63 protein-coding genes and 1 pseudogene (2 of these 64 cut by a window edge) are annotated in these 55,693 nt (G+C 45.5%); 29 read left to right on the top strand and 35 right to left on the bottom strand.

All coding sequences use genetic code 11. The annotated features are described in order from the left end of the window. Window positions 1-12: the end of an aryl-sulfate sulfotransferase gene (locus OU814_RS01655; protein ID WP_268179951.1), read on the top strand. The gene continues 1,308 nt to the left of window position 1, outside the view; only the last 12 of its 1,320 coding nucleotides appear in the window; its start codon lies beyond the left edge, outside the window; it ends in the stop codon at window positions 10-12. Window positions 13-113: 101 nt separating this feature from the next. Here OU814_RS01655 and OU814_RS01660 read toward each other — a convergent pair whose 3' ends face one another. Continuing rightward, entirely contained in the window at window positions 114-287 is a 174-nt protein-coding gene (locus OU814_RS01660; protein WP_017290848.1) for a hypothetical protein, read from the bottom strand. Window positions 288-1,023: 736 nt separating this feature from the next. Between OU814_RS01660 and OU814_RS01665 the strand changes: the two genes are divergently transcribed. Then, a complete protein-coding gene (locus tag OU814_RS01665) occupies window positions 1,024-1,560 on the top strand; it encodes an alpha-ketoglutarate-dependent dioxygenase AlkB family protein (RefSeq protein ID WP_017290847.1) in 537 nt (178 codons plus the stop codon). Between the two features lie 15 nt (window positions 1,561-1,575). On the opposite strand, the gene OU814_RS01670 is transcribed toward OU814_RS01665, so the two are convergent. Beyond that, complete coding sequence (locus OU814_RS01670; RefSeq protein ID WP_268179955.1) at window positions 1,576-2,319, bottom strand: SH3 domain-containing protein; 744 nt, start codon at window positions 2,317-2,319, stop codon at window positions 1,576-1,578. 369 nt (window positions 2,320-2,688) lie between these two features. Between OU814_RS01670 and OU814_RS01675 the strand changes: the two genes are divergently transcribed. The 4 genes from OU814_RS01675 to OU814_RS01690 all read left to right on the top strand — a co-directional run bounded on the left by OU814_RS01675 (window position 2,689) and on the right by OU814_RS01690 (window position 7,943). Then, a complete protein-coding gene (locus OU814_RS01675; RefSeq protein WP_268179957.1) occupies window positions 2,689-4,227 on the top strand; it encodes an amidohydrolase family protein in 1,539 nt (512 codons plus the stop codon). Window positions 4,228-4,373: 146 nt separating this feature from the next. Beyond that, the gene (locus OU814_RS01680; RefSeq protein WP_268179959.1) at window positions 4,374-5,372 is read left to right on the top strand and encodes an aldo/keto reductase; all 999 of its coding nucleotides are present in this window, start codon (window positions 4,374-4,376) and stop codon (window positions 5,370-5,372) included. After that, window positions 5,373-6,044, top strand: coding sequence for an HAD family hydrolase (locus OU814_RS01685; RefSeq protein WP_268179961.1), 672 nt, complete (start codon window positions 5,373-5,375; stop codon window positions 6,042-6,044). Between the two features lie 12 nt (window positions 6,045-6,056). Further along, entirely contained in the window at window positions 6,057-7,943 is a 1,887-nt protein-coding gene (locus OU814_RS01690; protein ID WP_268179963.1) for an ABC transporter ATP-binding protein, read from the top strand. 40 nt (window positions 7,944-7,983) lie between these two features. Here the strand turns inward: OU814_RS01690 and OU814_RS01695 are convergent, their stop codons facing one another. The 9 genes from OU814_RS01695 to OU814_RS01735 form a co-directional block, all read right to left on the bottom strand. Next, window positions 7,984-8,952 carry a hypothetical protein gene (locus tag OU814_RS01695; protein ID WP_268179965.1) on the bottom strand — a complete coding sequence of 323 codons (969 nt, stop codon included), beginning with the start codon at window positions 8,950-8,952 and terminating at the stop codon, window positions 7,984-7,986. 122 nt (window positions 8,953-9,074) lie between these two features. Next, the gene (locus OU814_RS01700; RefSeq protein WP_268179967.1) at window positions 9,075-9,368 is read right to left on the bottom strand and encodes a hypothetical protein; all 294 of its coding nucleotides are present in this window, start codon (window positions 9,366-9,368) and stop codon (window positions 9,075-9,077) included. Between the two features lie 222 nt (window positions 9,369-9,590). Continuing rightward, complete coding sequence (locus OU814_RS01705; RefSeq protein WP_017290840.1) at window positions 9,591-10,169, bottom strand: Uma2 family endonuclease; 579 nt, start codon at window positions 10,167-10,169, stop codon at window positions 9,591-9,593. Between the two features lie 77 nt (window positions 10,170-10,246). Next, entirely contained in the window at window positions 10,247-11,758 is a 1,512-nt protein-coding gene (locus OU814_RS01710) for a hypothetical protein (RefSeq protein ID WP_268179969.1), read from the bottom strand. Window positions 11,759-11,760: 2 nt separating this feature from the next. Next, a complete protein-coding gene (locus tag OU814_RS01715; protein WP_268179971.1) occupies window positions 11,761-12,927 on the bottom strand; it encodes a YeeE/YedE family protein in 1,167 nt (388 codons plus the stop codon). A gap of 18 nt (window positions 12,928-12,945) precedes the next feature. After that, window positions 12,946-13,176 carry a hypothetical protein gene (locus OU814_RS01720; RefSeq protein ID WP_190648369.1) on the bottom strand — a complete coding sequence of 77 codons (231 nt, stop codon included), beginning with the start codon at window positions 13,174-13,176 and terminating at the stop codon, window positions 12,946-12,948. A gap of 257 nt (window positions 13,177-13,433) precedes the next feature. Continuing rightward, entirely contained in the window at window positions 13,434-14,522 is a 1,089-nt protein-coding gene (locus OU814_RS01725) for an aliphatic sulfonate ABC transporter substrate-binding protein (protein ID WP_017290836.1), read from the bottom strand. Between the two features lie 38 nt (window positions 14,523-14,560). Beyond that, window positions 14,561-15,370, bottom strand: a complete 810-nt coding sequence (locus tag OU814_RS01730; RefSeq protein ID WP_268179974.1) for a class I SAM-dependent methyltransferase — start codon at window positions 15,368-15,370, stop codon at window positions 14,561-14,563. Window positions 15,371-15,386: 16 nt separating this feature from the next. Beyond that, window positions 15,387-16,226, bottom strand: a complete 840-nt coding sequence (locus OU814_RS01735; protein WP_268179976.1) for an NADPH-dependent oxidoreductase — start codon at window positions 16,224-16,226, stop codon at window positions 15,387-15,389. 606 nt (window positions 16,227-16,832) lie between these two features. On the opposite strand from OU814_RS01735, the gene OU814_RS01740 reads away from it, so the two are divergent. Continuing rightward, window positions 16,833-17,213 (top strand): MarR family winged helix-turn-helix transcriptional regulator, encoded by a 381-nt coding sequence (locus OU814_RS01740; RefSeq protein ID WP_239741233.1) that lies wholly within the window; start codon window positions 16,833-16,835, stop codon window positions 17,211-17,213. A gap of 22 nt (window positions 17,214-17,235) precedes the next feature. Further along, entirely contained in the window at window positions 17,236-17,577 is a 342-nt protein-coding gene (locus tag OU814_RS01745) for a DOPA 4,5-dioxygenase family protein (protein ID WP_268179979.1), read from the top strand. A gap of 101 nt (window positions 17,578-17,678) precedes the next feature. Here OU814_RS01745 and OU814_RS01750 read toward each other — a convergent pair whose 3' ends face one another. Genes OU814_RS01750 through OU814_RS01760 form a run of 3 tightly spaced genes read right to left on the bottom strand, consistent with a single transcriptional unit; the run spans window position 17,679 to window position 20,611 of the window. Beyond that, window positions 17,679-19,034, bottom strand: a complete 1,356-nt coding sequence (locus OU814_RS01750) for an LLM class flavin-dependent oxidoreductase (protein ID WP_268179981.1) — start codon at window positions 19,032-19,034, stop codon at window positions 17,679-17,681. Window positions 19,035-19,054: 20 nt separating this feature from the next. Then, window positions 19,055-19,915 (bottom strand): CmcJ/NvfI family oxidoreductase, encoded by an 861-nt coding sequence (locus tag OU814_RS01755; RefSeq protein WP_268179983.1) that lies wholly within the window; start codon window positions 19,913-19,915, stop codon window positions 19,055-19,057. Between the two features lie 12 nt (window positions 19,916-19,927). Beyond that, entirely contained in the window at window positions 19,928-20,611 is a 684-nt protein-coding gene (locus OU814_RS01760) for a glutathione S-transferase family protein (RefSeq protein ID WP_268179985.1), read from the bottom strand. A 256-nt stretch (window positions 20,612-20,867) separates the two neighbouring features. Between OU814_RS01760 and OU814_RS01765 the strand changes: the two genes are divergently transcribed. From OU814_RS01765 to OU814_RS01785, 5 genes and pseudogenes are all read left to right on the top strand, one after another. Continuing rightward, a complete protein-coding gene (locus OU814_RS01765) occupies window positions 20,868-21,176 on the top strand; it encodes a dienelactone hydrolase family protein (protein ID WP_268179987.1) in 309 nt (102 codons plus the stop codon). Window positions 21,177-21,235: 59 nt separating this feature from the next. Continuing rightward, a pseudogene (locus OU814_RS01770) lies at window positions 21,236-21,721 on the top strand (dienelactone hydrolase family protein). 345 nt (window positions 21,722-22,066) lie between these two features. Beyond that, on the top strand, window positions 22,067-23,119 hold the full coding sequence (locus OU814_RS01775; RefSeq protein WP_268179989.1) for a sulfonate ABC transporter substrate-binding protein: 1,053 nt from the start codon (window positions 22,067-22,069) through the stop codon (window positions 23,117-23,119). A gap of 10 nt (window positions 23,120-23,129) precedes the next feature. Further along, window positions 23,130-23,312, top strand: coding sequence for a hypothetical protein (locus tag OU814_RS01780; RefSeq protein ID WP_268179991.1), 183 nt, complete (start codon window positions 23,130-23,132; stop codon window positions 23,310-23,312). A gap of 88 nt (window positions 23,313-23,400) precedes the next feature. Then, window positions 23,401-23,769, top strand: coding sequence for a P-loop NTPase (locus OU814_RS01785; protein ID WP_268179993.1), 369 nt, complete (start codon window positions 23,401-23,403; stop codon window positions 23,767-23,769). On the opposite strand, the gene OU814_RS01790 is transcribed toward OU814_RS01785, so the two are convergent. The 3 genes from OU814_RS01790 to OU814_RS01800 form a co-directional block, all read right to left on the bottom strand. Then, on the bottom strand, window positions 23,749-24,006 hold the full coding sequence (locus tag OU814_RS01790; protein ID WP_268179995.1) for a hypothetical protein: 258 nt from the start codon (window positions 24,004-24,006) through the stop codon (window positions 23,749-23,751). The genes OU814_RS01785 and OU814_RS01790 overlap by 21 nt on opposite strands. Window positions 24,007-24,280: 274 nt before the next feature. After that, window positions 24,281-25,099, bottom strand: a complete 819-nt coding sequence (locus OU814_RS01795; RefSeq protein WP_268179997.1) for a M15 family metallopeptidase — start codon at window positions 25,097-25,099, stop codon at window positions 24,281-24,283. Between the two features lie 29 nt (window positions 25,100-25,128). Then, on the bottom strand, window positions 25,129-26,853 hold the full coding sequence (locus OU814_RS01800) for a serine/threonine protein kinase (RefSeq protein ID WP_268179999.1): 1,725 nt from the start codon (window positions 26,851-26,853) through the stop codon (window positions 25,129-25,131). A gap of 388 nt (window positions 26,854-27,241) precedes the next feature. Between OU814_RS01800 and OU814_RS01805 the strand changes: the two genes are divergently transcribed. Both OU814_RS01805 and OU814_RS01810 read left to right on the top strand, forming a co-directional pair. Beyond that, a complete protein-coding gene (locus OU814_RS01805; RefSeq protein ID WP_017290822.1) occupies window positions 27,242-27,805 on the top strand; it encodes a hypothetical protein in 564 nt (187 codons plus the stop codon). Between the two features lie 33 nt (window positions 27,806-27,838). Then, window positions 27,839-28,786 carry a hypothetical protein gene (locus tag OU814_RS01810; RefSeq protein ID WP_268180002.1) on the top strand — a complete coding sequence of 316 codons (948 nt, stop codon included), beginning with the start codon at window positions 27,839-27,841 and terminating at the stop codon, window positions 28,784-28,786. A 127-nt stretch (window positions 28,787-28,913) separates the two neighbouring features. Here the strand turns inward: OU814_RS01810 and ssuC are convergent, their stop codons facing one another. From ssuC to ssuE, 4 genes are all read right to left on the bottom strand, one after another. Then, window positions 28,914-29,726, bottom strand: coding sequence for an aliphatic sulfonate ABC transporter permease SsuC (ssuC, locus tag OU814_RS01815; protein ID WP_017290820.1), 813 nt, complete (start codon window positions 29,724-29,726; stop codon window positions 28,914-28,916). Window positions 29,727-29,813: 87 nt separating this feature from the next. Next, entirely contained in the window at window positions 29,814-30,617 is an 804-nt protein-coding gene (locus OU814_RS01820; RefSeq protein WP_268180005.1) for an ATP-binding cassette domain-containing protein, read from the bottom strand. Window positions 30,618-31,383: 766 nt separating this feature from the next. Then, the gene (locus OU814_RS01825; protein ID WP_017290817.1) at window positions 31,384-31,737 is read right to left on the bottom strand and encodes a hypothetical protein; all 354 of its coding nucleotides are present in this window, start codon (window positions 31,735-31,737) and stop codon (window positions 31,384-31,386) included. A gap of 459 nt (window positions 31,738-32,196) precedes the next feature. Then, on the bottom strand, window positions 32,197-32,760 hold the full coding sequence (gene ssuE, locus OU814_RS01830) for an NADPH-dependent FMN reductase (protein ID WP_268180008.1): 564 nt from the start codon (window positions 32,758-32,760) through the stop codon (window positions 32,197-32,199). 333 nt (window positions 32,761-33,093) lie between these two features. Between ssuE and OU814_RS01835 the strand changes: the two genes are divergently transcribed. Further along, window positions 33,094-33,306 carry a hypothetical protein gene (locus OU814_RS01835; protein WP_017290815.1) on the top strand — a complete coding sequence of 71 codons (213 nt, stop codon included), beginning with the start codon at window positions 33,094-33,096 and terminating at the stop codon, window positions 33,304-33,306. 6 nt (window positions 33,307-33,312) lie between these two features. On the opposite strand, the gene OU814_RS01840 is transcribed toward OU814_RS01835, so the two are convergent. The 5 genes from OU814_RS01840 to OU814_RS01860 form a co-directional block, all read right to left on the bottom strand. Beyond that, window positions 33,313-33,570: a hypothetical protein gene (locus tag OU814_RS01840; protein WP_017290814.1), complete on the bottom strand. Its 258-nt coding sequence runs from the start codon at window positions 33,568-33,570 to the stop codon at window positions 33,313-33,315. Between the two features lie 138 nt (window positions 33,571-33,708). Continuing rightward, window positions 33,709-34,320, bottom strand: a complete 612-nt coding sequence (locus OU814_RS01845) for a hypothetical protein (protein ID WP_268180011.1) — start codon at window positions 34,318-34,320, stop codon at window positions 33,709-33,711. A gap of 174 nt (window positions 34,321-34,494) precedes the next feature. Then, window positions 34,495-34,773, bottom strand: coding sequence for a helix-turn-helix domain-containing protein (locus tag OU814_RS01850; protein WP_017290812.1), 279 nt, complete (start codon window positions 34,771-34,773; stop codon window positions 34,495-34,497). Between the two features lie 184 nt (window positions 34,774-34,957). Beyond that, window positions 34,958-35,581, bottom strand: coding sequence for a hypothetical protein (locus tag OU814_RS01855; RefSeq protein ID WP_268180013.1), 624 nt, complete (start codon window positions 35,579-35,581; stop codon window positions 34,958-34,960). Between the two features lie 17 nt (window positions 35,582-35,598). Beyond that, window positions 35,599-36,255: a cadmium resistance transporter gene (locus OU814_RS01860; RefSeq protein WP_190648327.1), complete on the bottom strand. Its 657-nt coding sequence runs from the start codon at window positions 36,253-36,255 to the stop codon at window positions 35,599-35,601. A 772-nt stretch (window positions 36,256-37,027) separates the two neighbouring features. Between OU814_RS01860 and OU814_RS01865 the strand changes: the two genes are divergently transcribed. The 7 genes from OU814_RS01865 to OU814_RS01895 are packed head-to-tail and all read left to right on the top strand — an operon-like array spanning window position 37,028 to window position 42,344. Beyond that, a complete protein-coding gene (locus OU814_RS01865) occupies window positions 37,028-38,485 on the top strand; it encodes an APC family permease (RefSeq protein ID WP_268180016.1) in 1,458 nt (485 codons plus the stop codon). A gap of 3 nt (window positions 38,486-38,488) precedes the next feature. Beyond that, window positions 38,489-39,244 (top strand): cadmium resistance transporter, encoded by a 756-nt coding sequence (locus tag OU814_RS01870; RefSeq protein ID WP_268180018.1) that lies wholly within the window; start codon window positions 38,489-38,491, stop codon window positions 39,242-39,244. A 16-nt stretch (window positions 39,245-39,260) separates the two neighbouring features. Further along, window positions 39,261-39,878 (top strand): hypothetical protein, encoded by a 618-nt coding sequence (locus OU814_RS01875; protein WP_268180020.1) that lies wholly within the window; start codon window positions 39,261-39,263, stop codon window positions 39,876-39,878. 32 nt (window positions 39,879-39,910) lie between these two features. Beyond that, window positions 39,911-40,324 (top strand): YidH family protein, encoded by a 414-nt coding sequence (locus OU814_RS01880; protein WP_017290806.1) that lies wholly within the window; start codon window positions 39,911-39,913, stop codon window positions 40,322-40,324. 11 nt (window positions 40,325-40,335) lie between these two features. Then, window positions 40,336-41,067: a phosphatase PAP2 family protein gene (locus OU814_RS01885; RefSeq protein ID WP_268180022.1), complete on the top strand. Its 732-nt coding sequence runs from the start codon at window positions 40,336-40,338 to the stop codon at window positions 41,065-41,067. A 14-nt stretch (window positions 41,068-41,081) separates the two neighbouring features. Then, window positions 41,082-41,918: a sulfite exporter TauE/SafE family protein gene (locus OU814_RS01890; RefSeq protein WP_017290804.1), complete on the top strand. Its 837-nt coding sequence runs from the start codon at window positions 41,082-41,084 to the stop codon at window positions 41,916-41,918. Beyond that, on the top strand, window positions 41,919-42,344 hold the full coding sequence (locus tag OU814_RS01895; RefSeq protein WP_268180024.1) for a DUF1634 domain-containing protein: 426 nt from the start codon (window positions 41,919-41,921) through the stop codon (window positions 42,342-42,344). On the opposite strand, the gene OU814_RS01900 is transcribed toward OU814_RS01895, so the two are convergent. From OU814_RS01900 to OU814_RS01930, 7 genes are all read right to left on the bottom strand, one after another. Beyond that, a complete protein-coding gene (locus OU814_RS01900; protein ID WP_017290802.1) occupies window positions 42,341-43,138 on the bottom strand; it encodes a sulfite exporter TauE/SafE family protein in 798 nt (265 codons plus the stop codon). The genes OU814_RS01895 and OU814_RS01900 overlap by 4 nt on opposite strands. Window positions 43,139-43,143: 5 nt before the next feature. Beyond that, the gene (locus OU814_RS01905; protein WP_268180026.1) at window positions 43,144-43,569 is read right to left on the bottom strand and encodes a hypothetical protein; all 426 of its coding nucleotides are present in this window, start codon (window positions 43,567-43,569) and stop codon (window positions 43,144-43,146) included. 263 nt (window positions 43,570-43,832) lie between these two features. Next, a complete protein-coding gene (locus tag OU814_RS01910) occupies window positions 43,833-44,297 on the bottom strand; it encodes an RrF2 family transcriptional regulator (protein ID WP_017290800.1) in 465 nt (154 codons plus the stop codon). 130 nt (window positions 44,298-44,427) lie between these two features. Next, window positions 44,428-45,447: a sulfate/molybdate ABC transporter ATP-binding protein gene (locus OU814_RS01915; RefSeq protein ID WP_268180028.1), complete on the bottom strand. Its 1,020-nt coding sequence runs from the start codon at window positions 45,445-45,447 to the stop codon at window positions 44,428-44,430. Window positions 45,448-45,595: 148 nt separating this feature from the next. Further along, window positions 45,596-46,459 carry a sulfate ABC transporter permease subunit CysW gene (gene cysW / locus OU814_RS01920; RefSeq protein WP_268180030.1) on the bottom strand — a complete coding sequence of 288 codons (864 nt, stop codon included), beginning with the start codon at window positions 46,457-46,459 and terminating at the stop codon, window positions 45,596-45,598. A 16-nt stretch (window positions 46,460-46,475) separates the two neighbouring features. Then, window positions 46,476-47,363, bottom strand: a complete 888-nt coding sequence (gene cysT / locus OU814_RS01925) for a sulfate ABC transporter permease subunit CysT (RefSeq protein ID WP_190648307.1) — start codon at window positions 47,361-47,363, stop codon at window positions 46,476-46,478. A gap of 72 nt (window positions 47,364-47,435) precedes the next feature. After that, window positions 47,436-48,581 carry a sulfate ABC transporter substrate-binding protein gene (locus OU814_RS01930; protein WP_268180033.1) on the bottom strand — a complete coding sequence of 382 codons (1,146 nt, stop codon included), beginning with the start codon at window positions 48,579-48,581 and terminating at the stop codon, window positions 47,436-47,438. 160 nt (window positions 48,582-48,741) lie between these two features. Between OU814_RS01930 and OU814_RS01935 the strand changes: the two genes are divergently transcribed. Next, window positions 48,742-49,536 (top strand): phosphate/phosphite/phosphonate ABC transporter substrate-binding protein, encoded by a 795-nt coding sequence (locus OU814_RS01935; RefSeq protein ID WP_268180035.1) that lies wholly within the window; start codon window positions 48,742-48,744, stop codon window positions 49,534-49,536. On the opposite strand, the gene OU814_RS01940 is transcribed toward OU814_RS01935, so the two are convergent. After that, window positions 49,523-50,806, bottom strand: a complete 1,284-nt coding sequence (locus OU814_RS01940) for a tetratricopeptide repeat protein (RefSeq protein ID WP_268180037.1) — start codon at window positions 50,804-50,806, stop codon at window positions 49,523-49,525. The two genes, OU814_RS01935 and OU814_RS01940, sit on opposite strands and share 14 nt — an antisense overlap. 462 nt (window positions 50,807-51,268) lie before the next feature. Between OU814_RS01940 and OU814_RS01945 the strand changes: the two genes are divergently transcribed. From OU814_RS01945 to OU814_RS01965, 5 genes are read left to right on the top strand one after another with little or no spacing between them, the layout of a single operon-like run. Beyond that, window positions 51,269-52,405 carry a sulfate ABC transporter substrate-binding protein gene (locus OU814_RS01945; protein ID WP_190651886.1) on the top strand — a complete coding sequence of 379 codons (1,137 nt, stop codon included), beginning with the start codon at window positions 51,269-51,271 and terminating at the stop codon, window positions 52,403-52,405. 57 nt (window positions 52,406-52,462) lie between these two features. Beyond that, the gene (locus OU814_RS01950) at window positions 52,463-53,602 is read left to right on the top strand and encodes a hypothetical protein (protein WP_268180041.1); all 1,140 of its coding nucleotides are present in this window, start codon (window positions 52,463-52,465) and stop codon (window positions 53,600-53,602) included. A 22-nt stretch (window positions 53,603-53,624) separates the two neighbouring features. After that, entirely contained in the window at window positions 53,625-54,317 is a 693-nt protein-coding gene (locus OU814_RS01955) for a MotA/TolQ/ExbB proton channel family protein (RefSeq protein WP_268180043.1), read from the top strand. 5 nt (window positions 54,318-54,322) lie between these two features. Beyond that, window positions 54,323-54,736, top strand: coding sequence for an ExbD/TolR family protein (locus OU814_RS01960; RefSeq protein WP_268180045.1), 414 nt, complete (start codon window positions 54,323-54,325; stop codon window positions 54,734-54,736). Between the two features lie 4 nt (window positions 54,737-54,740). Then, window positions 54,741-55,394, top strand: coding sequence for a DUF4333 domain-containing protein (locus tag OU814_RS01965; RefSeq protein WP_268180047.1), 654 nt, complete (start codon window positions 54,741-54,743; stop codon window positions 55,392-55,394). 2 nt (window positions 55,395-55,396) lie between these two features. Here OU814_RS01965 and OU814_RS01970 read toward each other — a convergent pair whose 3' ends face one another. Beyond that, window positions 55,397-55,693, bottom strand: partial view of an MgtC/SapB family protein gene (locus OU814_RS01970; RefSeq protein ID WP_326498270.1) — the 3' portion only. Its footprint extends 252 nt past the window's final position; only the last 297 of its 549 coding nucleotides appear in the window; the start codon falls outside the window, past its right edge — the gene reads right to left on this strand; the stop codon is at window positions 55,397-55,399.

The raw sequence follows: 55,693 nt of genomic DNA on the forward strand, positions 1-55,693 counted from the left end.
CAAGGCAGTTGACCTTCTTATGATTAAGAGAGGGTACCTATCTTAAATCTAGCAGATTCGAGATGGTGTAAAGCTTGTTTGACGATCGTAATCTTATCGAATCGGGCATTAGTTTAGAATTCCATCTCGATCGTAATGCTCGATTCGATAAAAACACTCATTGCACTCATTACTTTGGAGATATCAGGTGTCGAGTTCGGGGCTTTCTGTCGTCGATCCCGCGCTTCTTGTCGTCTAAGTGCTGAAATGCTTATAGCATCTGAATTTTGAACGAAAGAGTTTTTCATAGGCAGTCCCGCGCTTTGTGTTGTTTAATTCTCAATTAAGAGGATGTCTTGTTGCTAAAACGCCTATTTCAAAGGCGTTTTCAGATTTCTGCGACAAAAAGCGAGAGATTTTTATGGGAAAGATTTTGTCAGGAATTGCGGGATTCTTCCTAGAAGATGCTGTATGGGTTAGTAATTCAGGTGGTGTAAGCTTTTTGACTCCTTTTTGTGCCCGACATTAATTGCAGGATCGACGACAAAAAGCGACGGACGCGACAAGATTCAACAGCACCATCAACAGCACCAAATCGATCCAGACAAACACAACTATGTTCACAGAGGGAAAACTAAAATCGATGAGGTCGTGAGGATTGAAAACGATTAAGAGTTAGGAGATGGCAAGGGAGATTTCTAAGCAATTACTTCTCCCTTCACAAAATCAAGAAAAAGCCAAAGTTGGCACACGCGACAAAAAGCGGCACTTGTCCACTTTTGGTGATCCAGATTTTCAAACTGCTTCAAAGTCAATATTCACGTCATGAAAATTCGCGATCGCAACGTCGCTTCACCAAAAGTAGACAAGTACCCAAAAAGCGTGGAATGCGAAAAAATGATCATACTACATGGCTCAAAGTTGAGTTCAGCAGCCACTACAGCCATTCAACTACACGACACGAAGCGCGGAAGCAACGACAAAAAGCGCGGAACGCGACAAGAAATGAATCTTCGTCTGCAAGACTCTACCTTGTAAAGCATCATGCAACTTCTACTCCTCGATCAATCAGATGTCCCATTCGATTATGACCCCAGTTTTCTTTCGGTTGAAGAAGCCGATTGGTTGTATGACCAAAGCTTGCATCTTGATTGGCAACAACATCAGATTAGAATCTTCGGTAAAACGCTGCCTGTGCCTCGATTAGAAACAATCTACGGGGAGTCAGGGTGTGACTATCTGTACAGTGGCTCAGTTCTACTCCAACCCTTGCCCTGGACTGATTGTTTGCGTTGGCTCAATCATAAAATCGAAACTAAAACTCACTATCGTTTCCACATTGCGGTCGGCAATCGCTATCGCTCTGGATCTGACTCAATTAGTTGGCACTCTGATGATGAAGCCAGCATGGGAAAAGATCCTGCGATCTCCTCAGTCAGCCTCGGTGCGACCCGCAAATTTAGCCTCAAACGCAAGCAGGACGGCTCGATTCAGTATTTTGATTTGCAGCATGGGTCGCTGCTCTTGATGCGCCCCGGCTGCCAATCGACTCACTTGCATCAAGTGCCAAAAGGGAAATAGTTACAGCAATTCTCTTTAGTCACCCCCCAAAAACAAAACTAGTTTCCAACCGCTAGGCACCCTTTCAAAGGCAGCGCGGTAGCCAATTGGTGAATAAGTAAATTTCTTCTCAATATAGCCTAGCTGCCCATTAGGATGAATAATGCGTATCCATCCAGAATTAAATGGCGCTCCTTTTTGTACCTCACGATCAAGTTTCACAATTTCTTTTGACAGAAATCCAATGACTAACTCATTTGTATTTGCTTGAGTGTGAACTGGTACTTTATCCTGCACCACAACTAAATAATTAAAAGAATCTAATTCTCTATTCCAATCAACAAAAATATTAGGACAAACCCAAGATTCACCTTTATTTTTGCTACGACAACCTAGAGCAAAAGTTTTGTCCATCTCTTGCCAGATCGGAGCTTTTGGGTCATCTATATTTAAATCACTCCATGTCTGTGGGGGTCCAAGCGTGAGCTTGATGTCTTGTGCAGAAATTGAGCGAATGAAATTAGCATCTCGTAGCCTAATTGCTTGTCGCAGTTGTTGACGGAACTGATAAAAGTCATGGTAGGATTCTGCATCATCAACAAAGTTAAATGGACGCTGAGGATAAGTAGATCCTCGTTGCGCTGGAGTGGGCGATGAAAAAGATGGAGGTGATTCGTCTCTGGCTACGTTCTCAAACCGTGATGCGGCGTATAGTCCTGTTCCTAAGCTAAAGGGAACAGCAATTCCAAAAATTAGTAAACCTGCTCTTCTTCTGAACATAACTATCTCTACCTTGAATCAAATGAAGCAGTAGCTTATGAAATCAGTAACATTGACGGGTGCTAACAACAAGCGCTACCAACCCGACCGATTATCATTGTCTCATCGAATATGACCAGAGACGAGAGTCTAAGTACAGCGAGAGTTTAAGCTGCTAGCACTTAATCAATGTCGTTCTGCGGTCCTAAATTTTGCAGTATATCATCTCGATTTTTTGTCCTCAATCAATTAGATCATCTAAATGTTAGGTTATCTTACAATTGTAATCCAAGTTACACAACATTTCAGATAGAGACGAGTAAGCTTGACAAGCAAGCTTTAGTGAACTTCGCTTGTAATTCACTCAACACGAATTGAGGACAATAAATCATGGTTGAGCATAGCCGTCTGAATAATTCTCGTTCTGCTAAGATTCGCGCCCAACTCAATTATCCGGTGATTGACACCGATGTTCATACCAATGACTTTACGCCTGCATTTGAGGATTATATTGCGAACTATGGAGGTTCGCATTTAGTAGACGAGTTACGCAAGGCAGAGAATTCACGGTTGAATTCTAGAATTGAAGGAAAAGATTGGTATCAGCAAACGCCAGAAGAGCGGCAATACTATCGCACCTTGAGAGCACCCTGGTGGGCAAGAGTCACGCGCAACACGCTGGATCTCGCAACCTACACGCTACCAGAGTTGCTTTATGAACGTCAGGCGGAGCAAGGCTCAGACTATTCTGTGCTGTTTCCAAACAATGCGCTAGCAGCAGGAGGAGCCAAACCTGAGCATCGTCAAGCGCTGCAAAAAGCGATTAATCACTATCATGCAGATATCTATCGCAAGTACAGCGATCGCTTAACACCTGTGGCTGGAATCACGATGACAACGCCTGAAGAAGCGATCGCGGATCTCGAATTTGCGGTGAACACCTTGGGCTTGAAAGTGATCAATATTCCGGGTGGTGTAAGACGACCAATTAAAGCGATCGCAGATAAATATCCGCCGGATCAGTTCCCAGAAATTGCGAAGTACGCTTCGTACACTGACTTTTTTGGTTTGGATAGTGAGTACGACTACGATCCATTCTGGGCAAAAGTTGTGGAATTGGGTGTTCCGGTGACCACGCACTATGGAAGCCAAGGTTGGACAGGGCGCTCTTCCATCAGTAACTACATGAACAATCACATCGGACACTTTGCAGATGGATCACAGGCGTTTGCAAAAGCATTGTTCTTTGGTGGAGTAACGCGACGGTTTCCGAAATTGCGCGTTGCCATGCTAGAAGGCGGAGCCGATTGGGGCGCTCATGTTTACATTCATCTCGTCGATCGCTTCTCGAAACGCAATCTGAAAGCGTTGCAGAACTATAATCCGGCGCTCACGAACTCTAACGAACTCTATCAATTGTTTGAGCGTTTTGGAGGTGAAGTGACGCAAGGCTATTCTCTCAGTCCAGAAGAGTTGACTCGGACAGTTCTCGGAGCATCGTTTAACCGTTATAGTCGCGATCCCGTTGGCAGTGAGCTAGAAGATTTTGCGGCGGCTGGTATTGAAACGGTTGAAGATATTCGCGATCGCTGGGTGAATAGCTTCTTCTTTGGGTCGGAATCTGACGATCGCACGATCGCGGCTGCGTTCAATGATAAAGCGAATCCGCTCAATGCCAAGATCAATGCGATCTACTCGTCGGATGTGGGTCACTGGGATGTTCCAGATATTACTCTGCCCCTTGCAGAAAGCTGGGAGCTTGTCGAAGAAGGCGTAATTTCTGAAGCTGACTTCAAAGCTTATGTGTTTGAGAATCCCTACAAGCTGTATACCGAAGCGAATCCTGATTTCTTCAAGGGTACAGCCGTCGAATCGAAACTGAGCAGCATCGAATCTAACTCTGCGAAGCAGAATTTAGTGACAGCATAGAGAACCGCTTCGTTTCTAGCAGCTTGTGCCCCCTAAATCCCCCAGAATGGGGGACTTTGATAGCAAGAAATCTTTTACTTTCAAAGTCTCTCAAACTTGGGGGAGTTAGGGACGAAAGATTGAGGCAATAACTGATTAAATCTGATATGTCCTTACCTACTACAAAACTTGGTCAAACTGGATTAACCGTTTCGCGTCTTGTTCTTGGAACAATGACTTTCGGTTTGCAGTCCGATGAAGAAACTTCTCGACAAATTTTAGATACAGCAGCAGCAAGTGGAGTCAATTTTCTCGATACGGCTGATGTTTATCCTTTAGGCGGTGGTGTCGCTACTGCAGGCAAGACTGAGGAGATTATTGGACGCTGGCTAAAGGGAAAGCGCGATCGCTTCATTATTGCTACAAAAGCAGTCGGACGAGTGGGAGATGCACTTTGGGATCAGGGAGCTTCTCGCAAGCATTTACTTGATGCGATCGATGCTTCCCTACGCCGATTAAATACGGATTATATTGATCTGTATCAATTGCACTCTGATGATGTTGCAACCCCACTCGATGAAACTCTAGAGGCATTGGACACCATTGTTCGGTCAGGGAAGGCGCGCTATATCGGTGTGTCTAATTTTCTGGCGTATCGCTTGAGCCGTGCTTTAGGTCGGGCAGATGTGCGGAATCTCACACGTTTTGTGTCAATTCAGCCACGCTATAACTTGCTTTTTCGCGAAGTTGAGCGGGAACTATTTCCGCTTGCTCAGGAAGAAGGGTTGGGCGTGATTCCTTACAATCCATTGGCAGGAGGATTGCTGACTGGGAAACACGATCGCACGGGTCAGCCCACTCCGGGAACTCGATTTACGCTCGGTGCTGCTGCGGAACGATATCAGGATCGCTATTGGCACGATCGCGAATTTGATACTGTTGACGAGCTAGGTCGTGTTGCTGATGCGGCTGGTTTGTCGTTAACGACGCTTTCTCTCGCTTGGGTTCTGGCAAATCCGGTGATTACGGCTCCCATTATTGGGGCGAGTCGTCCAGAGCAATTAACAGAGAGTTTAAAAGCGATCGCAGTCAAACTGGATGAGGGCTTGAAACAAAAATTAGATGACATTACGGCTGAATACCGTCGAGGGGATGCTGTGCGGTAAATGTTGAAATCAATTCTGTTTGATTTGGATGATACTTTGCTCGATCGCAATGCATCAGTTCAGCAGTTCATTGCAGCCCAGTACGATCGACTCTCTCGCTCTTTCAATCACGTCTCTAAAGCGGATTATGTAAGTCGATTTATTGAGCTAGACTGTCATGGTCGAGTTTGGAAAGATCAGGTTTATCAAGCCCTGGTTGTAGAATTTGGCATTGAGACGATTCGTTGGCAAGCTTTGCTTGAGGATTACGAAACTCAGTTTCAGTGGCATTGTATTCCGTTTCCTTTTCTTACCGAAACGTTGTACCAGTTGAAACTACAAGGGTACTTGTTAGGGATTGTGACCAATGGGTTAGGGCATGTTCAGAATCGTTCGATCGATGGATTGGAAATTCGAGATTACTTTGATACCATCCTCATCTCAGAAGTTGAACAAGTCAGAAAACCGGAGCCTGAGATTTTTTCGCGAGCTTTAGATCGATTAGGAGCCACTGCCCAAAACAGTGTTTTTGTTGGGGATCATCCAAAAGCAGATATTGAGGGGGCAAAAGGGGTTGGGATGAAAACGATTTGGAAACAAGATTTCTATTGGTTAGAAACGCCAACTGCCGATGCCACCATTGACAATCTGAATGAGATTCCTGCCATTCTGCAACAGTTTGACAACAACTAGGGAGAGTCTGCATTGAACCGCCGCGTTGCCTTTTCTCGCTTTGCAAGTCGCCGTTCTTTCCTCAAACATTCTCGTTCTGCTCAACCATTCCAAAGGGCTACTGAAGCGCCCCCTTTACCGACTACCGCGTTTCGATTCATCTGCTATTTTGTCAATCAGTTTCGTTGGTGGTATGTGGCAATGGTGGTCCTGGAGATTATCCATTCCACTTGCGGCATTATGTTGCCCTATGCGATCGGGGAAATTATTCGCAGTGTGACGCGATCGACGGGAGATAGCCAACTGATCTTTGAGACCGTGAGACAACCGCTCATCCTATTCGCAGCATTGAGCGTGGGAGAAGTCGTATTCGGACGAGCTACGGGACTGTTGCAAACCATTCTCCATCCGGTTCATCGTCAGCATATTGTTCGATCGCTCTATGCCTATTTGCAACAGCATTCTCATCGGTATCTCAGTAGTAGTTTTTCTGGAGCGTTGGCGCATCGGATTAGTGAAACTTCCTTAGGCGTAACGCAGACGATGCAAATGGCAATCACAGAATTTTTGCCTGTGATTGTGGGATATGTTGTTGCTGTCGTGTTGCTCTATCGTGCCTATCCGCCTCTCGCGGCATTTGTTGGAGTGTGGGCAGTTGCGTTTATTGGTATTTCCTTCTGGCTTGCCACTCGTTGTCGAATTTATGCTCGTGGTGCTGCTGCTGCGAGAAGTGAAACAACTGGGATGATTGTCGATGCGGTGACGAATCTGGTTAGCACTAAGCTTTTTGCGCGTCTGGGGTTTGAACGCCGTTATTTGAATGAGCAATTACGGCGAGAACTCATCGAGGTCAGAAAGTCTAATTGGTACTCTGAGCGGATTCGCTGGTTTCAGTTTATTTCTGCTGCGGTTTTGAAAATTGGAACGCTTTACTATTCGCTCTCGCTCTGGAGTCAGGGCAAGATTGCGGCGGCTGATTTTGTGGTGGCAACGAGTTTGTCGCTGTTGATCATTAGTGAAGCTCGAAATTTGAGCAAGCGATTTCTGGAATTTTTTGAGCATATTGGCAATGTGATCAATGGCGTTTCTACGATCGTTCAACCGCACGAGATTGTCGATCGAGACACTGCGATCGCGCCCACCATTGTGCAAGGTCAGATTGAGTTTCGGCAGGTGCAGTTTAGCTATTCGCCAGAGAAGCCTGTGTTTGACAATCTCTCGATTACGATTCAACCAGGAGAACGGGTTGGACTGGTGGGCTTTTCTGGGTCTGGAAAATCGACTTTTGTGAATCTGATTTTGCGGTTGTTTGATCCGCAATCGGGACAAGTTTTGATTGATGGGGTGGATATTCGAGACATGACTCAGGATGCTTTGCACGCGCAGATTAGCCTGATTCCTCAAGATCCTTCGTTGTTTCACCGCACGTTGCGGGAAAACATTCGCTATGGGCGTTTGGATGCAACGGAAGCAGAGGTGATCGAGGCAACGCGGAAAGCTCATGCCCATGATTTTATTGTGCCAATGCCAGAGGGATATGATTCTTTGGTGGGGGAACGGGGCGTTAAATTATCGGGGGGACAGCGGCAGCGAATTGCGATCGCACGAGTGATTCTCAAAGATGCTCCGATCTTGATTTTGGATGAGGCGACTTCGAGTTTGGATTCGATTACCGAGAAAGCAATTCAGGAGACGCTGGATTTAGCAATGGATAATAAAACGGTGATTGTGGTGGCGCATCGGTTGTCTACGATCGCGCATCTCGATCGAATTTTGGTGTTTGATCAAGGTTGCATCATTGAAGATGGAACGCATGATGCTTTGCTGAATCGGAAGGGCGCTTACTACAAGTTATGGAGAATGCAAGCGGGTGGATTTTTACCGATCGAGGCAACGCAGAATGGACAGGTACGAGGATAAATGGGAAAGTTTATAGGTTAGCTATCTTTGCAACCTTTTGTTAGTTGACTTCTGGGGAACCGAGCCGAACCTTGCAAGCTCGAATAAGATCTTGGTATGCCTCATATACCGCTGTTGCCATAGCATTGAGTTCATCTCTCTTCTTCCAACGAGGATGTGTATCATTGAATTCATCTAGTTCCATAGAAAAAATATCACCATCATTTCCTGATCTCCACCCGTTGAGACTAAGTTCAGATCGGAATAAGGTTAACTTCTTCATAAAGTCTGCACGTTTACCCTCAAGGTTAGAATCTAGAAACTCATATAGAGAATTACTCCAGTCCTGAATGAAACAATTAACTTCTCTCAACCATTCGTAAGGAAATGCGTTTCCAAGATCCCAATCACGAAGAAAATATACCATGTTGCCATTTGGGGGAAACTGCTCCAAAAGCTTAGCAAATAGCAGCCGATCAGTCTTTACTGATGACCTTGTGGCGGGAGTTGAAAATAGAACACCACTCTCTGCCATTGTTTTAAGTGCTGTGGTCAGCTTGGCTACGAGTTCTTCATAAACCTTTTTACGAATTTGCTTATCCGCATCTGCATGAAGGGTGAAGGTGATTGGCCAACGACGTGCAGCAAGATTGAAGGGCATTTGATCTTTTGGGCTTCCAAAAGCTTCATTCATAACTAAGATCAGCCGCTCGTCACCAAGCGAGTGCAGCGCAAATCCAAGCTCAATAAGAACGTTAGCGTTTGCACAACGTCTTTGATTAACTGATTCAGATGTAAAAGATACATCAGCAACAAAAGCAGAACTTGCCTCAATTTTTGCAAAAATCGTATGCACTATGTCTGGTAATCCTGGTGTCCCTTTTGTATCGTGATCCACTTCCGGACGCTCATCAAGTCCGTAATCTTCTTGAATATTACGCATCGCTCTTTTCAGAGCATCTCGGATGAAATAACGATTGGCAGCTTCAGGAAGTTCACTTTGCCACGAATAGAAAACTGATACTGCCATGTCTTAACTGTACGCATTTTCGGTTATCTTTATAGCCAATCAACGATCTAGGTTGAACCACTCTCGATTAACTTTGTCGTTTTGGTTTCCTAAGGTCAGATTGCTTTATTGGGAATTCTACTCTATTGATTGACCAACTCTCGCAATCCATTGATATCGAGGTCGATACCTTGACGTTTCAGATATTGGTTTAAGTTGATTTGGATGAATAAATCCTTGAGTTCTTCCGCGATTTCTGGTGGTGGGTTGCCGGATAACGCGATCGCAATCAGACGTTCTGCGGTTTGGAATTCGCCAGATTCGATCGCGAGCGATGCAGCACTGCAATGAAGCACAGAACGATTCGGTTCCGCATCGAGAGTTTCGGCAATGAGCGATGCAGCTTCGGCTTCTTGTTCAAACGCTTGTCGCGTCAATTGTACAGCCTGTTCAGTCTCACCTAACGGGCGACTGCTGCTGCTTCAGCTAAATCCATTACATGTTGGTGGAGTGTCTGAATTTGGCTCATTGGGTTGCGTTTCCTTCGAGATTGCGTTGTTATTCGATGATTTCAGGATGTTCCACAGATGCCTCAACCTTCTTTATAGGCTTCTCGTTCACTTCGCATTTGCGCTTCCAAAGCTGGTGCTTAAGTTTTATCAACGATCGAACTCAATATTTTCATAAAGCGCAGCGATTTGGATTTGAGCGTCAAACGTTCTCAAAGTCAACGTGACACTCGGATCATCATATTCAGAGAGTAGCCATTGATGGGCAGCCGTTTTAACGTAGTGTTCGATGTGAACGCTGTATTGATCAATCATCAAATATTCGCGGAAGCTCTCGATCGTGCGGTAAGCAGAAAACTTATCCCCGTGATCATAATCTTGCGTTGATTTAGATAGCACTTCAGCGATGAAGCAGGGATTAATCACCGTATCAGTTCGCCCGGTCTGAAGTTGTAAAGGCTTTTCAGTTACCATTACATCAGGATAAGTGTAGAGATTGCGAGCAGGAATCCAAAGCCGTTGATCTGTGGCAAAAATGCGATAAGGCTTTCCTCGCAGAGTAGATTTCAGCAAGGATGCGAGGTTAATTGCCAACTCATTGTGATCAGGAGTCCCTCCGGTCATCGGAATTATTTCTCCATTGCAGTATTCGCTGCGAGTCTCAGAAGCCAGTTCAAGCTCAAGATACTCTTCAGGAGTATAGATTCGCTGTTCGAGTGCCTGTGTCATGGCGAGGTTTCAACTTCCACGGCTCTGGTTGATTCTTTCATGATATACGCAGCTGTCGCGATACCTTAAATCACCATTCACTTCAAACTACGTGCCAATCCTTGAAGCGACCAAACATTATTCGGATAGATTGCCAAATCTTCTCGAAATACTTGTGCCGCTTCTACCGATCGCTTCTGCACCAGCAACAAAGCACCCAACGATTGCCGCACTGGAGAATGCCAAGGCGCAGGCTCATCATAGGTAAGTTGATCTTCTTTCGCGATCGCACTTCTCAACCATTCGATCGCTGGCTCAATCTCTCCCCGTCTTGACGCAATCTCTGCTGCTAAAACTTCAGACCCAATTTCTAGCAAATCTGCCGTAGTGTTCACATCCCAAATTGTTACGCCATTTAGAGCTGGACTCGACGCGATCGCTCTTAATTGTTTTAGTTCTATTTCTGCTTTCTGCAACTCATTTTGATGTGCCCATGCTAATCCTCGCGCATAGTGCCAAACGCCTGTAGGATAAGCTAAATCAGCTTCAGGAGCAGGTTGAACAAGAATTTTATCCCAATGTCCAAATTTGACCCAAGCATACAGAGGAATCGACAAATAGTGTTGCAAGGTTCCATAACTTGGTTTGCGCAGCAAATTGGGATCAACCAGTTTTGCAGTCTGTTCCGCAGCTTGAAGCGCGATCTGTTGTTCTCCGGCGAGTGTAGCCGCGTACCAGAGAAAGTGCTGATTGTGCGGCACGTAAGCGAATCGGTAAATCCCATTCTGCGTTCGTGTTTTTTGGTCAACTGAGATCGCGTCTTGATTACTTCTGACTGCGTCTTGATAGCGCCCAACTCTTAGATAAATGTGAGACGGCATATGAACGAGATGCCCAAGCGGAAGATGTAAATCTCGCAGTCGATCCGCAACCGCGATCGCGAGTTCTGGATGCTTTTCTTCTACTGCATGAATATAAAAATGTAATGCTCCAACATGATTGTGATCTCGCTCTAGCACCGATTGCAGCGTATCCAGAATTTCTCGCCCCTCTGGTTTTGGCTCACCATTATCTTGCCAATAGTTCCAGGGCATCGTATCCATTAGAGCTTCAGCGAGAAGCGTTGCCGCGTCTAAATCAGCCGGATAGTTCTGAGCAACTTCGCGCATTGCATTGGCATAAGCAAGATTTAAAGAAGCGCGATCGTAGTTCAAACTAGCTGTATATCGCTTTGATAATGCTTGAATATATGTCCGTTCTGCTAAAGTAACCGTATTTTGGAGTGAAACCGCTTTCTGCACCGTTTCCCAAGCGAGTGGCATTCGATCTGTTGGCATTTCAGTATTGATATTTGAACCCAACACATAAGCCATTCCCCAGTAGCACATCGCACAATGAGAATCGAGCTTTACAGCGGTCTGAAACGATCGATAAGCTTCTGCATAATTGAAACCATAAGCAAAGAGTAATCCTTGATCAAAATAGTACTGGGCGATCGCTGAACCTGTAGAAATGGTGTGACTTGTCCTGTGGTGAGCACCAGGCAGAAAGCTCCCTACCGGAGCTATCAACAAGCCTAATATCATCGCCAACAGGACAATCCATCGCATGATTAATTTGAGAGTTGAAACAGCGATCGCACCTTCACGCCAATTCCCGTCCCCAAGAGCGCAAACACAATCCAAAGCCAACCATGTAAGCTAGTTGATGCAATCCCGCCAAAGTAAGCACCAACATTACAACCAAATGCAAGCCTTGCACCATAGCCCATCATCAAACCGCCGATCAACGCAGCCGCGATCGCTAACCTTGATTGAGGTTTTTTAACTGCTAACTTTCCTGCTAAAGTTGCTGCGAGTGCGGCTCCTAGAATCACACCGAAATTAGTCACAGAAATTGGATCTGCGAAGACACTTTTTTGTAAAGCGTCTGCTCCAAATCCTTTACTCCAAAATGCACTCGCTGCTGGATTCCACCCTAAGAATTGAGCAATCTTCGCTGTCCAGAGCGTAAAGCCCCAGGTCACGCCCCAAGGTCTTCCAGCAACAAGCAGCGTTAACCAGTTTAGAACAGCAAGCGCGATAGCGCCCCAAACCAACGACCAAGGACCATACAGCAATGAGAACGATCGCTGCACAGAGGGAGTCGTATCCCGTCGCTTCCAAAGCACAAACGCAATTAATCCCAAGACTGCGAGCTGAATTGCACCACCAGCCCAACCCCAAGTGTTAACCAAAGAAATTGGATTCAATCTCGGCAATCCTGCCCAAACACCTCCAGTGAGACTTGCCCAGAAAGAACCAATTCCAAATGTCAGCAATGTCAACACCATGCCGCTACTGCCACCCCCAATCGTGTATAGCGTTCCACAAGCGCACCCGCTCCCTAATTGCATTCCAATCCCAAATAGAAATGCTCCAATCGCGCCTTGAACAGCAACGGGTGCAACAGCTCCTTCAATCGGTTGTCCCAAGAAAGACCCAGTTGCGAGGAACGGTACAAACAACACAGTCGCGATCGCAAGCATCAAAACTTGAGACAAGACTCCATTCACATCGCCATAAACAAAGAGTCTCCGATAAGCAGAAGCAAAACCGAAACTTGCATGATACAAGCTGATTCCAAACAATCCACCAATCAGAAATAAAACGCTCTGCCGCCATCCAAACAAAGTCAGTCCGATCGCAGCGGCAACTGCGATCGCTAAAATTACCAGCACGCCTAACCGCTGTGGGCGAGGTTGCGACGAGCGCGGTAGAGAAAGTTCAACACTGCTCATAGGTCAATCCTGCTAAATCTATATAAGCTGAAATTTTGGAGCCGGAGCAGGACTCGGAGTAGGAGAGGGACTCGGTTCTGGCTCTGTAGGATAGCAACTAGCGATCTGGACTTGGGGAAAATTAGAGATATGGAGAGTGAAGCTAGGGGAAAAGAGAAAAATTGCGACCCCGCTCTGAGCAAGCGCTGAAAACACCGTGAAAGTTGCCAACATTGCGAAAATTCTTGCTGTCCAAGTGCTGAGTTTCATAGATTGATCCTCGTGTCATAAAGAGCTTAGGTTGTTGATTCTTCTCAAAAGGAGTCATTCAACAAAGGCGTGAAAAGTGTATTCTCACGCCATTCTCTCATAAACAGGCATCAAACACCGAAAAATCTACCGTTAAACCGGAGTTTTTAATCAATTTGCTCTAAACTTGTCCAAAACCTTTCCCAGAGTGCAGCGACAGCTGAGATTCAATTTCTTCAAAGCTCTACCCAGAACTCGCAATGTCTAGCTTGCTATTCTTAGCGTTGGCTAATGTTTTGTGGCGTGATTGCAGCATAGAGATCAGAGGGTAACAATGCATCTTGAACATTGACCCTCTTAGGAATCAACGCATTTTCAAAGAACACATCGACGACACGTTGCTGATCCCTAATCAGGTCTGGGCTAATCGCTCTGCGTCCAAATGTGCGCCGATCAATCACTTTCTGCATGACATCTAAATCAAGTTTTTGTTCGGGTGCAATGAGCTTAGCTGCATCGGTTCGATTTGCCTCTGCCCACTGCTCAATTTTGTCAATCTCTTCAATGACAATCTTAAGCAATTCAGGATTTTCCTCAGCAAACTTTCGCCGACCGACATAGTACCCACCGGGCGAGTTCGTTCCGACGGAATCTCGAAGCACCCGAATTCGACCGAGCTTTTCTGCGATCGCGTAGTGAGGATCGCCCGACACCCACACAGGTACTTTACCTTCAATAAATGCGGCTCGTGCTTCTACATTGGGGATACTTCTGACTTTGATATCTTTGATGCTTAGTCCTGCTTCTTTTAGTGCGACCAAGATAAAGTAGTGAGAGGCTGAAGCTTTCTGAAAATAAACTTCTTGTCCTTTGATATCTTCAATTTTTTGGATGGGAGACTCCGGCGGAACAGCGATAATACTGCTTTTTCCGGTTTGGGGCGTGGTTTTTGAGCCGACAACATAAACGATTTGTGCTCCCGCTGCTTGAGCAAAAATAGGCGGCGTTTCACCAACTGATCCTAAGTCGATCTTATCCACATTCATTGCTTCCATGAGTTGTGGACCTTGGACAAATTGTGCCCACTCAACTTTGACACCCAATGGCTCTAATCGTTTCTCTAAGACCCCGGTAACTTTTACTAAGTCTCCTGCTTGCTGAAAGCCTAGGCGAATTACCTTCGTTTTGATTCCAGAGCCGATGCTAGAGCCAGTATTGGCAGCAATATTAGTTGCTGCATTGGGAGAACTAGAGACAGTCGAAGCTGGCTTGCCACAACTGCCCAATGCTGCGGTTGAAACTCCGACTAAACCAGGCAGCACAATGCGAACAAACTGACGACGATGGATCTTAATTCTTGATCTCATTGTACAAACTCCAAGATAGATAGATAATTGAAGACGAATTACTTACTTTTTTGCGCAATCAGTGCAGCAGCAGATAGTACTTCAGTGAAGTTGCCAGATGATTCAATCTCAAACAATGATTTTTTGAGATCTGCCTCAAACTCTTCGCGGTTCTCCCCAAAAAAAGAAGGAAGCGCGAACGCGGTTGAATAGAGGTAACCTAAATACGAATCCACTGTCCAGGTTTTCTCAAAAGTGACTTCGATCGTAGTGTGCTGTGTAAATCCTGCTGTCTCTAACACCACATCATGAGGCACGTCTAGAGATTTCCAGGTGCCCTGTCCTGCTTGCCCTGTGCGCCGCTGATCTCCAAGCCATCGCTTGACTACAGAAATTGCTGTTTTCTTCCAAGGTAGCTGACTATTCCAGGGATCATCGCCCGTTTTGAGAATGACAATTCCGCCATCATCAGTGAGCAGCGATCGCAATTTTTCCGCAACGAGTTCCCGCTGCATCCAGTGAAACGATCGCCCAAATGTTGCCAGTCGAAATTGACCAAGTTCTTCAGAAAGCGATTCTGCCCGATCGTGAATCCAGTGAATGTTATTGACCCCTGTTCTTTTTGCTTCTGCCTGAGCTTCTTTGAGCATGTCAGCATCGGGATCAATCGCGACGACTTCCCGAAAGCGATCGCTAAATGGAATTGCAACTAATCCTGCTCCACAGCCAAGATCTAACAGGCGTTCTTGAGGGCTGAGTTGAAAGTGATCGGCGATTCGATCAAATAGACTTTGAGGATAGCGAGATCGATAGCGCACATAGTACGAAGCTGCGCCCTGAAATAAAGTCGGATCGTAGGTAGTAACCATCTGAAAACCCTCTAAATTAACGTAGCTCAAACCCTAAATTATTCAGAAACTCACGCAGTTGAGCGCGATTTCGCAGCGATTCTGGAGTCGCAATGCGATCGACAGAATGCTGTGACCAATTTCCAGGCGTATTCATCTGCTGCTCTGCGTAAAAGCGAGTCATCGTTTCGTCATAGTGCTCGATCGCTTCGTTTTGAATCTCTAAACTGTACTGCTCCTGATGCAGAACAGCTTCCTGTGGCAAACGAGGCTTAATCGCTGCTGGCTTTTCAGGATCAGCATAACCAACACACAACCCGAATACAGCAAAGACATGCTTCGGTAAATTAAGTTCTGCTGAAACTGCTTCCGGTTGATTTCGCAATGCACCAATGTAGACTGTTCCCAAGCCGAGCGATTCTGCTGCGATGACAGCATTTTGAGCCGCAAGACTCGCATCGATCGAAGCCATCAAAAACATCTCTAGATAGTTCAACCCTTCGTGAGGTAGCCCGCGATTTTCAGCAATATGAGCAAGTCGTGCTAGATCTGCTACCCAGACCAGAAACAATGGACATTGCTGAATATGAGATTGTCCGCCTGCAAGTTGAGCGAATCGTTCTTTACGAGCTTGATCTGTGATCGCAACGACACTCCAAGTCTGTAGATTCGATGAAGTTGAAGCTGATTGAGCTGCCGCAACTAAGAGTTCTAAAGTATCTGATGGTAGCGGTTTAGAAAGATAAGCTCGGATTGAGCGATGAGAGAACAGGTCAGATAAAGTTCGATTCCAAGGAGCATCTAAATCGAATGCTGTCCCATAGCGATCGCGTAACAGAGAAGTTTTAGTTGAAGACAGATCAGGAGCAAGTGTCATAATAGGATAGCTTGAGGTATGAAGGTGAACCTCACGGTATTGTAGAAATTTCAGCAAGTTGATGCGTCGGTATTCCTTTCTGAAAAAAATTAATAAAAATAGCAACCTAACTTATCTATGAAATTGGGGCAGACTAACAGCTACAAAGCATCACATCTGTTTCATAGGGTATGCTAGATTGCTACAGTACTACTTAAATCAATCAACTCACCGTAGATTGTGCGAAGTATCGCATAGTTACCAAGGAGAAAAAAGTATTTAAAAGACAAAATATCTGTAATTCTGATGATTTGTGTTTCTAATTGTTGGAGCGTATTTGTGATAGAAGAGATACAGATGAGATTCTGCAAAATTCACCAAGATTTGAATTGAAATTCAGATTTTGGATTCTCCAGCGCTGACGCTCTCAGGGACGCTGATACGTACTCCGTGGATTTAGATCCTGGCGATACAGTACAATGGCACTCTGAGCGTATTTGTGTTAGCGATTTGGAGCGTGTCGGTTGCATGGGAGCCAAAAAGTTGTCTCGGAAAAAGATTTCGGAGCAGTGCGCCTCTAAGGTAGTGGAGGTTATTCCATTAGTGATGCGTTGTCTCCGGGCAGATATGCGGGCACGAAAGAGTACTGAACTCTCTGTTCCGCAGTTCCGAACACTGGCATTTCTCGATCGTACTCCCGGCGCGTCGTTATCTGAACTTGCAGAACATTTGGGAGTAACTCGTGCTACCGCATCGGCCAATACAGAAAGGCTCGTCCAGCGGAATTATGTTGAGCGGTATGACAACCCAGAAGAACGCCGCAGAGTTGTACTCAATTTGACCGAGGAAGGTAAGCAGCATCTATATCAGACTCGCGCTCAAACTCGCGCTTACATTACAGATTTGCTCAGTAGCTTGACCGCAGAACAAGTGGCTCAAATTGATGAAGCCTTGGGATTACTGAATGAGATTTTTGAGGAACCTTTGCTAGGTTTATCTGATGAATAACGTTCTGACTATTCAATAACTTATGACTGAGATCAAAGATTTCCATGCGCATGTTTACTTTAATCCAGAGAGTCGTGAGGCGGCTGCACGAGTGCGGCAAGGATTGAGCGATCGCTTTGAAGTCCAACTGGGACGCTGGCATGATGCAAATGTAGGACCTCACCCGCAATCGATGTATCAGGTGTTGTTTGCTCCAGAGCAGTTTGGTGAGATTGTTTCATGGCTGATGCTCAATCGCGAAGGATTAGACATCTTAGTGCATCCAACAACAGGAGATGATGTTGCTGATCATACCGCTCATGCGCTATGGCTAGGGAAAAAACTCGCGTTGAACATTGAAACGCTACGCAACATGACATCTTGACCATTCACAACATTCATTGTGCTGAAATAAATGCTGCGGTTACTTCCTTCATCGTAAAAAGCAACCACAGCGTCTTTTTCTGCTACCTCAGACAATTCTCGTCAAGAAATGGATGCTAACACTTTTGTTCGGTGTTGGTTTTCTGGACGAGGTAGCCCAAGATTTTCTCGCAAGGTCTGTCCTTCATATTCAGTTCGGAACAATCCCCGACGTTGTAATTCAGGAATGACTAAATCAACAAACTCATCTAAGCCACCCGGTAGATAGGGCGGCATGATGTTAAAGCCGTCTGCGCCTTCCTTGACAAACCATTCTTCGAGTTGATCTGCAATGTATTCCGGTGTACCGACAATTTGCCGATGCCCGCGCGCCCCCGCGATCGCGAGATACAACTGTCGAATTGTTAACTGTTCTCGTTGCGCGAGGTCTTTAACCAGCTTTAATCGACTCTGAGCAAGTTCCGTCTCAGGCAAATTCGGCAACGGCTCATCAATTGGATAGTTCGAGAGATCAATTCCACCGACTAGCCCAGTCAGCAGACCCAAGCCAACAGAAGGATGAATGAGCGATTGCAAAAGCTCGAATTTCTCTTGTGCTTCTTGCTCAGTTCGTCCAATCACTGGGAAAATTCCTGGCATGATCTTGAGATGATCAGGTGATCGTCCATACTGTGCGAGCCGTCCTTTCACATCTGTATAGAATGCTTGAGCATCTTCCAACGTTTGCTGTGCTGTAAAAATGACTTCCGCAGTCTGTGCGGCAAGATTCTTACCATCCTCAGAAGAACCTGCTTGAATTATGACGGGATAGCCTTGAGGCGGACGAGCAATATTCAATGGACCTTGTACAGAAAAGTGCTCGCCTTTGTGGTTCGGAACATGTAGTTTATCTGGATCAAAGTAGACTCCAGATTCTTTATCCCTTAAGAAAGCATCATCTTCCCAACTATCCCAGAGCTTTGTCACAACTTCGACAAACTCACGAGCACGTTGATAGCGAGGACTATGATCGGGATGCTTTTCGAGGTTGAAGTTTTTTGCTTCGGCATTCGTTGCAGAGGTAACTAGATTCCAGCCTGCTCGACCACCGCTGAGATAGTCTAATGAAGCGAATTTGCGAGCAAGATGGTAAGGTTCATTGTAGGTGGTTGAAACCGTTGCAGCTAGACCGATTCGTTCTGTGACAACTGAGAGAGCAGACAGTAACGTCAGCGGTTCAAAATGAGCGACGTGTCCTGCTCGACTCAGCGCGTTGATGTTTCCGCGATCTCGGACTGAAACCCCATCGGCAAAGAAAATCATGTCAAATTTTCCGCGCTCTGCGGTTTGTGAAACTTGCTTAAAATGTTCAAAACTCAGACCGCCATCGGCTTTGGCATCTGGGTGTCGCCATGCTGCTAAGTGATGCCCAGAACTCATCAAAAAAGCGCCTAATCTCAGTTGTTTTCTTGCGCTCATCTCGTCAATTTGCTCCTAGATTATGAGGGATAGAAAATGAAAGTTCGCAGTTCAATACTTTTGCGAGAAGGTGCATCGACTGGACTTGTGGGATCGTCGAATGCACTATGAGCAGTGAATCTTGCTCGCCCATCTTCTGCGGAATCAAAGCATTTGATCAGTAGAACTTCGTGTTGCTGTTGCTGTGGGAAGTAGAACCAACGATGCAAGGAGTTGTAGGTAATTGCGTAAGTTTCGCCTATGCGATCTCGGTACACCAAATCAAGTGGAACGAGATCTGTCAAGGCAAGACTCTGCGCGTCACAAACTGCGATCGGAGATTCTTGCACAGGGGCAGCGATCGGTCGCCAAACATTCACTACACTGAATCGATGCTGAAGCAATTCAGCAATGTTCTCAACACCTCGTGCCGCTAGCTCAAGTCTGGCACGGCTATAACCAGATTTTGCTGTGAAATCGTTGTGAACGCGCTTCACAGGCTCTTTGGCATTGTCTTCATGACGTTGTGCCCGTTGTGCATTCCGAACATTGTGATCAAAAACAACGGCTTTGAACGCGCCTGTCAAGGTTGTTAACAGCTTTTCAGCTTCAGGATAGTAAATGCGGCGAACGGCTTCATCGTCGTAGAAATTCTGAACAGAACTGTGATGATGAACGAGTTGAAAGCCTTCTCGATCGATAGATAAGTTCGAGAGCGATCGCGCATTCTGGATGACTACTTGTCGCGCCTCAAACGATCCACTATGTTGCGGCTGTCCGGCTGGCGTTTCCTGAACATAGTAAACAGGCTTTTGTGTCATCGGAATCAAGTAGTTCAAACTTGCCTCAATTTGAGGAAGTTCATCAACTTGGAGTCTATCTAGAAGCTGACTGTTACTCATACAGGATCTTTCCTACTTTTGAACTGCGCCGACTACAGTGGGTTGGCCTAAAATCTTCGTGAAGCTTTCAATGTAGTATTCAGGAGAATTAGCAACTGATTGGATAGAAGGACGATTCTGCACTTCTTTCCACCAGGCTTGCAGTCGAGGAGTTTCTGTTGGAAGTTCAAACTTGCGGAAATGATTGAGCAGAGGCAACCGTTCAAACCACGGATAGAAGCTAATATCGACTAAGCTAAATTGCTCTCCTAGCCAGTAAGTGCCATTGTTCGAGAGTTTGCCGAGTCCTTCTTGCTCAATATACAAGAGCGCTTCTGTGAACTCTCTCCGCCCTTGCTCTTGTTCTTGAGCATTTTGACCGCGCAGCAGTTTAGTAAAAGCAGGTACAAATCGAGTATTTGCATAGTCGATCCAGATGCGTGCGATCGCTCTTTGTGCTGGATCACTGGGTAGAAGCGGTGGTTCTGGGAAGACCTCATCAAGATACTCATTGACGATCGCAGACTCATAGAGTTCAACATTGCCATGCTTAATCGCAGGTACTTTCCCGTAGCGAGAAATCTTGAGAAAATCAGTAGGCTTATCGGCAAGATCAATTTCGACTGGAGTAAATTCAATCTTTTTTTCTGCCAAAACAACGCGAGTGCGTTGAGAGAAGGTAGAACGCCGGGTGAAGTAAAGCTGTAGGGTACTCATAGCGTATGTCCTAAAAGTTCAAATCAGTTTTGCTGTAACGATCCAGACAGGTTAATTCAGAACATCATCCGGTTTGTCGGTCGTGTTACCGTAGAATAACTTTGAAGTATTGCATAGCCTCTTTGGGAATTCAAGTCTTCTTGGCGACATAATTATTGAAACGAAATATTAGATAATCTAATTAGTTTTTTAGATAGAGGTTTTACTCTTTCTTCTTCAGTACATTTGGCGACTCACTGTTTAGAGAACAGGCACAATGAAACCGATTACTCGTCGCAAATTTATGACAACAGCCACACTTGCAACAGGCTTTGCCCTTGCTGTCCAACCCATTTCAGGCGCAACGCTCAAAACAGATTCAGAAGGCTTAGTAACCGGAGCGATCGACATTCCTGTCAAAGATGGAACGATTCCTGCTTATCGATCTGCTCCTGCGACTGGCAGCAACTTTCCGATTGTTCTCGTAATTCAAGAGATCTTCGGTATGCATGAACATATTCAAGACATTACTCGGCGGTTTGCTAAGTTGGGATATTTAGCGTTGCCTTCAGCACAGCGAAGCTAACCGCGCCTGAACTATTTGCACGCCAAGGCGATGTTTCCAAATGGAGTAACATTGAAGAAATTCGCTCGATCGTTGCTAAGGTTCCCGATGCTCAAGTGCTCTCTGATCTCGATGCCACAGTAGCCTGGGCAGTTAAATCTGGTCAAGGAGATAAGAGCCGACTCGCAGTAACAGGATTTTGATGGGGAGGTTGGATTACTTGGCTTTATGCCGCTCACAATCCAAATGTAAGAACGGGCGAGGCTTGGTATGGGCGTCTTGTCGGTAACTCTACTCCGCTCACTCCCAAGCATCCAGCTGATATTGCTTCGGCTTTGACTGTTCCAGTTCTCGGACTCTATGGAGGACAAGATACAGGCATTCCGTTAGATACAGTTGAAACGTTGCGTAATCGTCTTAAATCGAGTTCTAGCAAATCTGAGATCATCGTTTACCCAGATGCGCCTCATGCATTCTTCGCTGACTATCGTCCTTCGTATCGTGAGGCAGAAGCAAAGGATGGTTGGCGACGCTTGCAAGCTTGGTTCAAACAACATGGAGTGTGATGGAGGAGCTAGAAATTTTGTGACCTAGTGCTTCTCCTCGAACCTAACGCGCCTCGATTCGACCTGCACAATTTACTCTAGTGCTGCGCGTGTGGCTTCAACTGAAGAAAGGATCGATTACGGCAATGCGCTATAAATACGATCGCTAAAAGATTAAAGAATCGTCATTATGGCGATTTTCTTAATCAGTGAACAAGTCTTGTCTTCCCAGAAGGATTTATGCAATACTGTTGAACCGAATCTACAATATCTCTACTGATTCACCGTAGATTCTGATTTAGCGAATATACCTGGACTATCGGGTATTGCGTATTACATCCTGTCATCTGTTTTAAGGAGTTAGCGGTGTTCACCCAGTTCAACGTGCGATCGTTTTTTCAGACATTGCCGAAGAGATTTAGACAGCAAGCTAAAAAATCGTTTACATTCTTGTTCACGATCGGATTGAGTTTAAGCTTGGTTGCGGCTTGTTCTTCCAATCCTTCAACCACGTCTGCGCCTTCAGGCAATACAGCAAGTCCAGTTGCAAATGTAGGGGCGATCAGAATCGGCTATCAGAAAGCCGCAACCATTCTGAGCTTATTAAAATCCAGAGGTGAGCTAGAAAAAGCGCTTGCTGGAGCAGGAAGTTCTGTGGCTTGGACAGAGTTTCCAGCAGGCCCGCCCATGCTAGAAGCGATGAATGCAGGCGCGATCGACTTTGGTTACACGGGCGAATCTCCGCCTATCATTGCTCAAGCAGCAGGTACGCCCGTTCGATATGTGGCGTATGATCCTTGGAGTCCGAAAGCAGAAGCGATCGTCGTTCGCAAAGATTCTCCAATCCAGAAAATTCAGGATCTTAAAGGAAAGAAAGTTGCTTTTGCAAAAGGTTCCAATACAAATTATTTGGTGATCAGCGCTTTGCAGTCGGCTGGATTGAGCTATAGCGACATCACCCCAGCTTTTCTAACACCTGCGGATGCAAGAGCAGCATTTGAAGGTGGAAATGTAGACGCATGGGCGATCTGGGATCCGTATCTTGCGGTTGCAGAAGAATCAGCAGGAGCAAGAATCATCCAAGATGCGACTGGGCTTGCGCCAAATCGGGGTTACTATCTCGCGGCTCAATCTTTTATTGAGAAACAGCCACAAGCTCTGAAAACATTGCTAGAGCAGGTCAAGAAAGTCAGCGACTTTGCAAAGAGTAATCCGGCAGAAGTTGCGAAATTCTTATCGCCTGAACTTGGGATTGATGCAGCAATTTTGGAAAAAGCGGAAAAACGTCGAGAGTATGGTGTACTGCCTTTGACGAATGAAGTGATTACCAAGCAACAAGCGATCGCGGATGCATTTCACGATATCAAGCTGATCCCTAAGAAAATTGCGGTGAAAGAAGCCGTTTCTAATGCACTGTGAGGAATTTTCAATGACAGACTCTATTCAAACTCAGTGGTTGCAGAAAAATGTGCTGGTGATTGATGGTGGAACTGCCGGAACAATGACAGGCATCAAGGCGAAACAAGCAAATCCAGAACGAGATGTTTGCATTTATGCTCAACGATCGATTCAAAAAATTCAAGCTGTGATACAACCTGCTGCCAATACCTGATCAATCTCAAGAAGTTACACAATTACTCAAGCAAGTCATTGAACCAGATCTGAACAATGACATTGTAAGTTTAGGCATGGTGTAAAACTTGCGGATTGTAGATGATTACGTTTATCTACGGCTCTATGTGGGTTGCCATCAGCACAATTTACAAGACCACATCCAAACGATCCTCTCTCGCCTAGAGTGGTGTAAGAAGGTTGATATTCAACTCTGCACAATTCCAGGCGTGAGAATAACGATCGCAGTTTCGAGCGGGAAAGGTGGCGTTGGCAAATCTACGATCGCGGTCAATCTTGCTGCTGCACTCAAACAACAAGGTGCGTCAGGTGGAGATGCCGGAACTCCGATTGCGATCGCATCCCCTAATTCTTCAGCAGGTCAGACTTTTATGCAACTTGAGCAAGGTTTCAAAGCAACGTTTCAGGAAAATAACTCATCGAAACAACTGCCGTAATTTTTGATGAAATAGCAACACAACTATACTTCCACCAGCCAAGAGAGCCACACCCAAAATTGTTCCATAGGCTTTCGTATGCCACCACAATCGACGCACCCAGTTCATCTCAGCTTTGACCCAGCTTGGTAATGAGCGACGTGCTGGAGCAAGCTTTAATACAGAACTAAGCGCGCGCTCTTCTACGGTAGGTAGGCTCACAGGAGAAGCAGGATCATAGTCAGTAGAAATCGTCATTTTTACCTCTGTCCAGGGGATACTAATCTAGCATAACTCGATAGATCTATCGTAGATTAAGTGTACGAATCAATTAGAAGCCTGTCAAGCCGTACTTTTTGGGATTCTGAAGGGGGTTGATCCAATCTGATAAGAAGATGGGAAATAGGGAGATAGGGTGAAGATCTGAAATGATGTCCCTGCTCCCTATCTCCCACTTCTCACAATTAATGCTCTTTTATCTCATTTAGGCTTGTGACTTCTCTGCAAGCTCTTTCATTCTCGTGTTCTTAAACTACTGAGGACGCTTTGCTGCTGCGAACACTTGTAGCGCTCTGGTACTTCTGACATAGCGCCAATGCCAAGGTTCATAGCTCACTCCTTGCCAGTTATTGGGCGGAAAAGATAACTCAAACCCGTACTGAACGGCATTCTCTGCTAACCATTGATAAGCACGAGTAGCTTCAAAACTAATCTTAAGATCACTCTCAGGAGATTGCTGATCGGCAATGTCGATCGCATATCCAGTATGGTGCTCGCTATGTCCAGGGGGCGCGCTCCACTTTGCTGCTTCTTCTTTGCTGCCTTTGCGCTCGATCTGGCGAGCAAATAGCTCTGCTTGAACTGAAACCTCGCGGAATCCGGAGAGTGGCATGAGTAAGACCCCCGAAGCCTTTGCCGCTTTTGCCATTTGGCGAAAGGCTTGAGCAGCTTCTATATCTAATCGTTCATCACGAGCGTAACCATCGCGCACATACTGACCCACAACTTCTAAGCGAATGGCATCATTTTCCGCATACGGCAGATGACCATAAGCCGTTTTTACCGTCACGGGGGCAGGATTGGGTTGCGAGAGAATGATAGCGGGTGGAGGTGGAACTGTTGGAACGGAAGGTACACTCTTTTCACGCGGTAATGTAACCGCGATCGGAGGAGACTGTCTCTGAGGCGGCACTGAGAACTGAGGCTGAGGGGGCTGCACAACTTGAGTGGCAGGATCTGAAGAAGCCATCTTAGATTCAAGTCCTAACCCGACAAAGACAATAAACCCCGCACTTAGCACTGCGATCAACATAAATCGCAGCGATCGGGAAGACAGAAAAGATTGCCTCATTCAGACCTCTTTACACTCAAAGTTCATCACTAATCTCGTTGAATTAACTGTTCGGCAATCCAGCCTATCGCGCCAGAATTCGGGAAGTAGACTTTGTACCAGACATAGCCACCTGAATCATTTCCGATGTCGAGGATGCGAACCCGATCGCCTGTATAAGCAATGTGCGCTACACTATTGTCCGTTCCTGGCGCACTCCGAACGTTCTTGCTGCCCGGTTGCCCGACGATCGTGGCATTCGTGTCAGAAGACTGCGATTGTACGGGAGTTGAAACTGGAGCTTGAACAATCGGTCGATCTGGATTGACGAGTTGACCCGCAATCCATCCTGTACCGCCATCGGGTAACAGTATCTGATACCAAGGATGCCCATCTGAATTACGACTAGTCCCAATAATCCGAACGCGATCGCCGGGAATGCCTCGATACAACACACGGTCACTGGTTGTTGCTCCAGAGCGGATGTTCTTTGCGCCTGGTTCACCCACGATCGTGGCATTGGTATCGGTAACCTGAGTTAAAGCTGGAATGGTAGGTTGAGCCGGGGCTGCCGCAGTCGGAGAGGGTTTCGGTGAGCTTGCTGCACTCGGAGCAGGACTCGACGATGGACTGGGTGACGCAGAAGCAACGGGACTAGGAGAAGCAGATGGTTTGACTTCGGTTGAAACGCCTGGAATTTGACTTTTGAGCAACAAGGCTCCGCCTAGAATGCTGATACCGATGATGCCGCCAGTGATGACTGCTTTTTTCCATTCACTGCCTGGAGCTGAAGTAGGTGTCATTTGAGAGTGTGGAGATGAAAAGTTTGAGGTTGAATTAAATTGGGTGTGAGGAATGCTCGGAAGTGGTTGAGCTGCTGCAATCATGTTTGCAGGCTGCATATGACCAAACGGTAAAGTGCTGCTTCCTAATGCAAGAACTGCTGTGAGCATTTCTTCAGCCGAAGCGAACCGAGCAGCAGGATTAATGTGAATTGATCGGTTCAGTACTGCTGCGAATCCAGGGCTAATCATTGGAGCGTAATGCTGCCAGTGAATCTCTCCGGTGCGTGGATCAGAATCGAGATCTTGCGGTTGTCTACCTGTTAGTAAATAGATGGCGGTCATTCCCAAGCTGTAGAAATCGCTTGCATAAACGGGTCGTCCTGCAAGCTGCTCAGATGCCATGTAACCGGGAGTACCAACGACGATCGAATGTGAACTGTTCGTTTGAGAGTTGATGATTGCTCCCATTGTTTCTTTCACTGCACCAAAGTCAATCAAAACTGGTTTACGATCGCTATTCCGCAGGATGATATTGTCCGGTTTGAGATCGCGGTGAATAATTTGATGACGGTGAATATGTGCGATCGCAGGCAGTATCCCACAGAGAATTTCTCGCACTGTTCCTTCGTTCAATATTCCTTCAGATTGGATTTTTTGAGTTAGGGTGACTCCATCAATCCATTCTTCAACTAGGTAGAAATGATTGCCTTCGACAAAGTTGGCATAGAGACGGGGAATTTGATCGTAGTTCTCGCCGAGTTTCTCTAGAACGGCAGCTTCGCGTTGAAAGCGTTCTTGCACCATTTGATGCACCTGTGGATTGTCACTCACAGGTTTTAGCTGTTTTACAACACACTTTCGCGCCGAAGGCATCAGTGTATCTTCTACTAAATAGGTCATGCCAAAGCTACCATCGCCTAATACGCCTAAGACTTGATAGCGATTATTCAGAAGCGAAGGTGGTAACGTCGTTCTGTCGAGATTTAACATCGCGGTGATTCAGATAGAGAGAAATCGTCATGGAAATTCGTGCTTGAAGAGGGCTTTTGTCGAGTAGTGTTCCCCACTGAAAAAGCTAGATCACGAAAAAATATTGATCTCTAATCCAGAAAAACGGTGATTTTTGCAGCGTAAAAGTGTTCGCCTAATTCGTGAACATATCGGGCAGTCCTGTCTTCCATCAGCGATCGCGATGAATTGATCTCCAGCGGTCGCGCAATTTCTCCTGGGTGGTTGGGTGTGGATTCTCAATCTTCAGACTCATTGCGGAACTTATCGTTTGGTCGGTGAATCCGATGCCGGAGGCATACTCAACTCAAAAATTGCATGACCTCCTTAGCGTTAATCCTTAGACCTATTCAAAGATTTAAGTAAAACGATGACCGCTCAATCAAAACTCAGTCAAACCATGATCGATAACAGATTCAAAATGCACGATCGCATTCTTCTTGGAGTTGCCTTGATTGCAGGTATCATGCTGGGCACACAACTACCGCTAGTCGCTCAACCTGTTCTGGGTCAAGCCTCATCTTTTTCTCGATCAAACTTGCGATCGTACATTGGGCTAACTTATCGTCAGCTTCCAACCGGATTCAAAGATAACGGCGGTTGGGTAGTGAAAGGGGGACGATATCGGGCTGATTTCGTGCAGCGAGGAAACACCAGAATGATCTGGTTTACCAAGGTTCTCAAATGGGATCGCGGCGGGGCCGTTCCTGTGCAGGTGGTTGATGTCATGGAGCTACCAACATTTCCTAGATCACAAGAATTGCATTATGCGTTTTGTCGATTGGATGGCGTGAACGATCGAGAAATTTTTGCGATCGCAGAAGCAACCCATGACGATATTCGCACAACGATTTATCGAGCATGGAGAGCAAACACGAAGACTGAGAAAATTGAACCAATCAGCACAAAAGGAGTTGCCTGTCCACAGGTCTAAGTTGATTTTCTAGCTTTTCACGACATGACGATCATGAATTCTTACAAATTGATGCCGCTCGCTCTCATCGGATTGATTCAAGCTTGTAATGTAAGCACTCCCTCCTCAGTCGCAACACAATCTAGCTCCACACCTATTCCTAAATCTGCAACTGTTCCTCGATCGAATGAGCCAACCTCTGAAGCTCAAATTGCACAACGCCCAAATCTACCTGCGTTCTGCGATCGATCTGAATATGAAACCTTTTTTGAGAAATTCGTTTTCGGCAAAGATGAACAAGGTAACGATCTGCGGGCGATGTATACTGCCGAGCGTATTGAAGTTCGAGACTACGACAATCCCGCGCAGGTGCTAGAAGTTTTGCGTCGCCAGGATGATGAATTTAGCATCAATTTAGTAGATACTCGCTGGGTTCAACTGGTGCCATCGAGTGTAGACAATAGCCCCTATACTCGGCTCAAGCTCGATATCGATCGAACAAGCGCAGATACATTCCGCGTGAACTATATCAAAGCACAGTACAGATACACCGGAGATGTCACCGGAACTGAGTCTGAAGAAATCGTACAAACCTATGGAAATCCGGGCGCTTACATTTTTCAGCACCAAAATGGCTGTTGGAAGTTGACTCAAAAATTACAATCCACAAAGAACGTAACTTCGGCAGCTTCTCCAATCCATGTAAACACCTTGGGGCTAACTGAAAATATGCCTTACTCCGAAGCTCGTCAAAAACTAATCGATCAAGGCTGGCAACCGCATACTCAGGGCGATCCTCCTAACCGTCGTGAACAAGTTGTGAGAATGCTTTTAGAACGAGGTTATGTAGAAGTAAAAGATTGTTCTGGCACAGGTCAAGCACCCTGCCGCTTTGAGTTTGTTAACAACAATGGAGAACTACTGGTTGTGTCTACGATTCCCCAGGATAATCCCAATGCTGAAAGGGTTGTATGGCGCTGGTTTATTGAAGCAAAACCATAAAGGTAGTTTCTCAAATTGATTAACGATCAGATTTCATCAATGCAGCATCTAAGATATAGCTTTTCAGCATAAAAAAAGCCCATCCAGTTATGCAGAGGTTGGATGGGCTTGGTGAGGCACTCGAAAGTTAAACGTTTTTGTAGTTTGGATTCCATCGGAGCCACGATCGCTCTAATGCTCTTGCGATCGCATCTGCTAATTTCCCAAACAATGCATAAAGCAAAATACTCAGAACGACAATATCTGTTTGCATAAATTCCCGCGCATTCATTGCCATGTAGCCGATGCCAGAATCCGCCGCGATCGTTTCTGCAACAATCAAAGTCAGCCACATAATTCCCAGTGAAAAACGTACTCCGACTAGAATCGAAGACATTGCACCTGGAAGGATAATCTTCCAAAACAATTGTAGTGGCTTCAAGCCATAGACCCGACCCATTTCAATCAATCCAGGATCAACATTGCGGATTCCATGAAATGTATTGAGGTAAATCGGGAATAGTACTCCTAACGATACTAAGAATAACCGTGCTTCATCGCCAATTCCAAACCACAAAATCACGAGTGGAAGCAATGCCAGGTTCGGAATCGTTCGTAGCATTTGCAAGGTTGTATCAAACAAGGTTTCTGAAATCGGAAACAAACCGTTGAGTACACCTAATATAAAGCCAATCCCGCCCCCAATAATGAATCCAGTGATCGCTCGTCTTGCACTAATTGTGATATGTTTCAGCAATTCACCAGATAGGATCAAATTCCACGCAGCTAGAAACACACTAGAAGGTGAAGGGAGTACTCTAGCTGGAATGATTCCAATCGAAGAGAGTACTTGCCACAGAATGAGAACTGCGATCGGAAATCCCCACGGTAAAAACGCCCGAATTTGCGGGTTTCCTAATGACAATTTAAACGATTCTGTTCTTAGTGCTTGTTGACCCATAGAATTATTCTCGTTAAAGATACGATCAGTAGATTTCGATTCATCTGCGTTATTCAGCTTCAGGACTTAAGCAGCTTTTTTGTACATTCACTTCGCAATTGTTTCAAACTGGGCAAATTCTGCTTTAGACCATTCTTGCTCGTGCTTTCCCAACACACGCTGTACTAGAGTTTCTACAGTCTTGGCAAAGACCGCATTTCCGCGCTGCCGAGGACGAGGTAAATCGACTGAAATATCTAGTGCAATTTGACCGTCTTCGATCAGAACTACACGATCAGCAAGGACTACTGCCTCTTCCACGTCATGCGTGATCAAGAATGCTGTAAATTTCTGCTCTTGCCATAGTCGTTCTAGTAAACTCTGCATTTCCACACGGGTTAACGCATCTAAGGCTCCAAGAGGCTCATCGAGCAGTAATAGACGCGGCTCACTAACTAATGCTCTAGCAAGGGAAACCCGCTGTTGTTGCCCACCGGATAGAACAGCAGGCCATTCTTTTCCACGATCGCCGAGTCCAACTGAGACTAATCCTTCTCTGGCTTTCTGTCTCGAAGTTGTATGAGACTTATGCTTCGTGGCAATCAGTCCGAGTTCGACATTATCAATGACGCGTTGCCAAGGCAGTAGACGCGAATCCTGGAACATCATCCGCACATCGGAATTGAGGTGTTGTGAGCGTTGTCCATCCAGTAGTACATTTCCTTCTGTTGGAGGAACTAAGCTAGAGATGAGGCGCAATAAGGTACTTTTACCACAGCCACTTCGACCAACGATCGCGACAAATTGCCCTGGTAATACTTCGAGATCAATGCCTCGTAAAACTTCTTGAGAATGGAATGATTTTCTCAGGTTTTCAAGCTTGAGATGAATTCCATGATTTGCTGATGTCATTCAAATCTCCCGGAATAGTTCAACAAAAAAAGACTCATGATGAAAGATATACTGGTCTCACTGAAATGGCTTGGGTCGGTAATTTGGCGATAAGAAGTTGCTTAATTCTTGAAACCACTGTAAGTTGGTAGAGATATTGTAGTTTCTCTTTTTTAACTCTTCCACATTTGCGCTAGGAAGATGAGTATACTGTGTTACAAATCCTTGAAGTTTTTTAGCTTTGTGCAATTCGTCTGAATGGATCTGCCGTTGTTTTACTCCTTCAAACCTTTCTGGCAAACTCGTTTGAGCTAGAAGTTCAGGCTTTCTATTTACTGTGCTGCCTTGATCCTAGAGTCTTGAGCCAAGCAAGAATGGTGTGATAGCAAGCTTACTGATGATTGAAGTTTGTAGCAGCTCTCGGGTCGTCATTTGCTTCATCTGTGGCGAAAATTCAATTCAGAATTTGAAGCGGGTATGTCTGTGAGTGCTGATTGGGAGGAGTGAGCGATCGCATTGGATCGGTTCAAACTGCATCATTTATCATTCTGAATCAGGCTGATGTGGAGATGATCGCCTCAATGTTGGACTCAGAATCTTCTGGGATTAAGCGGTCGAGATGAAAAAAAATGCTGATTTGTATGCGGGATTTCGGTGTGCTAGATCTAAGAGCTAATTCCACACGAGAGAATCAAAAAGACTTGCTTTTGCGTTTTAGATTTGAGATGTTTTTAGGCAAGACTTGAGCTTCTGCTGACCGAAATCCCGACATAGATTCTTCAACGAACTAGCTACCAGAAGAAAGTAGATTTCTCTGCAAAATATCTTGAAATTCGACTTGAACGATATTGATATAGCCCGGATCATTCAAAGCGCTTGAAGGAACTAGATTGTTCTGGATTCCGGCTTGAATGAGTGCCTCAGGCGTAATGGTGCCAGTTGCGATCGCTTGCACTAAGTCTGATCCAGAAGGAATTCCTTGATTTTGAAGATAACCTTGCCGAGCAAGATGCACGAGCGTGATCGGTGGAGTTTGATTAATACTCTGGGCGAAACTGGGAGATGAGATCGCGATCGCACCTGCTGAACTTATAATGAGTGATAGTGCTGTAGCACACCATTTGCCAAAAACAGGCTTCATAATTTGTCTCCTAATCGTCGAGATAAACACAAACAGAAATGTGCCGCTCAAGGTGAAATATCCCCGAACGGGCTAGCCAGCTAAGAACAATCGATCAAAGAAAAGCCTCAAGTAATTTCAGACAATTCTTCGGTCTATCTTTGGAATACTCTAATCAGTAATCCAAATCCCTCTGTCATGGGTGCTATTTAATTTTGCTAACTTGAATGTATACGGGGAGACTAATAAAAGCAAATACTTCTGATTGTTAGAATGATAAGTAGAAGTGATGCTCATTAAAAAGCGATCGCTAACTTAAAGCTAGCGATCGCACGTCGTTTGATATTGTTTCTTAAGGATTAATGCTGCCCAGGATGTTGTATTCGTGTTTGAGCAATCATTATATTTAGTAGAGAAAGCAGCAGATGAAAAGGAGTAGATTCACCTGCTACCAATAAGCTAGGAGAACACCGTCTAGCTTTAACTGATATGAGCTAGCACTTGAGGAGTCGTTGCACTTTGAATCGCAACAATCAATTCTTGCAATGACTGTTCCAAGCGTTGCTCAATTTCTTCGTCAAGTTGCAGCGATCCGTCAGGTTGTCGCTGAATTTGCTTATCGACTGCGTAAACTGTGCTGATGAAGTGACGCGCTCCAAGTTCAGATAAAACAGGCTTCAACGCATATTCTATCGACAGCAGATGAGCGATCGTTCCTCCGGTTGCAATTGGCAGGACAATTTTATCAACGAGCGCTTTCTGAGGCAGTAAATCTAAAAATGCTTTCAGAACGCCTGTATAAGACGCTTTGTAGATTGGAGTCGAAATAATAATGCCTGCTGCTTTTTCAAGCAAGGCTTTCGGTTCTTCCAAAGCTGGACTGTCATATTGTCCAAATGCGAGTACTTCCGCAGGCAGATCGCGGACGGAGAGGATTTTTGTCTCAATCGAAGCTGATTCTAGCCGTTGAGTCGCTGTTTCCAAGAGACTGTAGGTTCTTGATGGATGAGAGGGACTTCCCGCGATCGCTAAAACATAAGTCATTCGATTAACTCCTTAATTTAATAATCTACGATAAATGGGTCGATTTATCGGACTATGCAACTTAGGAAGCTAGTATTTCACAGATCAAAATTTGACAAAAGTACTTCTGATACAAATTCTGAAAATCTAGATGGGCTTACAAAATAGTTCTCGTCAAGCACTGAAGTTGGTGCAGTGGCATAAGTTGATTAAGCGGTAACAAGAGCCTGCGGAGAAACTTCGATTTCTCTTAAAATCATCAATAAAAGTGATGATTTTAAGAGAAAAGAGTATTTGCTGTTATGAACTGGAATGTCTACAGTGAAATTGTAAGTTAATTAATGATGACATTGTATGTTTGAGCATTTAAGAGAACGCCGTTATCAAGAGGGACAACGCGATCGTGATGCTGGCTCTCTCCCCAAGCGACAAGATTCGACCTATCTAGAAGGCTATCTGAAAGGTAGACCTGGAGGACTCGATGAAATTGTTCAGTACTTTTCAACGGTTGAGGCATTTCTGAAATGGCGCAATCAGCATTCCGACTCGGCGTTCTTTCCCAAATAATGCTACCTAACCGAGTTCTGGTAATTGAACATTCTCGACGAGCCGAATCAATTCCTGGGGCAAATGAGTGATCTCACTCCAGAGTTGATTCGGGCTGATTCCAAGCAAATATTGCAAGCCTAGAACGATCGCAATAATCGTTAAAATTAATCCTGCTCCGCTATTCAAAATCCTAAAAACGAGTTTCAGCAGCAAAAACGAGACAACGATCGCCGCAATCACTACCAGAGTGTGCGAATTTGCCACAGTTAATAGATCGTTCATACTTCGATAGCGGTAAAGTGTTAAGTCTCTGATTGTAAGCTAATTTGTGGCGAGAGTTCGGATTCAAGGGCAGTTTAGTGAAAGCTTTGAAAACTGCCCCGAAAACTACTCCGAAAACTACCCCACGTCAAAGCGAAATCAGTCATCGAGCGGTTCAGCAGACAATGAACTCGGAATTCGAGAATCGATGAACGCTTGAGAGATGTTCGGAATTGGCATTTTTTCGGCTGGCGTATCTGCTATAGGTGGAACATTGAACACGATTTCTCCAGTCTCAGAGTTGCGTTTTGCAACGAGTCGAGTCCCATCCATAATTTTGAACACTGAAGGCTTGGTCGAGTCACTTTCTGCTGACTTGGTTCCGCTCGGTAAGTAAATGCCACTGCAATCCCATCCGTCAGGTGTGGTTTGTCCATCTGCAAGAAAGTAGAGGGTGTCCGCAGACTTTGATGATTCGCCGGGTGCAGAACCGTAGATTGCGAGCGTGCTTCCAGTTTCGTTGCTGCACTGTCCCCATGTAATTCCTGATGCGATCGCAGCTTTCTGAATTTTTAATTCATCAATTTGTTGCTTGAGTGCTGGCGTTGCGCCGTCGGATTCTTGCTCTTGCAAGAGACGATCAAGCGTTTTTGTGACTTCAATGTAGTCTGCGTTTTTAGTTGCTTTTGGTCGATCTGCCCAAGACGGAGATGCGATCGCAAAGTTCACGAGTAAGATAGCTACGAACAGCGCAATTTTGAAGAGCTTCATACTGTTGATCCTATTGATGAAAAGATTGTAACCAAAGCACAGAAATCAAGGCTCACAGACTGTTGTGCTGTGCTTTAGCTGGCATGTCTTCACTATAGTGAAGGGATTTTATAGAATCAAATGCTCTCATTTGTGGAAATGATAATTCTAAGTGATGAAAGACGAGCGATTCTGCTAAAAAGTGGTTGAGGATCTTTTTCTGAGATTGCGACGCTTTTCTGAGAGTGAGATCGAGCCTAATCGATTGTATCGACCTGCAAGTTTCCGCACCCAGTCTGTCGAATATCCGAGCATTGCAGCAACTTGTTCTACAGTCATCGGTTCAGTAGGATGGCTCAAGAGTTGAATCGCAGTCCAATAATTTTTAGCTTTTGAATCTTGGCAAGTTTCCAGGCAGTGTATTATCTCTGCATAAGTGAGATGAGGAGCAATCTGGATGCGAGGGCGGGGCATGGGTAGAACTGCTCTGTAGAGCTAGGCTTAATGTTCTCTAAGATACTCCTTCAATCTAGGGTACATCATTGATAACAGCAAATATTCTTAGCTATTAAATCAATCACTAGATTTGATTGAAAAAAAGCAAAAACAGCGATCGTTATAAGATGAACGATCGCTGTTAAATCAAAAAACTCGCTGCTTAATCTAAGATTTCTTGACTCGCGGGATTGGCATCAATCTGTGCCTGTGTCCAGTTTGGAATTGCCCATGCTACTTCACCTGCATGGAATTGTTTTGCAGGAAGAACATTAAATTCGATCGCACCCGTTTGAAAATTCGTGCTAGTGACGAACTGAGTGCCATCTACAATTTTGAAGGCAATCGGTGTGGTTAGAGGTTGGCTTGGTTCAGTCGGATTTGTTGCAACGATTGTACCCGTTGGTAAATAGACACCATCGCAATCCCAATCATCGTCAGTGATTTTGCCAGGTTCTAAGAAGTAAATCGAAGTCGGGGTTTTCTTGGGAAGATTGGCATAGACTGCTAGCTTATGATTGGTAGCATTTCGACATTGTGCCCGCTTCGATGCTGTTCGGATAATTTGCTGCTGAATTTGCAGAGCTGCTAATCTTTGCTGCAAAGCTTCTTGAGTATAGCCGAGTTGTTCGGGAGTATTTTGTGCTTGTAGCAGTTGAGTCATTTCTTGGGTGACTTCAGTATAGTCAGCACCTTTCGTGAAATCTTTGCCAGCCCAAGAAGGAGGGGCGATCGCAAAGTTCATCAATACTATCAAGCCAACCAATACGAGTCTGAGAAATTTCATGACGTTCTCCTGAATGACTAAGGAAATAACAATTGGTAAGAGCCGTTATCCATCACGATCCGTAGCCCGATCCACATCAAGACAAAGGGGAAAACTTTTCGAGCATACCGAGCAATCACAAACGCGATCGCAGGTTGGCGCGTCAGATGGTAAGAAAGGAAACACCAGAGTCCAATCGTTGCGTAACAGATACTCACAATCACGCTTAATCTAGGCAGCGTACTCGTCGCGAATAGAGGAACATAGATGCCAATATTGTTACCGCCGTTTGCGATCGTCACCGCAGACACTCGATAGGTTTGCGGGTCTTTCAGCGTTGCCCAGAAAGATTTTTGTGGTGTTCGTCTTGCTTGAGGTGTTTTGAGACTGCTAGAGACAGTGTGAACTACGTCGTCATCTTCTTCGTGCTTGAGCAGTTGACTCGCCCCGATTGCGATCGGCAAAAAGCCGAGTAGTCCAAGCAATTGCTCAGAGATGACTAACCCTCCCAAAAAACCAACGAGGCTCACTCCGATTAAGGCTGTAAATCCTAGATACTCACCGATGACCACATGACGAGGGCAGAAAGTCCGATTCACTTTGCCGAAAAAGATCGTTAAATACAGGTTGTCGTCAAACGTTGTTGCAAATGCTACTGCTGTTCCGGTCATTAACGTTCCTTCTAGCCAGTTCATGATTGATCCTCATTGTTCAAGCTCTCGGTTTCCAACACTCTTTTGTCAAAGAAGCTTCGTGTCTACCAAAATCCGAGGCGAAAAGCTTTTGTAATGACTACAGAATATTTGCTCTGTTCGATAGAGACAAATAGTATTCCTTGTCAAATCGATAAATTCAAATAATTAAAATGAGGAGATGACTTGTACTCTGCTGCAAATCGAGACGATTGGACTCTGTAAAGCCGGCTGAATTGTATTCGATGTGATTAGTCTGCACCATTTCCTGATTGAGCAGAATCGTGCAATTCTAATCTCAACTATAGTATTGAAAAGCCAAAGAATCTGTCTTTTAGAGATAGTTAAGATTTCTATTAATGGAATATCAGTAATGTTCAGTATATTTTTAATCAAAAATTCCCATAATCTGATCGGAATTGGAGCAAAATTCGCAGGAAATTGAAAATTTTTCAATAGAAAACATTGCTATAAAATCCTCGTAAAACGATGGGATTATGAGAAAAATTAAAGAAGTCATTAATGAAATTAGTGGCTGAAAATGCTTTTCCGTAAGGATTACAGATCTAATTTTTTAGAATCTTTCAATTTGTTAATTTCAAAACAATTATTTCTAATCACTTGAAGTTATCGTTTTAAGAAATAAGAATATTTGCTTCCATAGACAGAGCGAGAATACAGTGAATACAGTTTGTGTGAAATAATTTCTGGCTAGAAAGGCTGAGAAGCTTGAAATACAACACTCAATTTCAAGCGCTAAAAGAGGAGTTTTTACATGACAGCTGAGGTTCCAATTAGTCCAAGTTTGCATGGCTTGAAACGAGAATGTCTTTCTTATAGCGAGGTTTTAGCTCAATCGATCGCGGTCATTGCTCCTACAACTACGCCTGCAGCAAATCTGGCTTTGATCTATGCGGTGGCTGGCAATGGAACATGGTTAAGCTTTCTACTGGGTTTGGTTGGCTTAGTCTTTGTCAGTATCAATATCAATCAGTTTGCTCGACGATCTGCTTCTCCGGGATCGCTCTATACCTACATTGCGACTGGCTTAGGGACATCGGCAGGTGTACTTTGTGGTTTGGGGTTAATTCTGGCGTATCTTTTCACGGGGATGGCTGTTCTCTGCGGCTTTGCGAATTTTGGACAAGTCTTGTTCGCACATCTAGGGATTCAAACTCATGTGTTGACATTGTTTGCCGTGGGTACAGCGATCGCTTGGTATGCCGCGCATAAAGATGTTCAACTTTCAGCAAAAGCATTGCTTTGGTTAGAAGGCATTTCGATTGGCTTAATTGCACTGCTAGGCGTGTTGATTTGGAGTCATCAAGGATTCGCGATCGATTGGCATCAACTGACGCTCAAAGATGCTACTCCGGGCGGAATTTCGATGGGGATTGTCCTCGTTGTATTTGGCTTTTCAGGATTTGAAAGCGCAACCTCCCTGGGCGATGAAGCTCAGAAGCCGCTTAAGAATATCCCAAAAGCAGTGATGCGGAGCACTGTGCAAACTGGAATCTTCTTCATCGTCATGGCATACATTGAAGTTCTGGGTTTCAATGGAAGCTCTGCAAATTTGGCTCAGAGTGAGGAACCCTTGAGTTTCCTAGCAGAGCAAGCAGGAGTCGGTTTTTTGGGGAGCTTCATTAGTCTAGGAGCATGGTTGAGCTTTTTTGCTTGCATTCTCGCTGCGATTAATCCGGCGGCAAGAGTGATGTTTCTCATGGCGCGACACGGTGTATTTCATGATGCTTTAGGTGAGGCGCACGAAGAGAATTTGACTCCGCATACTGCTGTTGCTCTGTGTGCTTTGATCACATTCTTAGTTCCCACCTCTATGAATCTGTTTGGACTCAAGACATTCGAGAGTATGGGGTATCTGGGCACGATTTGTACTTACGGATTCTTGTTGGTCTATATCTTAGTGTCGATCGCGGCTCCAATCTATCTGCATCGATTACAGCAGCTTCGGTTTCAAGATGTGGTCTTCTCGGTGCTGGGGGTTGGCTTCATGATGCTGCCGGTTGTCGGCACGATCGGGATTCCAGGTAGCACGCTTTTTCCGGCTCCAGAAGCACCTGCGAATGTCTTTCCTTATCTATTCGCCTTGTATCTTGCTGTCGGCTTTGGATGGTTTGTGGTGCAACGGTTTCGGACTCCACATCTAGTCAAACACATGGAGCGATCGATTCATGCGATCCATTCCAATCATGCTAATTCAACAGAGCGAAATTAAATGATGAATGACTTTATCACTGCAATTCCAAAAGGTCTAGCTGCCTTTACTGCGACAAATTTAGACGACATTTTGATTCTGATATTGTTCTTCTCTCAGGTCAATGGAATATTCCGACGAAGGCATATTGTCAGTGGGCAGTATCTAGGATTTGCTGCTCTCGTATTTGCGAGCTTACCCAGTTTTTTCGGAACGGTATTGTTTCCGCGACCTTGGATCGGATTGTTGGGGTTAGTTCCGATTGCGATCGGTGTGAATCGGTTGCTCAATTCTGGTGAAGAAGAAACCGAAGAAGAACTCTCTGAACAGTCTGAGACTTCTTGGTTTAATAATTTTCTCTCTCCTCAAACTTATAGCGTCGCAGCTGTTACTTTCGCCAATGGTGGGGATAACATCGGAATCTATGTTCCTTTGTTTGCGAGCGCGACCTGGGAAAGCTTGCTAGCAATTCTTGCTGTGTTTTTCTCAATGGTGGGAGTCTGGTGTTATGCTGCATATTGTTTAACCTGCTTGCCGGGAGTCGCTCAAACTCTAACTCGCTACGGAAATCAACTTGTACCTTTTGTGCTGCTCGGACTAGGGGTGTTAATTCTGATTGATAGTCATACCCTTGAAGACCGAGGACTTGCAGTGTTAGCGTTAGTCATCAGCTGCATGGGATTAATTCATCTGCTGCGGCTGGCGAAAGCTACATCCTCTAAAGCTTTACTAGAAAAAATTCCAGCACTCTATCCCTCCGTAAAAGCTGACGAAAATTGATATGAGGAAGCCAACGATGAACGGTTTTAGAATTATCCTGGTTGCACTTGTGCTATTGCTCAATTTGGTTGGAGTTTCACCTGCTTGGGCTGATCCGCCAAAGCTCACAGGTACGCCAGAGTATGCTGAAGTGACGCAAGCGATCGCAAATCTTATCCAAGCTAAAGCAGCTCCCGAAGAATCTGATTTAACGCCGGTTGAAATTGAGCAAAAGCTAGGAGCATTAAATCTTCAAAAGTACATTCTAGAGACGGCATCGCACTATTCCCAGTGTCGTAACTCGACAGGAAGTACGATCGCAGTTTTCGCTCATAAAGCAAAGAAAGCTCCGCAATCTCCGAGCGCGCTTTACTATCTAGCCAATGGCGAAATGACAGAAGATGAATGGAGTTGTGATGGTGTGTATTTACCAACAGGAACAAAGTTAGCTGGACTATCAGAAGTGACTGAACCGACTGTTGCTCAATTTGTGAGTGGAACGCGGCTCAACGCAACGGTGAATGCTCAAGGAGAGCTAGAATTTAATCTTGCTCCTTCAAAATTTGCGAAATCGAGTGATAGTGTCTTACCGATTCCAGATTTAACCGTAGCAACAATACAGGCAAACCTTCCGAATGCTCCAATTGAAGATTAGTACCCAAAAACGGGAATTCGAGGAGTGAATCCATGACGATCGAAGTAGAAACTCAATCTCCACCCAAGAAGCTCAATCCCAATCGTATCCGAGATCATCTAGCGAATGAGCGGACGTATCTCGCTTGGATGCGGAGCGGGGTGGCTTTGATGGGGTTTGGTGTGCTGATTGTTCGTCTGCGAGTTCTCCGTCCACCGATCGCACCTCAACCTCCGGGTGCAGGCTGGCAGCTAGGGCTGGCTTTTTCTATTGTTGGGCTGCTAGCAGTATTGCTCTCAACTCAGCATTATTTTGCAGTTCGGAACGATATTGAGGAGGACACCTATGAACCTCCGGATCGATGGGTGATTCTGTCTAGTTTGACCGTCGCACTCTTGGGGCTTGGGGTGATCTACTATGTCTTCACGGTGCCGTTAGACTGGCTGAATTCTGTTTTGATTGAGTAGCAATTGGGTCAATGTTCAATCTAGAGAATCGTTTTCAATCTTTTTTGAAGCTATTTCAAAAGCTTCTCATCGTTCACTGGCAAACCTTACTATTATTCTTTGTCGGAGTCGGGTTGCCGCTGTTGATTTTTGAGCAACTTGCAATCATCGTTTGGCAAAACGGCGGCTTCGTTTGGGATCGTTCCATCTTGCTGAGTATTCATCAAACCGTACAACCAGGGTTGGATGCTTTTGCGAAAACGATTACACCGCTCGGCGTTAAGAAAGGAGTCGTTCCAGCGACGATCGCAATTGCAGTGATCATGCTCTATCGGAAAAGATGGCGATCGCTGACTTATCTATTACTTGCAGTTGGTGGGACTGGAGTGATTAACCTGATTGCGAAAGCGCTCTTTCATCGAGATCGCCCTGCTTTGTGGGAGGCTGCTGCTCATGCTGGTTTTTCTTTTCCGAGTGGGCATGCGATGTCGAGCATGAGTTTTATTGCCGCCTTAGTTATTCTCACTTGGGGGACTCGATGGTGCTGGCTGATTGGAACTTTTGGAAGCGGGTTTGTTGTGGCGATCGGGTGGACTCGCCTTTATCTAGGGGTTCACTTTCCAAGCGATATTTTGGCAGGCTGGATGGTGTCGCTGGCTTGGGTGATTGGAGTAAACTTAATCATTCGACCGCACCTGAAGCCTGAAAACTTGGAACCCCCTTCAGAAGAAACCTCGCTGATGCCGGAAGAATTACAAACCTAAAAGGATGACACAACTTGAATATCCTAGAATTTTCATTACTAGTTTGGTTGGGTTCATTCACTGCTGGATTCCTGGGCGCGCTGACAGGATTGGGCGGTGGGGTTGTGCTTGTTCCGCTTTTAACGTCAGTGTTTGGGGTTGATATTCGCTATGCGATCGGGGCTTCTCTTGTCTCTGTGATCGCGACTTCTTCTGCGGCTGCTTCAACTTACATTAAGCAAGGACTCACGAACTTGCGCTTAGGCATGTTTCTAGAGGTCGCAACGGTGATTGGGGCGTTAGTGGGTGCTTTGATTGGAGCCTTTATTTCAGTTAAGGCGTTAACTGTCGTCTTAGCGGCAACCTTACTTTATTCTGCTTACTTAGCTCAACAGCCGCGACCTGATTTTTTTGAACATCAAGACTCTGATCCGTTAGCTGTACAACTGAAATTAAATGGAACTTGTCCAACTCCTCAAGGTGAGATGAGCTATGAAGCGCAGTCGGTTCCGGTTGGGTTCAGCGTGATGATGGTTGCAGGCGTTTTGTCTGGATTGCTAGGAATTGGATCGGGTGGATTCAAGGTGCTTGCAATGGATCAAGCGATGCGGCTCCCGTTCAAAGTTTCGACGACGACCAGTAACTTTATGATCGGCGTGACGGCTGCTGCTTCGGCAGGTGTATATCTGGCGCGAGGGTATATTGATCCGGGTCTATCCATGCCTGTGATGCTAGGAGTATTTCCTGGTGCATTGCTCGGTGCGAAAGTTTTAGTCGGTGCTAAAACTCAACTATTAAGAATTCTCTTTAGCCTAGTTTTGATGGCAATGGCATTTAAGATGGTGTACAACAGTTTGGCTGGAGGGATGTAGATGTACAAGGATCTGATAGCTCGATCGAATTCCTCAAGCGATGAAACGCTGGATCGATCGCAAGAAGCAAAACTAGAACTTTGGATCAGCAATCTACTGCGCTATGGTGTGCAACTCTCTAGCTTGATTGTATTAGTTGGTGGAATTTTGTATTTGATTCATCATCATGCTGAACCTGTTGATTATCGGGTTTTTCAGGGTGAACCTGTGATCTATCGCTCTCCGAGTGGTGTCGTTCAAGCACTGCTTGAAGGGCATCGTCGCGGCATCATTCAACTCGGATTACTCGTCTTAATTGCAACTCCCATTCTTCGAGTCTTGCTTTCTCTGGTGACATTTCTCAGATGGAGAGATTATACTTATGCTGCAATTACGTTTTTAGTTTTATCTGGCTTGATTTATAGCTTTGTGGGTGCGTACTTTTAAGCGGAATGCGCCAGCTTCCAACTCACCATGACGAGCATCAGATAAATCACAAATCTAAGCGGGCGTTGGGGTGTCAGTTTGCAGAGTTTTGCACCCACGATCACACCTGGAACTGATCCGATCCAAATCGGCAAGACTAAGTGCCAATCTACAGTTCCTAGAGTCAGATGTCCGATCGAAGTAAATGTCAATAAAATTGCTGCTTGAGCCAGATCCGTTCCGACTAATTTTTGGGCATCTAGCTGAAAGAATGCAATCAGCACGAGTGCGAACATCGAACCCGATGAAACGCTCGTCATCCCGACAATGTAGCCGAGAATTGCGCCCAGTGCGATCGCGCTCATTCGACCTGTCTGTGTCTCTAAATCTAACTTGGGCAAAGTGGGCAGTTCCCACGCTGGTGCAAAGGTCATGAGGAGAAGTTGAACTAATGCGGTCGCTGTCACGAGCAAAATCGCATAGCCAATCAGATGCAAGAGTATCGAATCTAAATTTACTTCGCCAAATTGCCGCAACCAGTGCAATGTTGCAACTCCTAAAAGCGAGCCAGGCACACTTCCGAATGCTAACCAGCGAACGGCACCTAGATCTAATGTTTTCTGTCGCCAATGTTTGACACCGCCGATGACTTTCATCAGGGTCGCTGCGACAACATCGGAACTGACTGCAACAGAAGCAGGCACTTGAAACACGAAAATCAGCATTGGGGTAATCAGTGAAGCGCCACCAATTCCAGTCAGTCCCACAACAATGCCAACCCCGAAGCTAAAGCAAGAGAGTAATAAATAATTCATCTCGGTTATTCTCCTTTGACTCTTGGTAGTAAAGAAGCAAGATCAAAGGAACCTTCTAAAAGCGAAGTCGGAATCTCAAGAATCTGAAATTGAATCAGCGCGATCGCAAGAACGGTAAATGCAGTCGAAGAAACTACACCCCACAACAGGTCTTTCTTCAAATTGCGGTCTTGATTTTGAAAAACTTCGATCGCACCCACTTGCATCAGCAAAATTCCGACGAGATTCGAGAGCCAATAACCCGCGATCGTGCCGCCCAAGAACCAATCTGAAGAAAGCTTACTCAATAAATATCCAAATCCATATGCGACGGGCAGATTAAAAATCAAATCGTTCCACCAGCACAGTGGCGACAGCAACCAACCCAGTGCAAAAAGTAGACCTCCTCGAATTCTTTTCCAGGTGATTCTTTGAAATCCGGCTTGACTCACAGTATCCTGCTCCCTATTACCTAAATCTTGATAGACTTACCGTATTTTAACAGAACATTGTCACAAGGACGAAAAATTTAGTTTTGTACAAAATATGAGCATGAAAGAAATACCCCTCGGTATTCTCATGCAAACGAGGTGCAGCGATTGAAGCTAGCTCTCAAAATCTGGAAAATTGAAGGATTGCTTTTGCAGCAGAAGATTTTGTCTCAGCAGAACGGTGTGCATCCTGAGAACAAAATCATATTCTATGTCTTTGATAGCTAAATGTAGTACATCGGATTGCCACGCTGGTTCTCATCCCACTCTCGGTAGAGATCTTCTAGCGTAATGCCCGTGAGAAATTTTTGAGAGAGTGTATTGAGGCTCTGCCAAACGTTATAAACAATTTGCCGCTCTAAATTTGGCGTAACCTCTAATTCTCTGGGTTTGCGCTCTCCATCCACGAACGCAACGATTTCAAATAAAGTAATTTCTTTTGCATCGCGTGCAAGAACATAGCCACCTCTAGACCCTCGATAGCTGCGGACGAGTCCCCCACGCCGGAGAATCGTCATAATCTGTTCTAAATAGCGCTCAGGAATAGAATGTTTTGAAGCAATTTCTGTAATCGTGAGCGGCGCATAACTTCGATTTGCATGACCCACAAGTTCTAAGAGTGTCAGCAATGCATACTCAATCCTAGAAGTCAGTTCTATAGGAGTATAGCTAGAGAGATCTGATTGCATTCAAACACTCGGTAGATTGACTCGTTTTGTATCGTAAAACTGTTAGTCCTAAAAGTAGAGCAGTCTTTCTCTCTGCTTCCTGGGGCACCATCGCAAGAGAGAAAGGCAGTTGGATTCGTCTTTGCTCAAGCTAGCTCAGTGCGTAGGCTGGAAATGTCTTCACAACTTTCGGCTTAATGTAGATGCGTTGTTGCGGCTCTAGGCTGAGTTGATTAAAACGATCGCGGCTCAGATTCGCAGTCACTAATTCCCCAGATTCAAGTCGGATTTCAACGACAATTTCCCAACCTAAGTGGATCACACGATCGACCTGGGCTGAAACTGATGCTGAGGACGGAATTAGCTCGATATCAATGTCATGCGGACGCAAGAACACGCGATCGGAATCTAAAACCTTGTTGCCGTCGTTGGGTAAAATGCCTGCACGAGCAGGAACCACATTGACTGGACCAATAAAGCTCATGACAAACGCAGAAGCAGGATGATCATAGATATCCGTTGCAGTTCCGACTTGCTCAATTCGACCGCGATTCATCACCACGATTTCATCTGCAACTTCCATTGCTTCTTCTTGATCGTGAGTGACAAACACTGTGGTAACATTCACGTCTTTGTGCAACCGTCGGAGCCAAGCTCGCAGTTCTTTTCTGACTTTGGCATCGAGCGCTCCAAAAGGTTCATCGAGTAGCAATACTTGCGGTTGTACGGCTAAAGCTCTTGCGAGTGCAACCCGTTGGCGTTGTCCGCCAGAGAGTTGAGACGGATAGCGATCGCCAAATCCTTGTAGCTGAACTAGCTCTAGGAGTTCTTCCACGCGCTCTTTAATTTTTGCTTTGGGTTTCTTGCGAATATCCAAAGCAAATGCAATATTTTCTCGAATCGTCAAATGCTTGAACAGTGCATAGTGCTGAAACACAAAGCCAATATTGCGATCCTGGACTGATTGATATGTCGCATCGCGACCAATTAATGCAATCCGTCCTTCATCTGGGGTTTCTAATCCTGCTATCATGCGCAAGAGCGTTGATTTACCTGACCCAGAAGGTCCTAATAATGCAACGAGAGAGCCAGTTTTGATGCTTAAGTTGACTTGATCAACCGCATGAAACGAGCCATAGTGCTTGGAAACGTTTTGTACTTCAATACCCACGGTGCCTCAATCCTCCAGAGAAGTTTTCCCTGCATTCTACGGTTTATCCATAGAATAACAGTATATTAGTCAAGTTCGGGTTTTCTTTGTAACGTTGAACACATATTTTCAGGGTTAGGAAAAACTTGTCTGCTCTGTGCCATCACTGCTATTCCACTTCTTTGATGCGCGTCTTTCGTTCCATGATCTCTTTCAGCACCAAAGTAACGACCGCAAGCAAGGCTAGCAATACGGCTGCTGAGTAAGCTGATTCTGTTTCATATTGTTTGTAGGCTTCTTCTACAAACAACGGTAAACTTTGCGTTTTTCCAGCTAAGTTACCTGACACAACCGAGACCGCTCCAAATTCGCCCATTGCTCTAGCATTGGTCAGGATAATTCCATAGAGCAACCCCCACCGAATACTCGGCAATGTGACCCGCCAGAATGTCTGCCAACCATTTGCGCCCAAGGTTTTTGCCGCTTCTTCTTGATCGGCTCCCGCTTCTTCTAGAACTGGGATCACTTCTCTTGCCACAAAAGGCATACTCACAAACATCGTTGCAAGTAGCATGCCCGGAAAAGCAAACACAATCCGAATATCGTTGGCTTGTAACCATGTTCCGAACCAACCGAGTCGCCCATACAGCAAGACGATCATCAAACCTGCGACAACGGGAGAAATTGCAAACGGTAGGTCAATGATGCTCAGTAACAAGGTGCGTCCTCGGAACTGTTTGCGAGCCAGTGCCCAAGCAGTACAGAGTCCAAAAACTGTATTGAGCGGAACTGCGATCGCGGCTAGCATCACAGTTAACTTAATCGCGTGAATAAAATTCGGCTGTGTCAAGTTCGAGAGAAAGGGTGCAACACCTCCCTTAAACGCCTGGTAAAAAACATTGATGGCAGGAATGTATAGGATTAGTCCCAGGTAGGCAATACCGATACCAATGAGTAGAATTGGAACCCAACTTTTTTGTTGCGTTGTTTTTCTTGTTTTAGCTGAACGTGGAGCATCCGCGATCGTCGTCATTGTTTTAATCTCCTAACTAATGCCCAGGCATTCTGCTAGATCCCGTGTCGTAGCGTCTTCCCCAATTTTGCAAGACGTTGAGTGCAAGCAAGATCAAGAGCGAAATCATCAATAGAACCATGCCGATCACTGTTGCTCCAGCGTAGTCATATTGTTCTAAACGCTGGAAAATCAGGATCGGTGCAATCAAATCGCGAAAAGGAGTGTTCGATGAAATGATGACAGTTGAGCCATATTCACCTACAGCGCGTGAGAACCCTAGCGCAACTCCAGTTAAAATTGCTGGAAACAAGGGCGGCAGAACAACTCGTTGAAAAGTCTGCCAAGGTGAAGCTCCTAAACTCCAAGCTGCTTCTTCGACTTCTTTTTCTATTTCTGAGAGAACGGGCTGCACTGTGCGAATTACAAATGGTAATGAGATAAAGAGCATCGCGATCCCAACACCAACCCGAGTAAAGGCAACCTTGATTCCAAATGGGGCAAGTAATGAACCAAGCCAGCCATTTTCGCTATAGACCGTTGCTAAGGTTAGACCTGCAACTGCGGTCGGTAAAGCGAAAGGTAAGTCAACGGAAGCATCGACTAACCGCTTCAGTGGAAAGTCATATCGCACTAAGATCCAAGCGATCAGGGTTCCGAAGACTCCATTAATCAATGCAGCAACTAATGAAGTCGTAAAAGTAATGTCATAAGTAGAAAGCGCAATTGGACTCGTCGCAATCCGCCAAAACTCCGCAGGACCGACTGTTGCAGATTTTAATAGCATTGCTACAACCGGAATGAAAAGCATCACGGTCAAATATGACAGCATGATCCGCCATGTCCACGGCATCTGAACGATCGATCGTCCCCACGCTTTCCAAATCGATCCTTTTCGAGAGGGCACTTGAGCAGAAGAAGCCATACAGTACTCCAAATAAAACCAGAAAGTTAGAGCCGCAGAGATTGAATGTCCTTGCTGCGTCTCTATTCATGCCTAACGTTTGATCGAAGCTTGGACTTGGTCGAAGACCGCTCCATCGTCAAAGAACTTCTTCTGTGCTTCGCTCCACCCGCCATACTCCTGAATCGTGCCCAAGGTCTTCACCGCCGGGTACTTGTCCGTATTCTCTTTCGTCTTCACAGGGGCACCATCCAACGGGCGGAAGCCTAACTTGACGAATTCGGCTTGTGCTTCCGGGGTGTACAAATACTGCACAAATGCCTCTGCAACTTCCCGCGTGCCATGCTTATCCACGTTCTTATCAATCACCGAAATCGGAATATCGATCGACACATTCGGATCCGGCACGACATATTCCAGCTTTTCCCCCTTTTGCTGTGCCAGAATCACCTCATTCTCATAGTTGATCAAGGCATCACCTTGTCCCTGCTTGGAGAATGCGTCAGTCGATTCGCGGGCATCTTTTGCCAGCACCGCCACATTCGCAAACGCTTTGGTGACAAACTCGGTCGCTTTAGCTTCATCCTTATTGTTGGCTCTCAAAGCATGATCCCAGAGAGCAAGGAAGTTCCAGCGAGCGCCCCCCGAGGTTTTCGGGTCTGCTGTGACCCACTTGACATCGGGACGGGTCAAATCATCAAAAGTTTTGATATTTTTGGGATTACCGGGACGGACAATCACCGCAGCGACCGTTTTGGCGACAATGCCATTATTCGGGGTTTTGGTCGTCCAGTCAGAATTGACAAATCCGGCCTTGACGAGCTTTTCGGTATCGGCAGCGATCGCTAAGTTGGCGACATCGGCTTCAAGACCATCAATAATGGCGCGAGTTTGAGAGCCTGAGCCGCCGTAGCTTTGTTTGAAGGTGACGGTTTGACCTTTTTCTTTCTGCCACTTCTCGACGAACTTAGGAATGATGGCATCGTGAGCGGCTTTGGGGACGGCATAGCCGACGAGGGTGAGTTCGACCTCTTTAGCGGCGTTGGCAACGGGGCTAGCGCTATTGGGACTAGAAGAAGTTGAAGCGGTGTTGCTGCCGCAGGAGGCGATGGCGAGGCTCAAGGTCGTGCCAATCACAAAGAGTGAAACGAATTTTCTGACAGAGTGCAGATTAAATAGTGTTTTGAAGGTTTGAGCCAAGCGTGGTGCTAGCTCATGTGGATGGTGCTTCAACTTCATGAATTGTTCTCCTAATCTACGGTAATATTGTAGGATTACCGTCCTTATCTCAGTTTTCAATCGTATCGGAGAAAGAGATAAAGCGCAAGAAAATACTCCTATTATTTGATCGGTTTACTTGGGATTACGATAACTCTAATGCTTGCTGAGGAATCAGATTGTGTCTTTTCATGCGATTTCATACTTGGCTCCAAATTGGTTGGAGTTTTATCAAGCTGTGACTCTTTATTTGGGGCGAGTCTTGGGCTGTCAGGCTGATTTGATGGTCGGTGAATGTGATCCGTTGGAGGATTCGCGACTTTATGAAGATGCGATCGATTTAGCTTTTATTTGTGGATTGCCGTTTGTTCGGTACGGGCGAATTCGACCTCGGCAGTTCAGCGCGATCGCGGCTCCAGTGATGCAAGCTGAGCGGTATCAAAATACGCCAATTTACTTCTCCGATATCATTGTTCATGCGGAGAGTTTGTTTCAAACGTTCTCGGATTTAGCAAATTCAACCGTTTGTTATAACGATCCTGGCTCGAATAGTGGCTACTACTTGCTTCGGGATCGCTTAATTCAGGAACAACGTCCACAATTTTTCAAACATGCGATTCAATCCGGCTCACATCAGCGATCGATTCGTTGGGTGATCGATCGCAAAGCAGATTGTGCTGCGATTGATAGTACGGTGCTGGAGCAAGAATTTCGCGTCTTTCCCGAATTGGCACATCATGTGAAAATCATCGAGTCGAGTCGGTCTTGTCCGATGCCGCCGATTGTGGTGGCAACACATTTAGGCAATCCAGTGATTGAGCAAATTCAATCCGCATTACTGCACCCTGATTCAGAACTATCAGCAGCAATGGCTTCAATGCAAATTCAACGCTTCGCGGCTGTCACTACGGAAGATTATGCAACGATCGCTGATCTCTATGACGATGTGACGAATTCGTGCTTTAGCCAGCTTTAACCGTTCGCCATAACTGCCGCACTTTGCCAGACTGATTGCGTAGAACAGCTTGTTGATAAATCTGACCAAACATTTTCTGTTGAGTCCGACTCCCACCGACGGTATGTAGATAAGAGAGTCGAGGCTGCATTGCCGAAACTGTCGTTGACCAATCTTGTTGAGTGTATGCAATTAAGCCTTTGGCAACAGGCAAGACAATTTGCAGCCAGGTGAATTGCGATGTTGCCGGAAGTTGCTGTGCGTGCGATGTGAGACTTTGGAGAAATTCATTCACCCAGTCTGTGTAGCCAGCCCGTGCGAGTGCATAAATATAGTGCAAATCTTGAAAAGGTAGCGCATGTTCGTGTAAACGCGAACCCAGATGAGGAGCAAGAGCCTGCCAGCGTTTCCCCACATTAACGCCTTGCACTTCTAAGCGCAGTAAGGTCGCGATCGCACCGACTTGATCTTTTGACGACGACGGATTCGCCCGTCCCCAAACCTTTTGATCGTACAGCTCTAAGACTTTCTGATGATTTCCCAATGCCAGATAGTAAAGGGCGACATGCCACCAATTGTGGGTATATAGCATCGAATTGCACTGCTCCCAAGTGTCTGAATGGCTTTCCATCCAGAGAATTCCATCTTCTGGGCGATTTTGTTCTTCAAGGATATGCGCGATCGCATGTTGCGCCCACGGGTCGAATCGATTCAGCGAGATCGCTTGCAGTCCAGTCTGCATGGCTCGATCTAAGTCTCCGCACTGCTCTAAGCCAAACGCAATCATTCCATATAAATAGTGCAGATGTGGATTGTCGGTATTGGCAGGAAGAACCTTCTCGGCAATTTTGAGTAACGGATCAGATTCGCCTCGATAGAAGTAGTGATATTGTCCTTGCTGCACAGAAATCAGGTCTTGTGGATAGTTCTCCGCGATCGCTTCATGTAGGTTGATGGCTTCAGAAATTGCGCCGACTGCCCAAGCTGAAATCGCGCGAATGTACCACTGTTCTCGTTCAGTTGCCATTGCAGCATAACGTTCAGCGGCTTTGAGGTGATGCATCGCGGTTTGACGCGCGATCGCGGTTTCCTGGGATAGGTAGTAAGCGGCAGCGTAGGCTTGAGCGATCGCGCAGGTTGGATCGAGTGCCAGCGCTTGCAGAATCGCTGCTTCGGCTTGATTGCCGTAATAAAGAGCTTGGTCAATAAATCGATCGAGTTCAGTCCTGAGTTGAACAGAAAAATCAGGTCGGGTGCTTGTCACCGCAAGTCCTTGAGCGTCAATTATCATGGAGGATCACAAATAACACTAAACCGGTCGGAATACCGTATTATTTGCCAAGTATGTCATACTCCTAGGAGCAATGAAAAGTAAAGCTCGTTACTTATCTCGTCATTTATTTGGAGCCTTGAAACGTACCAACAATTTCCTCGCTCCGTTCTATCTCGCTCTGGAATGGAATTCCGGGGGCGGATGAATGCGATGAGCGATACGTTTCAAACATCCTCTTAATATGAGTCCCCATATCTAATCTCTTATAGGCGAGTAAGAAATTACTGTCTCTCAATTGAACTCGTATCGATACTTTAAATTGCATGAATTGCTAGTCATTCAAAAATTGGCAAATCGCATCTAAAAAATATTTTTTCAGGTCTTGTTTTCTCATGCGACTTGTGAGATTCTCTTGATACAAACTAATCTACTAAATGCCGATCAATCAATCGTAGATTATTCTAAAAGTATTCTCAATCTATGAAAAATCGTTCTTTTGCCCAATCGCTGCTCGATAAGGTTCAGCATCAAGTTTCTAGCCTAAAAGTTCCTAGTCTTCTAGTAGCTACTGGAGTCACTTTCAGTTTGTCGATCCCTGCTTCTGCTGCGATCGACACTTTACGCAATGAAAGAAAAGCTGTTACTCAGCCGCCTGCTCCAAAGCAGCAGTTGATCAGCCAAAACCCGCAGACTGTTGAGCTTACTCTAGTATCCTTTGCGGTGACGAAAGAAGCTTACTCAAAAGTTATCCCGTTGTTTCAGCAGAAGTGGAAGCGCGAACGGAACCAAGAAGTTAAGTTTGTTGAAAGCTATGCCGGTTCAGGCACTCAGACTAGAGCCGTGATCGATGGACTAGAAGCAGATATTGTGCATCTTGCACTTGGATTCGATGTCGATCGCATTCAAAAAGCTGGATTGATTGATCCAGGTTGGGAGAAAGAAGCTCCAAATGATGCAGTGGTGAGTCGTTCTGTTGTGGCACTCGTGACTCGTCCCGGTAATCCTAAAAATGTCCGAGGATGGTCAGATCTAGCGAAGCCAGGAATTAGCGTTGTCACAGCAAACCCAAAAACCTCTGGGGTTGCCCGTTGGAACTTTCTGGCATTATGGGGTGCAGTCAGTAAGACAGGTGGCGATGATGCGAAAGCTCAAGACTATGTGACGCAAGTGTTTAAGAATGCTCCTGTGCTTGCTAAAGATGCGCGGGAGCTGAGTGACATTTTCTTCAAGAAGAATCAGGGCGATGTGCTGATTAACTACGAAAACGAGGTCATCTTAGCGTCACAAAAGGGTGAAACAGGATTCTTTACCGTGATCCCGCAGAATAATATCTCGATCGATAACCCGATCGCAGTCGTGGATAAAGTCGTCAATAAACGCAAGACGCGGGAAGTTGCAGAAGCATTTGTTCAGTTCCTTTATTCCCCTGAAGCGCAACGGGAATTTGCAAAAGTCGGATTCCGTCCTGTCAATACGAGCATTACGAAGGAATTTGATAAGAAGTTTCCAAAAGTGAATAAGCTGTACACGATTAAAGATTTTGGAGGTTGGGCAGAAGCGCAGAAGCGATTTTTTGATGATGGTGCAGTTTTCGATCGGATTCAGGCTTCTCGCTAAAGTTCGATCGCGGTTTCTCCAGTATCTACAGTTAGGGGCATTTTGCCCCTTTTCTTCATGATCACAGGTAGGGTTGTTGCTTTGTTTACTTCAGATCAAAATTCACACAAGTCTCAGCTTGAGTCTTCAGCAAACAAGAGCGTTAATCCGAATGATAGTAGCGCGATCGCGGTGCTGGATAAGGTTGCGATCTCCGATGAGAAGATCTCACCCCTGTTTCAAGTGGCTAAACCGAGTAGTACTGCTAAATGGGTTTGGTTAACAGTGCTAGTTTCTCTAGGATTGCATGTAGGATTGATGCTGATCCCAACTGGGAATGAGCCAAAACCCACACCTCCCAAAGAACAAGAAAAACAAGTTCGTGTGACTCAGTTGCCGACTTTGAACAAGACGGCAGTGACCAAAGCACCGCCCAAGCCTTTAACTCCAACCCAACCTCAAAGAATTACACCCGTTCGAGAAACAACAATTCCGCCTGTTGCAAGCCCTGTCGATCGTCCAAAACCTCCGATTCCTCAATCACCGACGAAACCTGCTGAGACGAAACCCGCTGAGTCAGACAGCAACAACTGGGCAGATTTCCCTATCTATCCAACGGCTCAACCGGGTTGTTTTGGGCTACAGTCTTGTCTGCAAACGAGCGATGCTCTCGCAAAGGTCTCTGATTTCTTTACTAAGGAGCTAGCGAAAAAGAAATATGAGAGTAAGCTGACAGTCCAGTCAGTCGATCGCGCAATTTATCAAGTTTCTCGCAACGGGCAAGCGCAATTTCTGAGTATTCTCCAAAGTGAGAAAGGAACGGTTTATGTTTTAGCAGATGCGCCTCGAACACTAGAAGATTTGAAAAAAGCGGTAGAAGTTCCGCCTGAAGTATCCGAGATTTTGAGCAATCTAGATGCTCAAGCCGCTGATCCCACTTTGTTTGCACAGCCGACCTTGTTTTATGACGGGCAAGTTCAGAAAGCCGGAATCCGTAACATTAGCTTAGTCGCAAGCCAGGCAGACACGATGATGGATGAGTACTTTCGATCGAACTTGCAGAACAATGGCTATGAAGTAACAGATTTACCGCAGCAGTATGGGGGAGGTAGCCTCTATCAAGTTAAGAAAGGATCAGTGACACTTTATCTCAATCTAGTTCCAACAAAAGACGGTGCAAACACGCTCGTTGTCGCTTGGAAAAACTTGCCAGTTTAGTTCTCTTAATCTTGGATGTCCTATGTCTATTCTGTTTGATTTGATTGCCAAAGGTGGGCCGGTGATGATTCCGCTAACAGGGTTGTCAGTGGCAACGATCGCCTGTGGGATTGAGCGAACTATCTTTTGGGTTCAAGTCCTCCGAGTCGAAGATAAGATCGCTCATGATGTCTTGGATGCAGCACAATACAGTTTAGATGAGGCAACCGCGATCGCGCTTCGAGCGGCGGATCAGCCGATTGGTCGTTTTCTGCTCGCAGCACTGCAACTTGATTATCCAGAGCCGGAAACATTTCATTTGGCACTTGCAACCGCAGGCGAAGAAGAGTTTGTCCTAATGCGAAAAGGGGACAAGTTATTGGAAACAGTGGTTGCGGTTGCGCCGTTGCTTGGGCTGCTGGGAACTGTGACGGGTCTAATTATCACTTTCATTAACTTGAAAATTGGGGGTGGCGGCTCATCTGTCGATACTTCTAAGGCTGCGGGAGGGATTGGGGAAGCTTTGACCACAACGGCAGGAGGCATGATTGTTGCGATCGTTGCATTATTAATTTTTCGACTGTGTGTGACACTACAAGCGAAACAGGTCGATTACTTTTCTAAAGTGGGGTGCCGATTAGAGCTAATTTACCGCCACATTTGGTACAAGCGGTTGAAAGCAGAATCGGAACTGTCGTTGGAAAATCGTGCGATCGCGAATCAATCTCTTCTATAGCGCTTATGTTTTCTAAATCGAAGTCAAATTCTGGTATTCCAGAGGTCAATTTAGTTCCCATGATGGACGTGATTATGACAATTCTCACGTTCTTTATTATTGTGGCAATGACGCTCAGCGATCAACAACGCACGCTCAAGGTCAATCTGCCCAATGCCAAGTCAACTCCCTCCAGTGCAAGAACTCCAGAATCTCTAGTGGTGGGCTTGAATGCACAAGGGCAGACTGCGATCCGGGAAAAACTTGTCTCTGAAACCGAACTGGCTCAGCAGATTCAGAGCTATCTCGCGAAAAGTCCACAAGGATCTGTGTTGTTGAAAGCTGATCGCACAGTATCTTATCAGCAGCTTGCGAAAGTTTTAGGGGCGATGCAGCAAATTGGTGGAGAGCGAGTTTCACTTGCGATCGAAAGTAACTAATACTATGCGAAAAATTCTTCTATTCTTAGCTGGAACAGTGATTCTTTCTGGGTGTGAAAAAACGTTTGACGTAACTAGCCTACAAGAAGAAATCAAGACCAGCTTGAATCAGCAAAATGGAATTTCAGTTAAGTCTGTCCATTGCCCAACGAATATCAAAATTCAACCTGAGAACACGTTTGAGTGTACTGGCGAGTTAAATCCTGACGGTGGTTTCTTCGTGACGGTTCAGCAGGAAAATGAAGGAAAAGCAAAATGGGAAATTCCCAATTCTTGGCGATTGCTCAACTTGACAAAACTAGAAGCTGAATTTCAAGAAAAGATTAAAGCCACACCCCAGAATGGATTGCGAGTGACTTGCGGCGGTAGCTATCGAGCTATAAAACCCGGCGATAGTTTTGAATGTCAACTGACTCGCAAGGATAAGATAGATGCAATCTTAGTCAAAATTGAACCGGAAGGACAGGTGAATTGGCAAGAAGTGAGAACAGTTACAGTCCCAGAAAAGGCAACCTCTGCTTTACCTTCTCCAGCAGCAACTCCAGACACTACGACTACTGCTGAAACTCCATCCTCTTCAACTTCAGAGAGCAAATCGGCAGTTCCTCCAGGCGCGCAGATTAAAGACGAAACAGGCTGGCAGGAACTTAACGATTAAGGCTAGGTGCGATCTCGATCCCGCTCTTTCTGGGTAGAATTTCCAGTTTGCGGCAATCGAATGACAATCGATCGCTGAACTCGCTTTACTCCACTTAAAGTGAGCAACGTTAAAACTGCACCTACCAGTCCAGTTTGCCAAAAACCACACCCGATCGCGGCTCCTAGTGCGGCTGCAATCCAAATTGAAGCAGCAGTTGTTAATCCTCGAACTTTGGGAAGTTCAGACTTTTTCGAGGACTGCTGCAAGATTAGTCCTGCACCCAGAAAGCCAACGCCTGTCGTTACGCCTTGAATGGT

The organism is Leptolyngbya sp. GGD, from assembly GCF_026735145.1.
Classification (GTDB): Bacteria; Cyanobacteriota; Cyanobacteriia; order Leptolyngbyales; family Leptolyngbyaceae; genus Leptolyngbya; species Leptolyngbya boryana.

Excerpts from the sequence above, each read along its gene's own strand:
- OU814_RS01660 (WP_017290848.1), bottom strand. The coding sequence starts at position 287 with ATGAAAAACTCTTTCGTTCAAAATTCAGATGCTATAAGCATTTCAGCA.
- OU814_RS01665 (WP_017290847.1), top strand. The coding sequence starts at position 1,024 with ATGCAACTTCTACTCCTCGATCAATCAGATGTCCCATTCGATTATGAC.
- OU814_RS01670 (WP_268179955.1), bottom strand. The coding sequence starts at position 2,319 with ATGTTCAGAAGAAGAGCAGGTTTACTAATTTTTGGAATTGCTGTTCCC.
- OU814_RS01675 (WP_268179957.1), top strand. The coding sequence starts at position 2,689 with ATGGTTGAGCATAGCCGTCTGAATAATTCTCGTTCTGCTAAGATTCGC.
- OU814_RS01680 (WP_268179959.1), top strand. The coding sequence starts at position 4,374 with ATGTCCTTACCTACTACAAAACTTGGTCAAACTGGATTAACCGTTTCG.
- OU814_RS01685 (WP_268179961.1), top strand. The coding sequence starts at position 5,373 with ATGTTGAAATCAATTCTGTTTGATTTGGATGATACTTTGCTCGATCGC.
- OU814_RS01695 (WP_268179965.1), bottom strand. The coding sequence starts at position 8,952 with ATGGCAGTATCAGTTTTCTATTCGTGGCAAAGTGAACTTCCTGAAGCT.
- OU814_RS01705 (WP_017290840.1), bottom strand. The coding sequence starts at position 10,169 with ATGACACAGGCACTCGAACAGCGAATCTATACTCCTGAAGAGTATCTT.
- OU814_RS01710 (WP_268179969.1), bottom strand. The coding sequence starts at position 11,758 with ATGCGATGGATTGTCCTGTTGGCGATGATATTAGGCTTGTTGATAGCT.
- OU814_RS01715 (WP_268179971.1), bottom strand. The coding sequence starts at position 12,927 with ATGAGCAGTGTTGAACTTTCTCTACCGCGCTCGTCGCAACCTCGCCCA.
- OU814_RS01720 (WP_190648369.1), bottom strand. The coding sequence starts at position 13,176 with ATGAAACTCAGCACTTGGACAGCAAGAATTTTCGCAATGTTGGCAACT.
- OU814_RS01725 (WP_017290836.1), bottom strand. The coding sequence starts at position 14,522 with ATGAGATCAAGAATTAAGATCCATCGTCGTCAGTTTGTTCGCATTGTG.
- OU814_RS01730 (WP_268179974.1), bottom strand. The coding sequence starts at position 15,370 with ATGGTTACTACCTACGATCCGACTTTATTTCAGGGCGCAGCTTCGTAC.
- OU814_RS01735 (WP_268179976.1), bottom strand. The coding sequence starts at position 16,226 with ATGACACTTGCTCCTGATCTGTCTTCAACTAAAACTTCTCTGTTACGC.
- OU814_RS01740 (WP_239741233.1), top strand. The coding sequence starts at position 16,833 with ATGCGGGCACGAAAGAGTACTGAACTCTCTGTTCCGCAGTTCCGAACA.
- OU814_RS01745 (WP_268179979.1), top strand. The coding sequence starts at position 17,236 with ATGACTGAGATCAAAGATTTCCATGCGCATGTTTACTTTAATCCAGAG.
- OU814_RS01750 (WP_268179981.1), bottom strand. The coding sequence starts at position 19,034 with ATGAGCGCAAGAAAACAACTGAGATTAGGCGCTTTTTTGATGAGTTCT.
- OU814_RS01755 (WP_268179983.1), bottom strand. The coding sequence starts at position 19,915 with ATGAGTAACAGTCAGCTTCTAGATAGACTCCAAGTTGATGAACTTCCT.
- OU814_RS01760 (WP_268179985.1), bottom strand. The coding sequence starts at position 20,611 with ATGAGTACCCTACAGCTTTACTTCACCCGGCGTTCTACCTTCTCTCAA.
- OU814_RS01765 (WP_268179987.1), top strand. The coding sequence starts at position 20,868 with ATGAAACCGATTACTCGTCGCAAATTTATGACAACAGCCACACTTGCA.
- OU814_RS01780 (WP_268179991.1), top strand. The coding sequence starts at position 23,130 with ATGACAGACTCTATTCAAACTCAGTGGTTGCAGAAAAATGTGCTGGTG.
- OU814_RS01790 (WP_268179995.1), bottom strand. The coding sequence starts at position 24,006 with ATGACGATTTCTACTGACTATGATCCTGCTTCTCCTGTGAGCCTACCT.
- OU814_RS01795 (WP_268179997.1), bottom strand. The coding sequence starts at position 25,099 with ATGAGGCAATCTTTTCTGTCTTCCCGATCGCTGCGATTTATGTTGATC.
- OU814_RS01800 (WP_268179999.1), bottom strand. The coding sequence starts at position 26,853 with ATGTTAAATCTCGACAGAACGACGTTACCACCTTCGCTTCTGAATAAT.
- OU814_RS01805 (WP_017290822.1), top strand. The coding sequence starts at position 27,242 with ATGACCGCTCAATCAAAACTCAGTCAAACCATGATCGATAACAGATTC.
- OU814_RS01810 (WP_268180002.1), top strand. The coding sequence starts at position 27,839 with ATGAATTCTTACAAATTGATGCCGCTCGCTCTCATCGGATTGATTCAA.
- ssuC (WP_017290820.1), bottom strand. The coding sequence starts at position 29,726 with ATGGGTCAACAAGCACTAAGAACAGAATCGTTTAAATTGTCATTAGGA.
- OU814_RS01820 (WP_268180005.1), bottom strand. The coding sequence starts at position 30,617 with ATGACATCAGCAAATCATGGAATTCATCTCAAGCTTGAAAACCTGAGA.
- OU814_RS01825 (WP_017290817.1), bottom strand. The coding sequence starts at position 31,737 with ATGAAGCCTGTTTTTGGCAAATGGTGTGCTACAGCACTATCACTCATT.
- ssuE (WP_268180008.1), bottom strand. The coding sequence starts at position 32,760 with ATGACTTATGTTTTAGCGATCGCGGGAAGTCCCTCTCATCCATCAAGA.
- OU814_RS01835 (WP_017290815.1), top strand. The coding sequence starts at position 33,094 with ATGTTTGAGCATTTAAGAGAACGCCGTTATCAAGAGGGACAACGCGAT.
- OU814_RS01840 (WP_017290814.1), bottom strand. The coding sequence starts at position 33,570 with ATGAACGATCTATTAACTGTGGCAAATTCGCACACTCTGGTAGTGATT.
- OU814_RS01845 (WP_268180011.1), bottom strand. The coding sequence starts at position 34,320 with ATGAAGCTCTTCAAAATTGCGCTGTTCGTAGCTATCTTACTCGTGAAC.
- OU814_RS01850 (WP_017290812.1), bottom strand. The coding sequence starts at position 34,773 with ATGCCCCGCCCTCGCATCCAGATTGCTCCTCATCTCACTTATGCAGAG.
- OU814_RS01855 (WP_268180013.1), bottom strand. The coding sequence starts at position 35,581 with ATGAAATTTCTCAGACTCGTATTGGTTGGCTTGATAGTATTGATGAAC.
- OU814_RS01860 (WP_190648327.1), bottom strand. The coding sequence starts at position 36,255 with ATGAACTGGCTAGAAGGAACGTTAATGACCGGAACAGCAGTAGCATTT.
- OU814_RS01865 (WP_268180016.1), top strand. The coding sequence starts at position 37,028 with ATGACAGCTGAGGTTCCAATTAGTCCAAGTTTGCATGGCTTGAAACGA.
- OU814_RS01870 (WP_268180018.1), top strand. The coding sequence starts at position 38,489 with ATGAATGACTTTATCACTGCAATTCCAAAAGGTCTAGCTGCCTTTACT.
- OU814_RS01875 (WP_268180020.1), top strand. The coding sequence starts at position 39,261 with ATGAACGGTTTTAGAATTATCCTGGTTGCACTTGTGCTATTGCTCAAT.
- OU814_RS01880 (WP_017290806.1), top strand. The coding sequence starts at position 39,911 with ATGACGATCGAAGTAGAAACTCAATCTCCACCCAAGAAGCTCAATCCC.
- OU814_RS01885 (WP_268180022.1), top strand. The coding sequence starts at position 40,336 with ATGTTCAATCTAGAGAATCGTTTTCAATCTTTTTTGAAGCTATTTCAA.
- OU814_RS01895 (WP_268180024.1), top strand. The coding sequence starts at position 41,919 with ATGTACAAGGATCTGATAGCTCGATCGAATTCCTCAAGCGATGAAACG.
- OU814_RS01900 (WP_017290802.1), bottom strand. The coding sequence starts at position 43,138 with ATGAATTATTTATTACTCTCTTGCTTTAGCTTCGGGGTTGGCATTGTT.
- OU814_RS01910 (WP_017290800.1), bottom strand. The coding sequence starts at position 44,297 with ATGCAATCAGATCTCTCTAGCTATACTCCTATAGAACTGACTTCTAGG.
- cysW (WP_268180030.1), bottom strand. The coding sequence starts at position 46,459 with ATGACGACGATCGCGGATGCTCCACGTTCAGCTAAAACAAGAAAAACA.
- cysT (WP_190648307.1), bottom strand. The coding sequence starts at position 47,363 with ATGGCTTCTTCTGCTCAAGTGCCCTCTCGAAAAGGATCGATTTGGAAA.
- OU814_RS01930 (WP_268180033.1), bottom strand. The coding sequence starts at position 48,581 with ATGAAGTTGAAGCACCATCCACATGAGCTAGCACCACGCTTGGCTCAA.
- OU814_RS01940 (WP_268180037.1), bottom strand. The coding sequence starts at position 50,806 with ATGATAATTGACGCTCAAGGACTTGCGGTGACAAGCACCCGACCTGAT.
- OU814_RS01945 (WP_190651886.1), top strand. The coding sequence starts at position 51,269 with ATGAAAAATCGTTCTTTTGCCCAATCGCTGCTCGATAAGGTTCAGCAT.
- OU814_RS01950 (WP_268180041.1), top strand. The coding sequence starts at position 52,463 with ATGATCACAGGTAGGGTTGTTGCTTTGTTTACTTCAGATCAAAATTCA.
- OU814_RS01955 (WP_268180043.1), top strand. The coding sequence starts at position 53,625 with ATGTCTATTCTGTTTGATTTGATTGCCAAAGGTGGGCCGGTGATGATT.
- OU814_RS01960 (WP_268180045.1), top strand. The coding sequence starts at position 54,323 with ATGTTTTCTAAATCGAAGTCAAATTCTGGTATTCCAGAGGTCAATTTA.
- OU814_RS01965 (WP_268180047.1), top strand. The coding sequence starts at position 54,741 with ATGCGAAAAATTCTTCTATTCTTAGCTGGAACAGTGATTCTTTCTGGG.